Below are 55,303 nucleotides of genomic sequence, written 5' to 3'. Positions count from 1 at the left end.
GAGGGCTCGCAGCTGGTGACCCTCGCCCTCGCCGACGCGCCCCTGGACGGGCGGGACGAGCGCTGGCTCGACCTGTGCGCCGGACCGGGCGGCAAGGCGGCGCTGCTCGCCGCGCTGGCCGCCCGGCGCGGCGCGACGCTGGTCGCCAACGAGGTGGCGCCCCACCGCGCCCGCCTCGTCGCGGGCGCCCTGGCGGCCATCCCGGAGGGCACGGTCGAGGAGGTGCGGACCGGCGACGGACGGGACGTCGGGGCCGACGAGCCCGGCGTCTACGACCGTGTGCTCGTCGACGCGCCGTGCACCGGGCTGGGCGCGCTGCGCCGTCGGCCCGAGAGCCGGTGGCGGCGGACGCCGTCCGACCTTGCCGCGCTCACCGGGTTGCAGCGCGAGCTGCTCGCCTCCGCGCTGGACGCCGTCCGGCCCGGGGGAGTGGTGGCCTACGTGACCTGCTCGCCGCACATCGCCGAGACGCAGCTGGTGGTGTCCGACGTGCTGAAGAAGCGCGACGACGTCGAGCGGCTCGACACGCCCGCGGCCGTGCGGTCCGTGGTCAGCGCCGGAGGCGTCACCGAGGAGATCCCCCTGGCGGACCGGGACGACGTGCAGCTGTGGCCGCACGTGCACGGGACGGACGCGATGCACCTGACGCTGCTGCGCCGCACGGTGTAGCTCGTCCGGACCGGGTAGCTCGTCCGGACGAAACATCCACGCCGTCTGGGTCGGGTGACGGTTGGGTGGCGCGGAGAATCGCGCTCTACGCTGGCATCATGGCAGCCCTCATCGCCCCGAGCATCCTGTCCGCCGACTTCGCGAACCTGGAGCGCGACCTCGGCCGGATCGCCGACGCCGACTACGCGCACGTCGACGTCATGGACAACCATTTCGTGCCCAATCTGACGCTGGGCCTGCCGATCTTCGAGCGGCTCGCGAAGGTGTCGCCGATCCCGCTCGACGCCCACCTCATGATCGAGAACCCGGACCGGTGGGCACCCGCGTTCGCCGAGGCGGGGGCGGCGTCCGTCACCTTCCACGCGGAGGCGGCGCAGGCACCGGTGCGCCTGGCACGGGAGCTGCGGAAGCTCGGGTCGCGGGCGGGCGTGGCGCTCCGCCCGGCGACGCCGGTGGAGCCCTACCTCGACCTGCTCGCGGAGGTCGACATGATCCTCGTGATGACCGTGGAGCCCGGGTTCGGCGGCCAGTCGTTCATCGAGGGCACGCTGCCGAAGATCCGGCGTGCCCGCGAGGCCGTGAGCGAGTCCGGTCTCGACGTGTGGATTCAGGTCGACGGGGGAGTGTCCCGGGAGACCATCGAACGGGCGGCCGACGCCGGGGCGAACGTCTTCGTGGCGGGTTCGGCAGTGTACGGGGCCGAGGACATCCCGGCCGAGATCGCGACGCTCCGCGCGCTGGCGAGCAAGCACACCCACTGAGGGGTCGGCTTCGATCAAGGAGTCCGGTCCGCACCCAGGGCGGCACCATCCGGGATCGCTGGATCGGAGCCGACCGCTGCGATGTTCCGTCGCCTCTTCGCTGCTAAAAAAGTGTGCCAAGCGCGTCACCCTCCATTCCTGGCTCCGGCATCACCCGCACCACAGGCCTGGAAAGGGGAGCCCGGCTCGTACTTTCGCCTGATCCGGCGGAGTCCCTGGCCCTCGTAGCATGAGCCCGTGTCCGTCATCCGATCGGTCTGGGACGAACCGCGGCCCGTCGATCCGCCCGTGCGGGTGTGGCGGGACTGGGTGCTCGTCGCCGTCGTCGTGTCCGGGGCGGTGATCGAGGGGATCACGCGGTCGGACGTGTCGGGCCGCTGGCTGGAGCTCGCCACCGTCGTCGTGCTCGCGCCGACGCTGCTGTGGCGCCGGACGCACCCGCTGCCGGTGGTCGCCGTCGCGTTCGGGGCCTCTGCGGTGCCGGAGCTGGTGCTCGGGCGCGAGCTGGACTTCGTCTCGAACGTCTTCATGCTCGTGCTGGCGTACGCGCTGTTCCGGTGGGGGAGCGGGCGGGCGATGGTGCTCGGCGGGGCGGTCGTCCTCGCGAAGATGGGGTGGAACGCGGCGCTCGGCTTCCTCACGCTCGCTGACGTGGGCCTCGGCTGCCTGATCCTCGGCTCGATGTTCGCGCTCGGCCTGGCGCTCCGGTACCGGTCCGGCGCGCGACGGCGCGAACGCGAGCGCATGGTGCTGCTCGAGCGGGAGCGGTTGGCCAGGGACCTGCACGACGTCGTCGGGCACCACATCTCGGCCGTCGCGGTGCGGGCCCAGGCCGGGCTCGCCGTGTCGCAGACCGATCCAGGTGCCGCGGCTGACGCCCTGCGGGTGATCGAGGAGCAGGCCTCCCGTGCGCTGGCCGAGATGCGCACGCTGGTCCGCGTCCTGCGGTCGGACGAGCTCCGCCCCGAGCAGCGCGACGGGCGTGCCGACCAGCATGCCGCCGACACCGACGACCTCGCGCCCGGCCCTTCCCTGGCCGACGTCGAACGTCTCGCTGACCCCACCACCCCACGTGTCGAGGTCGACGTGGAGGGCGACCCCGCGCGGGTGTCGGCGGCCGTGGGCGGCGCGGTGCAGCGCATCGCGCAGGAGTCGGTCACGAACGCGCGTCGGCACGCCAGGGGCGCCACCCGGATCGCGGTCCGCGTCACGGTCGAGGAGGCTTCGGTCCGGCTCCGGGTGTCCGACGACGGCGGCGCGCCCGTGCCGCCCAGCCGTGACGGGTACGGGCTGGCCGGGATGCGCGAGCGTGCGGCGCTGCTGGGCGGCACGCTCGCGGCCGGGCCCGGCGCCCGCGGCTGGACGGTCGAGGCGGTGCTCCCGCTGTCGGGCGGCATGACGGGCGGCATGACGGGCGGCATGACGGGCAGCGCAGCATGACGACCGGGGACATCAGGATCCTCGTGGCCGACGACCAGGAGATCGTCCGCACGGGCCTCACCATGATCCTGAACGCCCAGGAGGGCATCGAGGTCGTGGGGCAGGCCGCCGACGGCCGCGCCGCCGTCGAGCTCGCACGGCGGCTGCGCCCCGACGTCAGCCTGCTCGACATCCGCATGCCGGACGTCGACGGCATCGAGGCCACCCGGCTGCTCGCGGGCCCCGACGTGGCCGACCCGCTCGCCGTCGTCGTGATCACCACGTTCGACCTGGACGAGTACGTGTACGCCGCCCTGCGGGCCGGTGCTCGCGGCTTCCTGCTCAAGGACGCCGGTCCGGCGCTCCTGGCCCAGGCGATCCGGGCCGCCGCGTCCGGAGACGCCCTGATCGCCCCGAGCGTCACCACGCGGCTCCTGCGCGCGTTCGCCGACGCCGGTCCGCTCGACGTCGCCGCCCAGCCGCTGGACCCGCTCACCGCACGTGAGGAGGAGGTCCTGCTGGCGGTGGCCGGCGGGCGCACCAACACCGAGATCGCGCGCGAGCTGTTCGTCACGCTCAGCACGGTGAAGTCGCACGTCGCGAACCTGATGACCAAGCTGGGTGCGCGCAACCGCGTGGAGGTGGCCCTCTGGGCGTACGACACCGGGCGCGTCCGCCCCGGGCGGTCCGCCCGGCGGCCCTGACGCCTCGTACTTTCGGCCAGGGCGAGACCGGTCCGCAGGCCCATGACCTGCAGGTGGCCGGCAAAGCAGGCTCTCACCATGACGACATCCCAGGTGACGACATCCCAGGTGACGACCAAGCCCACCAGCCGCCGCGAGTGGCTGGTCCCCGCGGGGCTCCTCCTGCTGGCCATCATCCCGGCACTCGGCGGCGCCGTCCGCGTCTCCGAGCTGGCCGCCGACCCGGCGCTCACCCCGGAGAACGCCCGCTTCGTGACCCAGCCGATCCCGGTGCTGGTGCACATCGTCTGCGTGACGGTCTACAGCATGCTCGGTGCGTTCCAGTTCGTCCCGAGCCTGCGGAGGCGCAGCTGGCACCGGCTGGCGGGTCGCGTCCTGTTCCCCGCCGGCCTCGGTACCGCGCTGACCGGGCTCTGGATGACCGCGTTCTACGACCTGCCCGCCAAGGACACCGTGGTGGTCAACGGAGTTCGCTACGTGGTCGGCGTCGTGATGGTGGCGGCACTGGTCCTGGGGGTGCGTGCTGCGCTGCGACGCGACTTCGTGGCGCACCGGGCGTGGATGGTGCGGGCGTACGCGCTGGCCATGGGCGCCGGGACGCAGGCGCTGCTGCTCGGTCCGTACGTCGTGGTCGCGGGCACGCCGGATCTGGTCACGAACACGGTGCTCATGACAGCTGCCTGGGTGATCAACGCGGCATTCGCCGAGTGGGTGATCCGTCGGCGCCGGATGACGGGCCGGATGACGGGCCGGGCGTCGGGCCGGGCGTCGGGCCGGGTGTGACGCAAGCCATGTCGACGGCTTCGTGACTTGTGGCATGCTGGCAAGCAGCAGTACGCACACACGTGCTCCGGGGTCGGTGTAATTCCGAGCCGGCGGTGACAGTCCGCGACCCGCGTCCTCCGCAAGGAGGACCGGTTGATCTGGTGAAACTCCAGGACCGACGGTGAAAGTCCGGATGGGAGGAAGCACGTGCGGCGGCGCCGTCCCCTGGGACGTGCGACGCCGTGACGTCGTGCGCGCGGGCAGGGCCGGTCGGCCTCGTCCGCGTTCCCGTCGTCCACCCCGGAGCGCCGAAGCTCGGGGGAGGAATGCATGACCCAGGCACCACAGGGCCGCGCCGCGGCACACGCGACCACACCCGTGGAAACGCACGTCGAGACCGCCATGCGCCGCGCGCTCGCGCTGGCCGCCCAGGGCCCCCCGTACGGCCCGAACCCGCGCGTCGGCTGCGTCCTCCTGGACCCGGGCGGTCGTACGGTCGCCCAGGGCTTCCACCGGGGCGCGGGCACCCCGCACGCGGAGGCGGCGGCACTCGCCGACGCTCGCTCCCGCGGCATCGACCCGCGCGGCACGACGGCGGTCGTCACGCTCGAACCGTGCGCCCACCACGGCCGCACGGGGCCGTGCGCCGATGCCCTGATCGAGGCCGGTGTCGCCGCGGTGCACGTCGCGGTCGCCGATCCCAACCCCGTCGCGACGGGCGGTGCCGACCGGCTCCGTGCCGCCGGGATCGAGGTGACGACCGGGATCCTCGCCGACCAGGGGGAGGAGCTGCTCCGGACGTGGCTGCACGCGGTCCGGACCGGTCGCCCCTACGTGACCCTCAAGCTCGCCACCAGCCTCGACGGTCGCGTCGCCGCCCAGGACGGGACGAGCCGCTGGATCACCGGCCCGCAGGCGCGTGCCCACGCCCACACGATCCGTGCGCAGGTCGACGCGATAGCGGTCGGTTCGGGGACCGCGCTTGCCGACGACCCGACCCTCACGGCGAGGACCGTTGACGGCAGCCTGTTCGAGCACCAGCCGCTGCGGGTGGTGGTCGGCCGCCGCCCGGTGCCCGACGACGCCCGCCTGCGCGGGCCAGGCGGGGAGCTGCTCCACCTGCCGGAGCACGACGTCGAGATCGTGCTCCGGCAGCTCGCCGAGCGCGAGGTGCGCCACCTCCTCGTGGAGGGTGGTCCCACGCTGGCGACCGCCTTCCTCGCCACCGACGCGGTCGACGAGCTCCACACGTACGTCGCGCCGGTGCTGCTCGGGGCGGGCGTGTCCGCCGTCGGCGACCTCGGCGTGACCACCATCGACGACGCCGCACGCTTCACCACCCAGGACGTGACCCGGCTGGGCGACGACATGCTCATGGTCGCGCGTCGTGCCGAGGGCACCCAGCCCACTCTGCCCGGCCGGCTCAGCCGGCACACCAAGGAGGAGATCTGATGTTCACCGGAATCATCGAGGAGCTTGGCTCCGTCGTCGCGCTCGACCGCCCGGGCGCGGAGACCAGTGCCGACGTTCGAGCCGACGTAGCGGCCGAGACCGCAGGCGACGCCGTCCTGACGATCGCGGGCCCGCTCGCCACGTCGGACGCCCGCCCCGGCGACTCGATCGCCGTCGACGGGGTGTGCCTCACGGTCACCTCCGTGCTGGACGGCGTGTTCGTCGCCGAGGTGATGCCGGAGACCCTGCGCCGCAGCTCGCTCGGCGGTCTCGTCCCGGGCGCCGTGGTCAACCTGGAGCGTGCCCTGCCCGCGAACGGCCGGCTGGGCGGGCACGTGGTCCAGGGGCACGTCGACGGCGTCGCGACGCTGATGCGCCGCACGCCGGGCCCGCGCTGGGACGACCTCGAGTTCGCCGCCCCCGCCACCGTGACCCGGTACGTGGCGGAGAAGGGCTCCGTGGCCCTGTCCGGTGTCTCGCTCACCATCACCTGGGTGTCGGACGAGGGCTTCGGTGTGTCGCTCATCCCGACCACCCTCGCTGCCACCACCCTCGGCCGGCTGGTCCCGGGTGACGTGGTCAACGTCGAGGTGGACGTGCTCGCGAAGTACGTCGAACGTCTCATGACGGCCGGCGTGTCGGTAGCGGGTACACCGGGGGCGGCCGTCGTCGGCGACCTGACCGGGGCGGCACGATGAGCGCGGGCGGCACGGTGCGCGCCATGCACGCGGCGGCCGCGGGCGCGAGCCCGGCAGAGGGCCTGGTGGACACAGGCGCGGTGGACACAGGCCTGGTGGAGCGGGCACTGGCCGAGCTCGCGGCCGGTCGCCCCGTCCTCGTCGCGGACGACGAGGGGCGCGAGAACGAGGTGGACGTGGTGCTCGCCGCGAGCACCGCGACCGCCGAGTGGGTGGGCTGGACGGTGCGGCACTCGTCGGGTTATCTGTGCGCACCGATGCCCGCGCACCGCGCGGACGCGCTGGAGCTGCCGCTGATGGTGGAGCGGAGCGAGGACCCGAGAGGGACGGCCTACACGGTGTCGGTGGACGCCGCCGCGGGTGTGACGACGGGGATCTCCGGGGCCGACCGGGCGCGGACGCTGCGCGTGCTGGGCGACCCGGCCGCGGGCCCGCGGGACCTGATCAGGCCCGGGCACGTACTGCCCCTGCGTGCGCGGGCCGGCGGCGTCCTGGAGCGCCCGGGCCACACGGAAGCGGCAGTGGACCTGGTGCGGCTCGCGGGCGGTGCCGGACAGGACCTGGGCGAGGTGGGCGCGATCGCCGAGCTCGTCCGGGACGACGGCGCCGTCATGCACCTCACCGAGGCGCGTGCGCTGGCGCTGGAGACGGGGCTCGTGGTGCTGACGGTCGCGGACCTCGTGGCGTGGCGTCAGGCGCACGATCCTGCACCGGTGCCCGGCAGCCAGACCGGCACCGGGACGGGGAGCGAGGCCGCGGCCGACACGCTGCCGGCCGACCGGGTACACCGGGTGGCGGAGGCGTCGCTGCCGACGCGGTACGGGGACTTCCGGGTGGTGGCCTACCGCGACCTCCGTTCTGGCGCGGAGCACCTGGCGCTGACGCCCGTGGCGTCGTCCGGCCCTCGGGGCGATGGCCGGGGCGTAGTACGCGGGGCGCGGCGTGCGAACTCCGTGCACGGCTCTCTGGTCCGGGTGCACTCCGAGTGCCTCACCGGTGACGCGCTCGGCTCGCTGCGGTGCGACTGCGGCCCTCAGCTGGAGGCCTCGCTGGCGGCGGTCGCCGCGGAGGGCGGTGTCGTGGTGTACCTGCGGGGACACGAGGGCCGGGGCATCGGCCTGGCGGCGAAGATCCAGGCGTACGCGCTGCAGGACGGCGGCCGGGACACGGTGGAGGCGAACGTCGATCTCGGGCTGCCGGTGGACGCTCGGGAGTACGGCGCCGCGTCGGCGATCCTGGCGGACCTCGGGCTCGACGGCGTGACGCTGCTGACGAACAACCCGGAGAAGGTGTCGGGTCTGCGTGGGGCGGGTACCGACGTCGTCGGGCGCCGGGCGCTCGTGGTGGGGCACGGTGTGCACAACCACCGGTACCTGGAGACGAAGCGGGTGGTGATGGGGCACCGCATCGAGAAGCTGGAGCCCGTCGAGCTGGGCCTGGTGGGAGCCGGCGTGGCAAGCGTGGGTCTGACAGAGGTGGGCCTGGCAGAGGTGGACGCGGACCTGCGGGATATCGACCGAAGCATCAACGAGGACGAAGGAGCATGCGCATGAGCGGCGCTGGAGCACCGAAGGTGACAGTGGACGGCAGGGGCCTGCGCGTCGTGGTGGTCGCGGCGAGCTGGCACGAACAGGTGATGGGCGGGCTGCTCGCCGGCGCGCGTCGGGCACTGGGGGAGTCGGGCGCGGACTGGACGGAGGTCCGGGTGCCTGGTTCGTTCGAGCTGCCGGTCGCGGCGGCACGTGCGGCTGCCGGGGGAGCGGACGCCGTCGTGGCGCTCGGTGTGGTGATCCGGGGCGGGACGCCGCACTTCGAGTACGTGTGCTCCGCCGCGACGAACGGTCTGACGGACGTCAGCGTCCGCACCGGCGTCCCGGTCGGTTTCGGCGTGCTGACCTGCGACGACGAGGCGCAGGCGCTGGACCGGGCGGGTCTGGAGGGGTCGACCGAGGACAAGGGGGCGGAGGCGGTGGAGGCTGCTGTCGCGACGGCGGTGACGCTGCGGGACCTCCTGCCCGCAGTTCCCTGACCAGTTCTCTCGTACAGCATTAATAGTGTGCCAAGCGTAGAAAAACAACCCCACACCCGGGCGCATACGACACCCATAGCCGCAAGAAGCGGGGCCGGCGGCACACAAGCCGGGTATGACGACCTCAAGGGCTCGGCGGGTGGCCGCGATCTCGGTGGTACTGCTGGCGGCCGCGCTGTCCGGTGGCCTCACCGGGTGCGGCGCGGCCGACCCGCTGACCCCGAGCGGTGAGACGGGCAGGGGGGCGAACACCGGGACCAGCACCGAGACCAGCACCGAGACCAGCACCGGGACCAGCACCGGGACGAGCGAGGCGTGCGTCGACTGGGTGCATTTCCGGACGCCGGACGAGGCGGCGGCCGATGCCGGCGTCGTGCTGCGGGGGAGTGTCGTCGAGCGGGACGGGACGGCGCCCATGTTCGGTGCCGAGGCCAACCGCTGGCTGTTCGACGTCGAGAAGGTGCTGGCGCGGCCCGAGCCGAGCGGCGGTGTGGAGCCCCCGCCCGAGGTCGAGGTCTCGCCCGGGGATCGGATCGCCGTGGTCTCGACGCCGGAGACGTGCAGGGCGGCGAAGGAGACCTCCACCTGATCACGCCGTTCCAGGGGGTCCTCGTCCCCGGGGCGGGCGGCACGTTGCCGGGCGAGTGGCCAGCGCCATAACCGGAACATGGCCAGAACGTGGGACGGCGGCGGGTAGTGCCCCTCAGGCCGGACTAGGCTGAGCCCGTGAAGACCTTCGAGACCCTGTTCGCCGAGCTGACCGAGAAGGCCGAGACCCGTCCGGCGGGTTCCGGCACCGTGGCCCAGCTGGACGCCGGTGTCCATGCGATCGGCAAGAAGGTCGTGGAGGAGGCCGCCGAGGTGTGGATGGCAGCCGAGTACCAGTCGGACAGCGAGACCGCGGAGGAGATCTCCCAGCTCCTGTACCACCTGCAGGTTCTGATGGTCGCCAAGGGACTGACCCTCGAGGACGTGTACACGCATCTGTAGCGGGGCCTCCGGGCAGTGATCCGGACCCCGCACTCAGCTCCGTCGTACACCCAGAGAGGAAAGAACCACATGCTGCGCATCGCCGTCCCCAACAAGGGTGCCCTGTCGGGCCCCGCCTCCGAGATGCTGCGCGAGGCGGGCTACCGCCAGCGCCGCGACACCCGTGAGCTCGTGCTCGCCGACCCCGAGAACGACGTCGAGTTCTTCTTCCTGCGTCCGCGTGACGTCGCGGTCTACGTCGGGACGGGCACCGTCGACGTCGGGATCACCGGCCGCGACCTGATGCTCGACTCGGGCGCCGACGCCGTCGAGCACCTCGGTCTCGGGTTCGCCCGGTCCACGTTCCGGTACGCGGCGCCCGCCGGTCCTGGCGAGGCCGACCCGGTGACCGAGGTGAGCCAGATCGCGGGGCGGCGTGTGGCGTCGTCGTACACGACGCTCGTGGCACAGCACCTGGCGAAGCAGGGCATCGAACCCGCCGCGATCGTGCACCTGGACGGTGCCGTGGAGTCGAGCGTGCGGCTCGGCGTCGCGGACGTCATCGCCGATGTCGTGGAGACCGGCACCACCCTGCGGGCCGCGGGCCTCGAGGTGTTCGGCGACCCGATCCTGCGCTCCGAGGCGGTGCTGATCCGGCAGTCGGATGCCGAGCCGCCGGCTGGTCTGGACATCCTGACCCGCCGTCTGGAGGGCGTGATCACCGCCCGGGAGTATGTCCTCATGGACTACGTGGTCCCCGCGTCACGGTTGGAACAGGCGGTCGCGATCACGCCGGGCAAGGAGTCCCCGACCGTCTCGGCACAGCACCACAGCGACGCCTGCGCCGTCCGCGTCATGGTCCCGCGCCGGGAGACCAACCGGATCATGGACGCGCTGTACGACGTCGGGGCGCGCGCCATCATCGTGACCTCGATCCACGCCTCGCGGCTGTAGGCCCCATGGGTGCGGGAACGGGCACAGGCCAGGGGACGGCGGGCGGCGGCGCCCCCGGCCACGACCGTGACCGCTTCCGCACCTTCCGCGGACGGTTCGGCACACCGACGGCCTACGGGCTGGCCCTGCTGTCCGCCGGCGGGTGCACGTTCGTGGCGTTGGCCGCGAACACCGCCGACACGGCCAACCGGGTGGCGATGATCGTCTTCGGGGTGCTGGGTGCCCTGATCGCCTGGCGGTTCGGCGCCGTGCGGGCGATGCCGGACCCCGCCGGGCTCACCGTGGTGAACTACGCCAAGAGCCGCCGGCTGGCCTGGGCCGAGATCGTCACGGTGCGCTTCGGGCCGAACGACCCGTGGGTACACCTCGACCTGGCCGACGGCGACGTGCTCGCCGTGATGGGCATCCAGCGAGCGGACGGCGAGCACGGCATGGCCGAGGCACGCCGTCTGGTGGCGCTCGTCGCCGAGCTGGGCGAGGCCACGGAACCCGGCCGGGGCACGCCCGACCAGGCGTAGGCCCGACCGGAAAGTAGCGGGACAGCCAGACGTAGCGGGACAGCAGAAACGGCGGTCGAGCTCCCCGAGATCAGGTCTCGGGGAGCTCGACCGCCGTCGTCATGCGACTGCTCGTCGAGCGTCAGCCGGGGTCAGCGGCTGGTGCGCGCGTCCCAGTGGGGCGTGGTGCGGGCGCGGGGTCCACGCTCGCCGTCCGGACGGCGGTGGTCGCCACCGCTCCGGGGTGCACGGTCGCGGTCGCCGCCGGTGCGCGCCGCGGGACCACGGTCGAGCGTGATACGCAGCGGCTTGCCGGCCACGCGGGCACGGGCCAGACGGTCGAGCGCCTCGGTGTCCAGCGGCGCGATGATGTCGACCAGCGAGAAGCTGCCGAAGATGTCGATCTTGCCGACGTCGGCACCGGTGATGCCACCCTCGCCGGTCAGCGCGCCGACGATCCCGCCCGGCTGCACGCCGTGCGTGTGCCCGACGGCGATGCGGTAGCGGGTGCCCCGGGCGGGACGGCGGATGCCGCGGTCGCCCTCGGACCGGGTGCGCGGCGAACGGTCACCCGACCGGTCGTGGCGGTCGCCGTCGCGGGAGGTGCGACGTGCCGCTGCCGACTTGGCCTCGGTCCGCTCGCGCTCGTACTCCTCCTGCTCGGCACGGGCACGGGGGCCGTCGTCGCCGACCGCGAGCGCCGCCATGGCGGCTGCGATCTCGACGGGGTCGGTGCCGCTCTCCTCGGCGTAGGTGCGGATCATCTCGGTGTACATGTCGAGGCGTCCGGCTTCGCGGCGGGCCGCGACCTTGCCGAGTGCGCGCTTGACCTGGTGGGCCGAGACGTCGCGGGGGGAGGGGATCTCTACCTCTTCGAGCGAGGCGCGGATGGTGCGCTCGATGCTGCGGAGCTTGCCGCGCTCGTGGGGGGTGACGAAGGTGAGTGCTTCGCCGGTGCGTCCAGCGCGGCCGGTGCGGCCGATGCGGTGGACGTAGGCCTCGGGCTCGCCGGGGACGTCGAAGTTGACGACGAGTCCGATGCGGTCGACGTCGAGGCCGCGGGCGGCGACGTCGGTGGCGACGAGGACGTCGAGGGCGCCGGAGCGGAGTCGCTCGACGATCTTCTCGCGTTCCTTCTGGGCGACGTCGCCGGAGATGGTGGCGGCGGAGATGCCCTTCTCGATGAGGGCGGAGCCGACGTCTTCCGCTGCGCCGCGGGTGCGGGTGAAGACGATGGCTGCGTCGGCGTCGGAGGTGGCGAGGACGCGGGCGAGGGAGCCGACCTTGTGGCGGAAGGGCACGACGGCGTAGGTCTGACGCACCGCGGTGACGGTGGAGGCCTGCCGGGTGACGGCGATCTGCACGGGGTCGGTCATGTGGTGGTCGGCGACCTTGCGGATGGCCGGGGGCATGGTCGCGGAGAAGAGGGCGACCTGGCGCTTGGCGGGTGCCTGGCCGAAGATCTCCTCGACGTCCTCGGCGAAGCCCATGCGGAGCATCTCGTCGGCCTCGTCGAGGACGAGGAAGCGGATGTCGTCGAGCTTGAGGGCGCCGCGGTCGAGGTGGTCCTTGATGCGGCCGGGGGTGCCGACGACGACGTGGACGCCGTCGCGCAGGGCGCGCTGCTGGGGGATGTAGGGGGCGCCGCCGTAGACGGGCAGGACGCGGACGTCGTCGAGCTCGGTCGCGAAGGACTCGATGGCGTCGGCGACCTGCATGGCGAGCTCACGGGTGGGGGCCAGGACGAGGGCCTGGACCTTGCGGAGCTTGGGGTCGATGGCGGCGAGCAGGGGGAGGCCGAAGGCGGCGGTCTTGCCGGTGCCTGTCTGGGCGACGCCGGTGATGTCGCGGCCGGAGAGCAGCTCGGGGATGGCGCGGGCCTGGATGGCGGAGGGCGTGACGAAGCCGAGCTTGTCGACGGCTGCCATCAGCTGCGCGGGGAGGCCGAGGCTTGCGAAGGTCGGGCCGGTGGGCTCGGGCTGAGCGGCGGGCTCCGGGGTGGAGTCCTTGGCGGAGTCCTGGCTGGCGTCCTGGGCAGTCACTGCCGGGGCGGTCGCCTCGGTGGTCGTGTCCTCAGGGGTACTGCTCTCGGAGGTGGTGTCCTCGGAGATGGTGACGGCCTCGGGGGTCGTCTGGTCGCCGGTGTCGGCGATGGCCTGCTCGGTTGCCTGCTCAGCAGGCGCGATCAGGTCATGGGTGTCGATAGACATGCAGTGATGCACCGTTCGTCGTCGGAAGGGGAGTCAGGGCCGAGGTGAGGACCCTCGCGTCGCTTGCTCCCGAAACACCTTCCCCGCAACCGAGGCTGCGGGCCTGTCTCGCACGTTGTGTGCACACACGGGATGACGACGAACTCCAAGGGGATGTGGCACCACCCTATCGGCTGCTGGGGCGTTCGGCACAGGCCTGGGCGGCGTGACGTGCAGCACGCGGGGTGATGTTGTCGGTGGTGAGAGGCGTTGCGTGGCGGTCGGACGGCGCGCCAGTGCGGATACGCAACGCCCGCCCCGTAGTATTGCGACGAGACGAAACCGGCGTGAGCAAGGGCGGTGTGCGTGTCCACTGGGGCGGAGATGAGCTCCCGGGTCCTGACCGTGCCCAACATCATCAGCCTGGTGCGGCTGGCGCTCGTGCCGGTCTTCGCCGTGCTGATCGTCGTGGGCGAGGACGGCTGGGCCCTGCTGGTCCTTGCGGTCTCGGGCGCCACGGACTGGCTCGACGGTGTGCTGGCACGTCGTCTGAACCAGGTCACCCGGCTGGGGCAGATCCTGGATCCCTTCGCCGACCGGCTCTTCATCTTCGTGACCCTGATCGGCCTGGCGTGGCGCGAGGTGGTGCCGCCGTGGCTGGTCATCGCGATCATCGCGCGTGACGTGCTGCTCGCGCTGACGGTGCCGGTTCTGGCCCGCCTGGGGTACGGCACGCTGAACGTGACGCTGGTCGGCAAGATTGCGACGTTCGCCCTGCTGTACGCCTTCCCGCTCCTGCTGCTCGCGGAGGTACCCGGCTGGATAGGGGCCGCCGCGCACGTGGTGGGCTGGGCCTTCACCTGGTGGGGTGTCGGCCTGTACTGGCTGGCGGGACTCCAGTACGTGGCCCAGGTGCGACGCCTGGCGGCCGGGGCATGACCGGTCCGGGTACCACGGTGGATCGGACGCCGGGCACTGCGGAGGATGGCGCGCGTCGGCGCCCGGACGAGTCGATGACGCTGCTGCGCGAGGTCACCGAGCGCCCTCTGGACCCGGGGTACGCGCAGATGGCGCAGCGGCGCGCGGCGGGCGAGACGACGTCGCGCCGCGGCGGGGTGGGCCTGGTCGGTCTGCTGCTCGTCGCGGTCCTGCTCGGCGCAGCGACGACCGTCGCGGTCATCGACCTGCGAGCGCCGCAGCCGTTGGTCGCGAAGGGGCGGACGGTGCTCATGGAGCAGATCCAGGAGCGTAGCGCCGAGGTGGAGGCGCTGTCGGAGCGTTCTGCGGCGCTGAGCGCGGAGGTCGACAGCCTGCAGAGCGGTGGGTTGCTGCCGTCCGCGTTGGTGGAGATCAACGACCTGGACCGGTGGGTGAACGGTGCGGTGCCGGTGCGGGGTCCTGGCATGGTGGTGCGGCTGACGGACGGTGCGGGTGGTGGGCTGGTGGATCCGGGGGACGCGCCCGCGGAGTCGCGGGTGCGGGACGCGGACGTGCAGTTCGTCGTCAACGAGCTGTGGGCGGCGGGTGCGGAGGCGGTGGCGGTGAACGACGAGCGTTTGACGTCGTTGTCGGCGATCCGGAACGCGGGTGACGCGATCCTGGTGGATCTGCAGCCGTTGAACGGGCCGACGTACACGATCGAGGCGGTGGGGGATCCGGAGGACATGCAGGTCGAGTTCGCGCGGTCGGCGGGGATGGGGTTCCTGCAGCTGCTGAGTGCGGAGTACGGCATCGAGAACGAGGTGACCACGAGCGAGGGGATGTACCTGCCGGGTGCGGGTTCTCCGACGCTGCGGTACACGCACGTTCCGCGCTCCGGGGACGCGGGCACAACAGAGGACCGATCCGAGGAGGACAACGGATGATCGCGATCGTCGGGCTCGTGGTCGGGGTGGTCGCCGGCCTGGTGCTGCAGCCGACCGTCCCGCTGATACTGCAGCCGTATCTGCCGATCGCGGTGGTGGCGGCGCTGGATGCCCTGTTCGGAGGGCTGCGGGCGATGCTCGATGGTTTGTTCGACGACAAGGTCTTCCTGGTGTCGTTCCTGTCGAACGTGGTGGTGGCTGCGTTCATCGTGTTCCTGGGTGACCAGCTCGGCGTGGGCGGGCAGCTCTCGACGGCAGTGGTGGTGGTGCTCGGCATCCGGATCTTCTCGAACGCCGCCTCGATCCGCCGGCACATCTTCAAGGCGTGAGCATGGGCGACGAGCGCGACAGGGCTGCGGACGGGACCGAGGACCAGGTCGAGGACCGCACCGACGACCAGACCGACAACCAGACCGACAACCAGACCGACAACCAGACCGACAACCAGACCGACAACCAGACCGACAACCAGGCGGAGCCCGAGCCCGTGGAGCGGGAACCGGCGTCGGGCTGGAAGCGCGTGGCGCAGCTGCTGCGGCCGCGTGGCACCCGCTCGGAGCTGCTCACCGGCCTGCTGTGCCTGGCGCTGGGCTTCGCCCTGGCGGTCCAGGTGGGGCAGTCGACGGGGGACCAGCTCAGCAGCCTGCGCCAGGACGAGCTGGTGCGGCTCCTGGACGAGGTGACGCAGCGTGCGGAACAGCTCGACGCGGAGGTCGGCGACCTGGAGGAGATCCGGGACGACCTGCGGTCGGAGGACGGGCGCGACCAGGCGGCGCGCGACCTCGCCCGGCAGCGCGCCGAGCAGGAGGGCATCCTCTCCGGCCGGCTCCCCGCCCACGGTCCGGGCGTGCGGATCCACGTGGCCGACGGCGACCGGCCGCTGGAGGCGCAGGTCCTGTTCAACCTTCTCGAGGAGCTGCGCAACGCGGGGGCCGAGGCGATCCAGGTCAACGGGATGCGGCTGGTCACCACCAGCTACTTCATCGACTCCGGCGGCGGCGTCGTGCTCGACGGCGTGGCCATCGCGTCCCCGTACGAGTGGACGGCGATCGGCAACCCCGAGACGATCGACCGCGCGCTCGAGATCCCCGGCGGCGCGCTGCCCCGGATCCGCGAGGAGGGCGGCGAAGCGACCACGACCGTCTCCGACCAGGTCAGCGTCGACGCCGTGCGCATCCCGGGCGAACCGGAGCATGCCGAACCGGCCGACGAGGAGTGACCCCCACCACGTTCGCCCGCCTTCTCGGCCTGATCCCGGGGCCGGGGACCGGACTCAGGACCGGACTCAGGACCGGGCTGTGAAAACTGGCATGCGGAACCGTCGTGACGTGGGTAGTTTTATCCGGGTTGGTTCCCGTCTTTGGTTCCCGCGTCCATCCCGATCGGGGTAGGTTGAGTGGAACCCGGACGCGGTCCCAGCCGTTGTCCCCGGTAGGAACCCACCTCATCATCACCGCAGTTCATCACCGCAGTCACCACGAAGATCACCATCGCACCCGAGGAGACCTGATGACGGACCCCAGCGCCCATCCGGTCGGGCCCGATACCACGGCCAACCTGGGTCGCATCGCGTTCCCGACCTCCGACGAGCAGGCGCCCCGCACGGCGCTCAGCCCGGAGGAAGCCGCCGCCGTCGCCGCACTGCCGCGACACTCCGCGCTGCTGATCGTGCAGCGAGGGCCAGGGTTCGGCGCACGCTTCCTCCTGGACACCGGCCGCAGCGTCGCCGGCCGCAGCGAGCAGGCCGACATCTTCCTCGACGATGTCACCGTGTCCCGCAAGCACGCCGAGTTCGTGCGCGAGGGCGACTCGTTCGTCGTACGCGACATCGGCTCCCTGAACGGCACCTACGTCAACCGTGGCCGCATCGACGCGGCCACGCTGGTCACCGGCGACGAGGTCCAGATCGGCAAGTTCCGCCTCACCTTCCACGCCAGCCCGCAGTCGCCGGCGCAGTGGGGCGCGGGGACGCCCGCCCCGTGACCGCAGGCGCCGCACGCGACCATCGTGGGGTCCACGGCGGCACCGACCCACGCCACGACCGGGCCCACGAGCGCGTCCAGGACGACGAGCACGGCCACGCCGACGACGGCGTCGACGCGCCCTGGCCCCGCGGGATCTCCCGCCAGGCCACCATGCGCATCAGCGACGTCCTGCGCGCCCTGGGCCAGGAGTTCCCGTCCGTCTCGCACTCCAAGCTCCGCTTCCTCGAGGAGCAGGGCCTGATCGAGCCGGTGCGCACACCCTCGGGCTACCGCCAGTACAGCCAGGCCGACGTCGAGCGCCTGCGCTTCGTCCTCACCGAGCAGCGCGACAGCTACATGCCGCTGAAGGTGATCAAGGAACGCCTCGCCGCGATGGACGCCGACCCCGACTCGGCCGAGCACCCGGCACCCCGCCTGGCCGGCACCGGCTCACCCGCCCGCCGCCGCTGGACCGCACAGTCCGTCGCCGACGCCGCCGGCGTCACCGAGGAGTTCGTGCAGGACCTCGCTCAGGCAGGGCTCCTGCCGTCGTCGGCCGGCACGTTCGGCTCGGGCGCCGTCGATGTCGCCCGGATCGCGGGCGCCCTGGCCGAGTTCGGCATCGAACCGCGCCACCTGCGCTCGTTCCGCACCGCCGCCGACCGGCAGGTCGCGCTCGTGGACCAGGTCGTCGCACCCCTGCGCAGCCAGCACGCCAGCGCGGCCCGCGGCCGCGCCGCCAGCATGGCGAGCGACATGGGCGAGCTGTTCACCCGCCTGCACGCCGCCTGGGTCCGGCAGGGCATCGACGACCTCGGCTGAGGCCGAACCCCACGTCACACGCACCCGACGGCGCTCCGGCACGCCCCGTCCACCACTCTGCGCACCAAGAATTCACCCATCTTTGCCGCCCGGCGACCGGTCCGTGACCAGGAATTTGTCCCGAGCGCGCGACGAGCGACCGCCGGAAGCCGTACGGTGAAAGCGTGAGGCCGGACGACGTGCCGATGGTCCCCGTGGAGATCCTCGGCGTGCGACAGCAGCAGCGCGATCAGGAGATCGTGGTGCTGCTGCTCGACAGCGCCGCCGACCTGGCCATCCCGATCGTCATCGGAGCACGTGAGGCGAGCGCCATCGCCATGGCGCAGGCGGGCCTGGCCACGCCCCGGCCCATGACGCACGACCTGCTGCGCGACGTGCTCAGCGCCGTCGGCGTCACGCTCGAACGGGTGGACATCGTCGCCCTCGAAGGCGGCATCTACTTCGCCGAGCTCGTCCTGAGCAACGGCGTGCACCTCGACTCGCGGGCCTCCGACGCGATAGCGCTGGCCGTGCGCACCGGCAGCCCGGTCCTGTGCTCCGCCGAGATCGTCGCCCTGGCCGGCGTCGAGATCGTCGACGTCGACCAGCAGGCCGAGGTCGAGCGGTTCCGCGACTTCCTGGATCACGTCACACCCGAAGACTTCCTCGGGCCTCCCGGCAGCGGCAACCAGGGTGGGGGCAGAACCGGCTGAAAGTGGACCAACTCGCGACACGCCGAGGCTTTCACGGCGCACATCTTTGAAATCACCTTCGACGCGCCATAGCGTGGCCACGACACCCCAGGAGGCACAGTGAACACCAGCGGTGAGAGAGCCACACGCGCTACGGTCCCGCACGGCGCGCAGGGTCTCCTCTTCGGTGAGGACCTGACGGAGCAGGACGCCACGACGGGCTATCGCGGCACCACGGCCTGCCACATTGCCGGCATCACGTACCGTCAGCTCGACTACTGGGCCCGTACCGGCCTCGTGGAGCCGAGCATCAAGCCGGCCACAGGATCCGGGACACACCGGTTGTACAGCTTCCGCGACATCCTCGTGCTCAAGGTGGTCAAGCGACTCCTCGACACAGGCGTCTCCCTGCAACAGATCCGCACCGCCGTCACCGCGCTGCGCGAGCGCGGCGTCGACGACCTGGCACAGATCACCCTCATGTCCGACGGCGCGAGCGTGTACGAGTGCACCTCGCCCGACGAGGTGGTCGATCTCGTCGCCGGCGGGCAGGGTGTGTTCGGCATCGCCGTCGGCCGGGTCTGGCGCGAGATCGAGGGCACCCTGGCCCAGATGCCCACCGAGACCCTCGACCAGGGGGAGACCGCCGACGTGCCCGCCGTCGAGGGCGACGAGCTCGCCCAACGCAGGGCGGCCCGGTCAGCCGTCTGACCGGACCACCACCACGCTTCACTCAGCCGTCTGGAACGGGGCTGCACCGCACCCCGGCCAGGCGGTCTGCTGTCTCCGGCCGGCAGGCGTAACCTGCCGGCATGCAGCTCACCTTCCACGGTCACGCATGCGTCTCCCTCCAGCTGCCCCACGGCGGCGGCACCCTCGTGATCGACCCTGGCACCTTCAGCGACGCCGCCTCCGCCCTCACCGGCGCCGCGGCGGTGCTGCTCACCCACGACCACGTCGACCACGTCGACGTACCCACCCTTGTCTCCCACCTCGGTGCGGCCCTCGACCTCCACGTGTGGGCCACCGGCCCCGCGGCGGACGCCCTGCGCGAGGGCGGCGCGCCCGCCGGGCGGGTGCACGAGGTGGAGCCGGGCCAGGTGCTGGACGTGGCCGGTGCCCGGGTCACGGTCGGTGGTGGCGACCACGCGCTGATCCACCCGGAGGTACCGCGTGCGGTGAACGCGACGTACCTGGTCGAGACCGGTGGCACGAGCGTCTACCACCCGGGCGACTCGTACGTGGTGCCGGTCGCGGTGCCCGAGGGCGGCCTGGACGTCCTCCTGGTCCCGGTGTCGGGGCCGTGGATGAAGCTGGCCGAGGCGATCGACTTCGCGCGGGCGGTTCCCGCGAGGGCTGTCGTGCCGGTCCACGACGCGCTGCTGTCCGAGGTGGGACACACCCTGACCGGGCGGTGGCTGGACACGGCGCGGCTCGGCGGGCAGTACACGTACTCGCGGCTGGCGCCGGGGGAGTCGCTGACCGTCTGACGCCCGCCCGTCCGACCCGGGGGTGCGGATGAAATCGGCCCCCGAAATGCCGTGTCCGGGTTGTGGAGTTTGCGGCGTGTGGTCGGCGTGGGCGACCCTGTGCCCGTGGCTGAGGAAGAGATCGAACAGGCAACCAACCTCGCCGTCACCCTGGGGTGGGTGGTGCTCGCCGTCACGGCGGCGTTCTTCACGGTGATGCTGGTCTCGAGGCTGGTGCGGTTCGCGGCCCGCGGCAACGGCACCGTCCGGGAGATCGCCCTGCGGCTGCGCAAGCCCGCGCACGCCACCTTCATGGTGCTCGGGATGTGGATCGCCGTGTGGTCGACCGCGAACCGGGGCGACCACTGGCTGCCCGTGCTCCAGCACGTGGTGCTCGTGTCGGTGATCGTCAGCTCGGCCTGGATGGTCGCCACCATCGCCCTCGTCATCGAGGACCGGGCCCTGCACCGGGTGGGCAACCGCATGTCGGGGCGGCATGCGCGTCGGCTGCGTACCCAGATCATGGTCGTGCGCCGCCTGACCATCGGTCTGGTGTCCGTGGTGGCCTGTGCTGCCGTCCTGTTCACGTTCCCCGAGGCGCGGGCGGCGAGCGCCAGCCTGCTGGCCTCGGCGGGCGTGCTCTCCGTGGTGGCGGCGCTGGCGGCGCAGTCGGCGCTGGGGAACGTGTTCGCGGGGCTGCAGATCGCGTTCAGCGACGCGGTGCGGGTGGGTGACGTGGTGGTCGTCGAGGGCGAGTGGGGCACCATCGAGGACATCACGCTGGCCTATGTGGTGGTGGGTATCTGGGACGAGCGCAAGCTGATCCTGCCGTGTACCTACTTCACGTCGACGCCGTACGAGAACTGGACGCGGAAGTCCTCTGAGGTGCTGGGCACCGTGGAGATCGACGTCGATTTCCGGGTGCCGCTGGACGCCATGCGGGCGGAGCTGCGACGGCTGGTGACCCAGTCCCCGTTGTGGGACGGGCGGGTGGTGAACCTGCAGGTCACCTCGGCGGTGTCGGGTGTGGTGCGGACCCGGGCGCTGGTCAGCGGCGCTGACAGCTCGGCGCTGTGGGACCTGCGGTGCCTGGTGCGCGAGGGTCTGGTGACCTGGCTGCAGCGGGAGGCGCCGGACGCGCTGCCGCGGACGCGATGGGAGGACGGCGCGAGGGGCACGGTGGTGCGTGGTTCTGCCGACGCGGCGGCGGCCGCTACAGCAGGGGCCGGAGCGGGATGAGGAGGGACTCGGCGATCTTGGCGAGCGTGCCGCGCTCCTCCCACTGCGCGAGTGTGAGCTCCTGCGCGTTGGACAGGTCCATGGCGAAGATGTCCTCCATCCGGCCGGCCAGCCCGGGGTCGACGATCTCGAGGTTGATCTCGTAGTTGCCGGTGAGGCTGAGCCGGTCGATGTTGGCGGTGCCGATGGTGGTCCAGCGGCGGTCGATGGTGGCGGTCTTGGCGTGCACCATGGCGCCCTGGTACAGGAAGATCCGCACGCCGCCGCGCAGCAGGGACGCGTACTGGCCGCGGGCGAGCCAGTCGGCCACCACATGGTTGGAGCGGTGCGGTACCAGCACGCGGACGTCGACGCCGCGTGCGGCGGCGGCCAGCAGCCCGGCGTGGATGTCGTGGTCGGGGATGAAGTAGGCCTGTGTGATGTAGACGTGGCTGATGGCCCGGTCGATGGCGTCGAGGTAGATCCCGCGGATGGGGAACACGAGCTCGGACGGCGCGTTGCGCGCGGCCTTGAGGTGGGGAAGCCAGGTGCCGGAACCGGCGTCGGCCAGGATGGGGTGGCGCTGCTTGCGGTGCCGGTTCCAGAAGTCGACGAACGCGTTGCGCAGCTCCCACGCGGAAGGGCCTTGGAGGCGCACGTGGGTGTCGCGCCAGTGTGTGGCGTACAGGGAGCCGATGTTGTACCCGCCGACGAATCCGGTCTCGTCGTCGACCACGAGGATCTTGCGGTGGTCACGGCCGGAGGTGCGGATGTTGAGGTACGCCATGCCGGGCCGTAGCACGGGGAAGCGCAGCACGTGCACGGAGGGCGGGAAGCGGAAGAACGAGTACGGGACGACCAGGTTGGCGAAGCCGTCGACGATGACGTAGACGTCCACGCCGCGCGCGGCGGCGTCGATCAGCGCCTGCTTGAACCGTTGCCCCATCTGGTCGTTCTTCCAGATGTACGACTCCAGCATCACGGTCTTGCGTGCGCCGGCGATGGCCTCGAGCATGGCCTCGAACAGGTCGGCGCCATAGGTGTAGACGGTGGTGGCGGTCTGGTCGATGTGCTCGGTGAGCGGCTTCTCCGTGGGGAAGTTCGACGTGAGCGGGTGCAGGCGCCGTCGGATCTTGTCCGTGACGGTGAGTGCGATCGCTGCCCCGACGGGTACGGCCGCCGCGATGATCGCGGCCCGGGTCGTGAGCGTGCGGGCACGTTGCATGAAGCCGGAGGGGAGGTCCAGCGTGAGCTTGGGAAGGTTGCGAGGGACCTTGCGAGACGCCACGCGCTCACGGTACCCGGTCGCACGTCCAGGTTCGCGGAACCCGGCCGACCGGCCGGGTCAGCGGGCCGACCGGCCGGGTCAGCGGGCCGACCGGCCGGGTCAGTGGAACGTCGTCGCGTAGTACGTCTGCTGGTCCACGCGCTCGACCGTCACGTCCTGCGTGCGCTCGAGATGGCGGCGCAGGTTGTCGGCGAAGCGCAAGGAGTCGTCGTTGAACCGGGAGACGTCGTAGGCGCACACCACGCGGTGCTCGGCGAGGTGTGCGACCAGGGCGTCGATCATGTCCATGAAGGTTCGCGTGGAGCGCCGGCCCGGATGTGCGAGCGTGAACCCGATGTACCAGACCGCTCCGCGGGCTGCCTGCTCGGGGTATCGCTCGGCGAAGAACTCGGGGCTCACCCACGGCACCGCGGCGAGGTCCGTCGCGAGCGTGGTCAGCCCGACCGCCGCACCCTGCTCGTCGTGAGCGAGGATCTTGGTCACGCGCTGGTCGGCCATCTCCGCGTCGAACTCCTCGCGGAGCAGCACGTGCCGGGCCGCCGCACGGGTGCGCAACGGTGCGAAGGCCTCGAGGTACAGCTCCCAGAAGCGTTGGGCCACCTCGCCGTCGACGGCCGGCTCGAAGGTGATGTCAGCGGCCACCGCCGACCTCCTCCTCGCCCGTGTACCAGCCCGTGCGGCGGAAGGTCGCCACGACCACCGCGCAGACGGGCAGCGTGGTACAGGTGAGGCCCGTGACCAGCCGACCCGCCGGCTGGTACGCCCCTCCGCGCGTGGCCGACAGGTCCTCCAGGCTGTGCGTGAGATCCGTGGACACCTGCTCGCGCGAGGGGCCCTCGTGCTCGACGAAGAGGCCGGCGCCGCTGTTGTCGTCCCGCAGCGACCAGGCGATGCCGGCCCAGGCCTCGTGCCCCGGGAGCGCCGCGTGCTCCCGTGCGTAGACGCAGTGCAGGACGTCTCCGTGCTCGCCGCGCAGCTGGTCGCGGCCGTCGACCTCGAGCACCCGGCTGCCGGGCGGGACGATCGAGCTCAGGCGGACGAGGTTGAAGTCGCTGACGCCCGCGTCGGCGAGCGCGGCGTCAAAAGCGGCGAGCGTGGTCCGACCGGTTCCGGTTCCGGCACTCACGCGGATCGTCAGGGCATCGGTCATGAGGTCCTCACTGGTCGGAGCTGTCCGGTGGGTCGCCGGCGCGGCCGGCGACGGCGTCCAGGAGGTCGAGCACGGAGCCCAGGACGCCGTCCGGCACGGTGCGACCCTTGGTCAGGTAGACGGTGCGGCCCAGGCGAAGGTCCGTGCGCTCCCGGGCGCTGATCTCGGCACCCGTGAAGACGACGAGCGGGACCTGGCGCAGGCGGCCGTCGCGACGCAGGTCGGCCACCAGCTCCTGTCCGCTGCCGCCGGGGAGCGTGAGGTCCAGCACGACGAGGTCGGGCGCCGCGCCCCCGGCCAGCGCTTCGCGCGCCTCGGCCACCGAGCGCGCCTGCGTGACCGCCAGCCCTGCGCGCTCCAGGACGGCCGACGCCACCGTGCGCAGGTCGTCGTCGTCCTCGACGACCAGGACCCGGTCGTGGTGCGGTCGCCGTCGGACGACGTCCTGCACGGTCTCGACCAGACGTGCGGGGTCCACCGGCTTGACGAGCCAGGCGTCGGCCAGCGCCGCGGTCCCCACGGCATCGCCCGGTGGCGTCACGGACACCACCACCACCGGGATCTCGGAGGTCGCGGCGGACTGCCGCAGCCGGCTCAGTACCTCCGCCCCGCTCGTGCCAGGCATCGCGAGGTCGAGCATGATCGCGTCGGGCGGCTCCTCCTGGATGACCGCGAGCGCCGCCTGGCCGTCGGTGACGCCGATGGCGTCGTAGCCTCGTTCCTCCAGCACGGTGCGGAACACGTCGACGACGTCGGGGTCGTCGTCCACGATGACCACCCGTGTCGCGGTGATGGTGTCCTCGTGTGCGTGGTTCGTGGTGCCGGCGGGGCGTGGGGGGACGCGGCGGAGCGTGAAGCGGAAGCTTGATCCCTGGTTCTCGCCCTCGCTGATCGCCCAGAGGCGGCCGCCGTGTCGCTCGACGATGCTGCGTGCGATGGCCAGGCCGAGCCCGCTGCCGCCCTTTTCGCGTGTGTCGGAGGCGTCGACCTGCTCGAAGCGGCGGAAGACGGCTTCGAGCTTGTCGGCTGGGATACCACGGCCCTCGTCATCGACGCGCAGCTCGACGGACTCGCCGGCAGGCCGTGCCGTCACGTGGACGGAGCTGCCGCGTGGGGAGAACCGTACGGCGTTGCCCAGGAGGTTCGTCAGGGTCTGCACGATGCGTTCGCCGTCCGCCCGGACGACCTCGGGGGTGGCGACCGGTCGGAGGTCGACCCCGGCCTTGTTCGCCTGGACGGAGACCTGTTCGACGGCTGCGGCCACCAGGTCGTCGACGCGGTGCTCCTCGAGGTCGAACCGGGTGGTGCTGGCGCTGAGTCGCTCGGTGTCGAGGATGTCGTCGACGAGCCGACCGAGCCTTTCGCTGCTGGTGAGCGCGATGCGGACCATGCGGGCCGCCTGCTCGGGGCGACTGTCGAGGACTCTGCTCTCGAGGAGGCCGAGCGCGCCGCGGATCGCCGTCAGGGGTGTGCGCAGCTCGTGGCTGACCACGGACACGAACTCGTCCTTGATGCGTTCCATCTCGCGCCGTTCGGTGACGTCGCGGAACGCGACGACAGCGCCGCGGATCCTGCCGTCGTCGCGCAGAGGGCTGGCGGTGACCTCGACGGGGACGTCGGTGCCGTCGAGGCACCGGTAGACGTCCTGTTCGGCGGTGGCCGTGATGCCGTCGCGGATCGCCTCGGTGACGTAGCAGTTCTCGACCGGGTGCGGGGTGCCGTCCCCGGCGGGGGCGTGGAACGTGGCGTGGGCCTCGCGTCCCACCAGGTCGGCCGCGGAAGCGCGGAGCGTGTGTGCCGCGGCCGCGTTGACGAAGGTCACCCGGCCCCGGGCGTCCACCCCGTAGATGCCGTCGGCCACGGACTCCAGGGTCCGTTCGCGTTCGCTCGCCAGGGAGCGCAGCTGGCCGGTGCGTTCGAGGACGCGTTGTTCGAGACCGTGGCGCAGGGACTCGTTGTCCACGACGACGAGGATCTGACGGGAGACGACGGCGACGAGCACGGCGACCCAGAGTGCGTTCGCCACCCAGGGCAGCCCCTGGCCCGTCTGGACGACGCGGACCAGGGCCGCTGCCAGGAAGAGGCAGAAGGTCACGACCGTGCGGAGCACCGGTGTCCCGCCTCTGGACGGGGCGACGCCTCTGGACGGTGTGTGGGTGGGTCCGCCGGATGCGGCGGGGTGGCGAGCCGCGAGCGCGATGGCGACGTAGCCGCCGACCCAGCCCGCGTCGAGGGGGCTGCCGAACGTGAAGCCGTCGGACGCGGACAGGAGCGCGAAGGCCACGTCGGACACGGCGTACAGGACGAATCCGCCGCCGACGAGCACGAGCGGTACGCGCTCGGCGGCGTTCGAGCGGGTCATGACGAGGACCGCGAGGGTGGCGAGCAGGGCGTCGACGAGCGGCAGAGCGTAGGCGGTGGGTGCCACCTGCGATTCCGCGGTGTCCGCGTCCAGGAAGACGGCGAACACCGCGATGTACAGGACGGAGCCGCCGACCACGACGCTGTCCAGCAGCATGCGCACGAGCTCCTGGCCGCGCGGGCGGACCGCCGGGAAGAGCGAGAGGCCGACGACGCCGAGCAGGAGGGCGGCGATGTAGGCGGCGTCTCCCGTCTCCGGGTCGCCGACGAGTCCTGCGTATACGTTGCCGGTCAGCCCGACGACCCCACCGAGGCTGAGGATTCCCCATGCCCGGCGGCGGCGGCCTGTCGATCGGGACGCGCGCCATCCGCAGCTCACTGCCGCGACGACACCCGCTATGGCGATCGCGGTCATCGAGATCGTCTCGCGAGTGGCCTGGTCGAAGGGGCCGGCGAGGATCAGGGCGAGTGCGAGGACGGCGACGGCGGCGGTCCAGGACCAGCGTACGAAGCCGTCCCCCGACCGCTCGGCAGCGCTCTGCGACCCCATGTCCCTCAAGGTATGGCACTGTCGTCGGCCTCGCTGATCGGGGCGGACGGGGTCGATCAGCGAGGCAGGGCTGGTTGGACGAGCTGGTTGGACGAGCTGGTTGGACGAGCTGGTTGGACGAGCCGGTTGGACGAGCCGGTTGGACGAGCCGGCCGGGGCGGATCGGGCGCGGGCTACCGGTGCCAGCCGAGGAGGTCGGCGATCTCGTCGGGAAGGGCGAGGGGGTCGAACGGCTTGGCGAGCACGCCGGCGACCGTGAGATCCTCGTACCGGCGGCGTTCCGCGGGCTGCACCTTGGCGGTCAGCAGGATCACGGGGATGCCGCGGGTGCGCGGGTCGTCCTGGAGCCTGGCGAACGTGGTCGGTCCGTCCATCGCGGGCATCATGACGTCCAGGAGGACAGCGTCCGGGGGGTCCGCGCGGCACAGGGTGATCGCCTGGTCGCCGCTGGGGGCGACGTCCACCGTCCACGAGGTGACCGCCTCCAGGCCGATGCGGATGACGTCCCGGATCGCCTCCTCGTCGTCCACCACGAGCAGGCGGCGGCTCATCGGGCCGTTCCCGGTCGTGCCGTGTCCAGTAGCTTCAGCATGCGCTGACCTACCTCCTCGCCGTCGGTGCGGGCCCCTGCCCGGCGTCAGGTCGTCCGCCGCGCGGCACGAGGGCTGCCGCCCGTTCATGGTGCCACGGCCGGGAGTGTCGCTGCCCGACGACGGGCGGCGGGCGGCATTCGTGCATACCGTCGAGGTAGCGGGACGACCGGGGGCGAGGCCGTCCCGTGAGCACGAAGGGGACCGATGACAGACGACGTCGCCACTTCTCGGTCCGCGCACACGCAGGACGACCTGGCCGGTGTCGTCGGGCACGAGCTGCGGTCGCCCCTGACCTCGGTGCTCGGGTACGCCCAGCTCCTGGGCGCGGAGGAGACACTGACCGACGAGCAACGCCGCTACGTGGCTGTCGTCGAGCGCAACGGGCGCCGCCTGCTGCGCCTGATCGACGAGGTCCTGGTCAGCGCGCAGCTCTCGGCCGGAGGGTTCAGCGTCGCCCAGCGCGACGTGGACCTGGCCGGCGTCGCGCGCACCTGCGGCGACGAGCTCGGCCCGGCGGCCCGGGGCGCCGGGGTGTCCCTCACGGTGACGGCTCCCGGCCCCGCCCACGTGTCAGGAGACCGGGAGCTGCTGGCACAGCTGGTCACGAGCCTGCTGGACGGCGCGCTCAAGCGTACGCAGCGCGGCGGCGAGGTGACGGTGCGGGTGACGCCGGCTGTGACGCCGGATGCGACACCGGCTGTGTCGCAGGAGGTGGTGTCGCAGGAGGTGGTGATCGAGGTCGCAGACACGGGGGCGGGCCTGGCGCCGGAGGAGCTCGACAGGCTCGGCGTGCGGCTCTACCGGTCGCGCGGCGCGGAGGGGGCCGCCGGTGGGGCGCTCGGGATCGGGGTTGGGCTGCCCGTCGTGCGGGCCATCACGGACGCACACGGGGGCACGCTGCGTGTCGACAGCACGAACGGTGCCGGAACCACGGTCACGGTGACGCTGGCGGCGTGCCCGGCGCGGGACTCGTCGTCGGGTCCGGCGACGAGGGACGGGCCCACACCTCGTTGAGCGCGCCCCAGGGGTGGTCGTTGTCATTCGATCGCGGCCGCCAGGGGGTGGGACCGGATGGCCGCGGCGAGCTCGCCCTCGATCCGGTCGAGGTAGACACCGGTGGTGGCGATCGAGGCGTGCCCGAGGAGCTCGGCGACGACCTTGACGTCCCAGCCGTCCGCCACGAGCAGGGTCGCCGTGGTGTGCCGCAGCGCGTGCGGGGTGGCCTCACGCTGGTAGGGAGCCGGCATACGGCGCACGGCCCGGGACAGCAGCGCCCGGATCGCCTGGGTGTCGATACGGCGCCCCCGCCAGGACAGCAGGAGAGCACGCTGGGCATCGGCGTCCTGGGGGCGCTTGGCGGCCAGGGTGGGGCGCAGGTGGGTGAGGTAGTCGTCCAGGGCCCGGGCCAGGGGCGGGGAGAGCGTCACCGTGCGCGTGTTGCCACCCTTGCCCCGGATACGCCAGGTGGTCCGCTCGGGCTCCCGGGCGACGTCGTCCACGTCCGTGCGGGCGAGCTCCGAGACACGCGGGCCGAGGACCAGCAGGAGCGCGACCACCAGGCGGTCACGCAGGGCGAGGTCCTGGTCGGTACGCGCCGGCGTGTCCGACGGCGGGGTCGTCAGCAGGCTGCGCGCCGCACCCGCCGACAGCGCCGTGCGGGCCGTGCGCAGGGTGCCGCGCACCTTGGCCGGCGGGGCGGCCCACTGCATCGGGTCGGCCTGCACCCAGCACTCCCGAGCGGCGTACGCGAAGAACCGGGTCACGGACTGCCGGAACCGGTTGACCGTCGCGGTGCTGCGCCCGGGACCGGGTTTACGGTCCGGGTCCGTGTACCGCGCGTCCGGCGCGGACTGGTACCGCACCAGGACCGTGTCGACGTCGGACCCCGTGACGTCGTCCAGGATGCGCTCGCGGCCTGTCAGACGACCGAACTCGGTGACGTCGCGCGTGTAGCTGCGTGCCGTGGCGGGCGACAGGACACCACGGATCGTCTCGACCTCGACCGCCGCGAGGTAGCGACGGGTGGCTTCGGCGACGGTGATGCGCTCGAGGCGCGGGGGAGCGACCATGACCGTCACCCTAGGCGGGACCACTGACACTCCCGATATGCCGGAATATGGGCCTGACCTGCGGCGCGACCCGCACCTCTCGACAGGTCGTCGTCATCACCGGCGCTCTCAGCCGGCCTGGTCACCTGGTCTTCGGGATGAGGGCGCGCAGGAGCGTCGTGAGGCCGGCCGCGGCGGCGTCCGACCCCGGCGGGGTGCCAGGGAAGGCAAGCCGGTGCACCACGAGACCGTCCAGGTGTGCCATGACCAGTGCCGTATGTGCGTCCGGGTCGCTGGAGCCGGCCGCCGTCAGCCATTCGCGCCCGATGGCGGCTACGCGCTGCGCGCCGCGTCCCATCTCGGCCTGCAGCGACTCGTCACGCGCCGCCTCCATGAACAGCGAATACCGCGCGACCGTCAGCGTGCGCAACGAACCCGTGAGGGTCTCCACCATGGTCCCGAGCGTCGCGGCCAGCGCGTCCGGCGTGGTCGGGGCCGCCGCACCAGCCAGACGGTTCCAGCCCTCGACCTCGGTGTCGATCATGCGTACCACCATGGCCCGCAGCAGTGCCTCCCGGGTACGGAACAGGTTGGATGCCGAACCGGTGGGCAACCCGGCCGCGGCATCGACCGCACGGTGGGTGAGGGCACGCATGCCCTCGGTCCCGACCACACGGATCGCGGCGTCGAGCAAGGTCTGCGAACGGGTGGGCGCAGGGCTCGTCGGCGGACGGCCGGTAGGCAGAGGACTGGCGGGCACCTTCACACACTACGGCTGTAGTCAACTGCACTACATCTGTAGTACCGTCGCCGGCATGCCCCACGCCACCATCATCGGAGCCGGGATCGCAGGCACCGCCACCGCGATCGGCCTCACCCGCGCCGGCTGGCACGTCACCGTCCACGAACGCGCCGCCCACCCCGAGACCAGCGGAGCAGCCCTCGGCATCTGGCCGACGGCGCTCGCGGCCCTGGACGAGCTCGGCGTGGGGGACGCGCTGCGTGCGGTCGCCACACCCCAGACGGCCGGCAGCATCCGGCGGCCCGACGGCGTGGTGCTCGCCGCCCTCAGCACCGAACGGGTCACGCGCCGCCCCGGCGACCGGGTGCACCTGATCGCCCGCCGCGACCTCGCCGGGGTGCTCGCGGCAGCCCTGCCCGCCGGCGCCGTCCGGTACGGCTCCCAGGTCCATCCGACGGGAGAGGGGCTCGACAGCCTGAGCGCTCTGGAGGGCCTGGCGGGCTCAGCGCGGGCCGACGTCGTCGTCGTGGCGGACGGCGTCTTCAGTGCGTACCGCACGGCGCTGCTCGGGGAGCGGTACCGCGCCCGTCATACAGGCCAGAGCGGCCTGCGCGGGCGGGTGGCGGTCACCACGCACGAGGCGACAGAGACCTGGGGGCCGGGCCGCCGCTTCGGCGTCACGCCCTACCTCGACGGCACCACCAACTGGTACGCGTCGCTCGACGCACCACCCGGGCAGCGTTCCGCCGGGGGAGAGGTGGCGATGCTGCGTGAGCTGTTCGCCGGCTGGCACGACCCGATCGGGCGGGTACTGGAGGCGATCACCGAGGACGACGTCATGCGCCACGACATGTACGACGTCCACCCGCACCTGCCCCGCTACGTCGTGACCGGGGGAGACCGTAACGCCGTCCTGGTCGGTGACGCCGCACACGGCATGACACCGGACCTCGGCCGCGGCGCATGCGAGGCGCTGGTCGACGCCGTCACGCTGGCCCGCTGCCTGGCACCCGGTCGGGTCGCCGAAGGGCTTGTCCGCTACGACCACCTGCGCCGCCGCCCCACCCAGCGCCTCCAGACGCTCGCCCGGAACGTGGGGCGGATCGCGCACGCGCGGCGTCTGACAGGGGCGCGCGACCTCCTGCTGCGTGCGGCGCGCTGACAGGCCGCCGTGATTCAATCCGCTCGTGCGTGCCATCGTCTTCGACCAGTTCCAGGGGCCTCTCGACGTCCGGGAGGTGGCTGACCCGAGCGCTCCTGACGGCGGTGTGGTCGTGCGGGTGCACGCGACCGGTCTGTGCCTGAGCGACTGGCACGCCTGGGCCGGGCACGACGACGACATCACCACCCTGCCGCACGTCCCCGGCCACGAGCTCGCGGGCACCATCGCCGAGGTCGGCGCCGGCGTCACGAAGTGGCAGGTGGGTGACCGGGTGACCGTTCCGTTCGTCAGCGGCTGCGGCACCTGCGAGTGGTGCCTCGCCGGGCAGGCGCAGGTCTGCCCCGACCAGACCCAGCCCGGCTTCACGCACCGGGGCTCGTACGCCGAGCTGGTCACGCTGTACTCGGCCGACGCCAACCTGGTCGCCGTCCCGGACGGCGTCTCCTTCGAGACCGCGGCGAGCCTCGGCTGCCGGTTCGCCACCGCCTACCGCGCGGTGGCCGGCCGGGCGCAGGTTCGGGCAGGGGAGTGGGTGGTGGTGGTCGGCGCGGGCGGCGTCGGTCTCAGCGCGGTCATGATCGCCGTGGCTCGCGGGGCACGCGTCGTCGCGATCGACCGGTCGGCCGCCGCCCTGGACGCGGCCCGCCGCGCCGGCGCCGAGCGCACCGTGCTCGCCGACGGCCTCGACGTGCCCGCCATGGTCCAGCAGCTGACCGACGGCGGTGCGCACGTCGCGGTGGACGCCGTCGGGAGCGAGCAGACGTGCGCCGACGCGATCGGCAGCCTGCGCCGCCAGGGACGCCACGTCCAGGTAGGCCTGTTCGCGCCCGTCGACGGCGGTCCCCGCGTGCCGATGGGCCGGGTGATCGCCTGGGAGATCGACGTGCTCGGCAGCCACGGCATGGCGGCCGCCGACTACCCCGAGATGCTGGAGCTCGTCGCCTCCGGCGTGCTGCGCCCCCAGGACCTGCTCGACCGCGTGGTCGGCATGGCGGAAGCGGCAGCGCTCGTGCCGACCATGGACACGGCGCCGCGTGCGGGGATGGTGGTGCTGGACCCGCGCCGGGCCTGATCTGCCGGCGCGGGGTCCGTGTCGCTCGGGGGCGCTGCTCAGGTGGCCCAGCGCAGCACGGCGTCCAGCGGGGCCGGTACCCGGTCCAGGGGCAAGGCCTCCGCCAGGCGACGCCCGTAGCGCTCCTTGCGCCCGCCCTTGGACCCGATGAAGCGGTGCAGCTGCTGCGTCGTGGTGCGTTCGCGCTGAGCCGGCTGTCCCTGCAGCCGCTCGAAGCTGCGCAGCTCGCCCTCGGCATCGATCAGGGCGAGGAACCCGTCGACGCCGACCGCCCGGATGAGCTCGTCCTCGAGGTCCCGGTCGCAGCGGAAGAAACCGAGGTCGGTCAGGGGAGTGGTCGCCGCGAACGGGCGCAGGCCCACCCGGTCGAGGCCCTTGATGACGAAGCGTTCCTCCGCGGCGTCGTAGAGACAGCCCAGGCGAACGCTCTGCTCACCGAGCGCGACGAGATGGTGCCCGATGTTGGTGATCCCGCCCATAGCGAGGACCTGCACCCCGAGGTCGGCGAGGGGGAGACCCAGCCGTGCGGCGAGCGTCTCGACCGCCGCACGGTCGCTCTCGCCTTCCACGAGCAGCACGGTGCTCGTGGAGGCGGCGAGGACTCCTGCGAGGTTCATGGTCTCCGGATGATAAGCCTTCGGCCCGGGGAGGAGCCGCAGCATTTCCGGCGGTGCTACGGTGTTGATCTTCTTTGCTGTTGTTAGACCGCTGTGTTGCGCTATACACAATGCTTTAGACGTCTTGCTGTTCGGTGTTGTGGGGGGACCGGGAGGTTGCATGGGGAGCGGGTTAGAGCGCGCCGACGAGCGGGCAATCGCTGGGCCGCTTGAGTGGCAACTTGCCGGCCTGCTTGAGCGTCGCCGGGAGCGTGTCGCTGGTCCGTGAGATCGGTCCTTGAGATCGGTCCGTTGCACAGGGTGGCAGATGACTTCGGTCGGTTGCTCTGAGATCGGTCATTCAACCGACCGATCTCAGAGCAACCGACCGAAGTCAGGAATGGCAGCCGGCAAGCGACCGAAGTCAGCGGCCTTCGCGTCAGGGGGCGTCGCGTCAGCGGGCTTCGTCGAGGGTGATTGCGCCTCGGGCGTGAAGAGGGTGAGTGCCCTCGGGCTTGAGGTGAGTGCAGTACGACGAGCACGGGACGCAGTTCCACGGACCACGGACGCACGGACGGACCCACGACGGGGCGGTAGTTCCGGAGCTTCTTCCGCGCCGTAATGACATAATGTGCATTATCAGTTGTAGCCAGATCTGGCTGTACGGGCCGGTCATGAAGCGAATGTGGCGCCGTAGCGTGCCAGACTGCGGCCGTGGCTCAGCACACGTCGCACACGTCCTCGCCCTACGAACCGGCGTCCCGGCCGGCGCCCGAACTGGTGCCTGAACCCACGCCTGGAGCGCCGGCCTCCACCCTGTCACCCGAGCCGTCACCCGAGCCGGCGTCCCCTGACTCGTCGTCCGGGCGAGAGTCGTCAGGACCGGCCGAGCTCGTCGAGCGCCTGACGCGTTGGGCCTGCGAGACGCCGTGGGTCGAGTGGCTCGAGCTCGCCGGCTCGCTGGGACGAGGCGCCGGTGACGAGCTCTCCGACGTCGACGCAGGCGTCGGGCTGCTGGACGGCGGTGACCTCGACGCCGTCGCGGACGCCGTGACCGGATTCGCGCCCACCGCCGCGGTGCTGCGCCAGCCCTTCGGACCGGACACGACCCACCTCGTGAGCATCTACCAGGACGGCCGACAGCTCTCGCTCGTCGTCATGCCGTGCGCCACTCGCACCGGCCTGGCACCCGAAGCCATCGCCCTGGTGGACAAATCGGGCAGGCTTGCGTCCCCACTGGACCGGACGACGTGGGACCCGGACGCCGCACGACGCCGTGAATGGGCGTTCCTCGCGTGCATCGCCGCAGGTGACGCGCTCAAGCACGCCCGCAGGGGCACGTACTGGAGAGCACTGCGCAGCCTGACCGAGGCTCGTGACCTGTATCTGCAGCTGATCGCCGCGCAGGAGGGCGTGGTCTTTCCGCAGTTCGGGGCCGTCAGCCTGGAGAACGCGGGCCGGCCCGTACCCGACGAGCTCGCCGCCACCCTCGTCGGCTCCCCCGGCCTGCAGTCGATCGTCGACGCCGTCAACGTGCTCGTGTCACTCCTGGCCCCGTTCGTCAGGGAGCACGACCTCGAGGGCCTCTGCGACGCGCTTCGCCTGGACGTCCCGCGATGAGCGCCGAGCCCGAGACCGCGGGCCTGGCCGAAGCGCTCCGCACCAGTCCGACAGTCCGCCTCGGGGACGACGTCGAACCCGGCTGGCGGGATGCGATCACCACCTGGGCGCTCTCACGGGACCTGGAGATCACGGGGCCCGAGGTCGTCGGTCGAGCCGCGACGCTCGCGATCACGACCAAACCCGGCAACGCGGTAGGCGCGGCCTGGGTGCACTCCCCCTACGCGGGCGTCGAGGATCTTGCGCCGGCGCTGCCCGGTCACGTGCTCCTGACCCGCACGACCGGGACGATGCCGCAGCGCATCGCCGAGTACGTGCTCGCCTGGGTTCTGGCCGAACGCTGGCATACGGCGCGTTACATCGCCGACTCGGCGTCAGCCACCTGGGACCCGTCGGACCCGCCGGCACCACCGGCGCGCGACGGGGCGGTCGTCGTCGGCACGGGTGCCATGGGCACGGCGATCGCCCGGACGCTGGCCACCATCGGGCACCACGTCACGGGCCTCAGCAGGAGCGGCCGCCCCGACGAAGCCTTCGACGCCGTGCTCCCCCTCGCCGGGGCGCTGAGCACTACCGCTCTAGACGGGCCAGGAGTCGACGTCCTGGTACTCGCACTCCCCCACACCCCGCAGACCGCCGGCCTGATCACACCTGGCCTGCTACGGGCGTTCGACGGCGTGCACCTGATCAACATCGGCCGTGGATCCGCGGTCCGCACCGACACGCTCCTGGGCGCGATCACCACGGGCCACGTGCGGCACGCCACGCTCGACGTCACCGAGGAGGAGCCACTTGCCCCCTCCTCTCCCCTGTGGCGGCGCCCCGAGATCACCGTCACGCCCCACGTCTCGGGTCTCACGCTGCCGTCCGACGTCGTGGCCGGGCTCGACGCGGCGCTCTCGGAGATCCGTGCCGGCCGCCGCCCGACGTCGGCGGTCGCACTGGACCGCGGCTACTGACGCACGCTGAGCCGGCCCTTGTGAGCCGGCCCTCGTCGGCCAGCCGTGTGTCAGCCGTCCGTGCCGTTGGTTCGACAGAGACGTTCGTCGCTGCGGATCCAGGGCTGGACCGTCGTGCGGTCGGTCATGTCTCGAGGTTGGCCAGGTGCTCCGGTGCGGGCTGGGGTCCGGGCCGGTCGACCTGCGCGGCGAGGTTCTGGGGTGCCTGGATGCAGTAGGAGTCGGTGAGGAGCTCGGTGAGCTCGTCCCAGTCGGTGTGCTGATCGAGGATCATGCCGACGACGTTGGTGCCCCAGCTGGCTTTGAAGTACTGAGGACCGAGGTGCTGAAAGGCCTCTACCTCGTCCGGTTCGGCACGGAAGGTGATGCGGACCAGGCCGTCCTCTCCCCCGAAGACGTGGCCTACCGTCGCGTCCCGGACCTTCCAGGCGACGCCGGTCCAGGCGTCGTGCTCGTTGCACTCCGGCAGACGTTCCAGGAGGGCGGCGAGGCGCTGGACGGTCTGGGCCGGGACGGGGGCTCTTTCGCTCACGGCAGGAGTCTTGCACCAGCCACTGACATGACCTCAGACGAGGCCGAGCTCTCGTGCGCGTACGCCGGCCTGGAAGCGTGACTCGGCGCCCAGGGCGTCCATCAGCTCGGCCACGCGGCGCCGGTAGGTGCGGACGCCGAGGCCGAGGGACCGGGCGGCGGCCTCGTCCTTGACGCCCTGGCTGAGGAGGTCGAGCACCTGGGGCGCGAGCTGCCGGATCTCGGCTGTCTGGGCGTCGTAGACGTCGAGGTCGGTGGCTGAGCGCCAGGCGGCGTCGAACAGGGAGGTGACGCCCTGTACGGCCTCGCGCTGGGTGATGACGCTGTAGCTGCGTACACCGGCGGAGACGTCGCCGGCCAGGATCACCAGGCGGCGGTCGAGGATGATCGTCTCGTTGATCTCGTCGCTGGTGATGCGGACCTGTGCGCCGTGCTGGTCGCGGATTTCGGCGACGGCGCGGGTACTGACGGGGTCGAGCATGATGCCGGACCGGTAGACCTTGCGGATGCGGGCCTGGCCGCGTAACCGGGCGCGGTACGTCTCGTTGATCTCGTCGGTCTGTGCCCGGGACCAGGTGAAGAGGTCGTTCGCGGCGCATGCGACGTCGGTCGCGGACGCGAACAGGTGCGCAGTGCGTTCCGTGAGCTCCTGCTCGCCGCGCACGATGGTGACGGTCTCGCCGGTCTGCATGGTCTCGATCCTGCCCGACGCCGTTCGCGGGCGCCAGGCTCGGCAACAAGCTGCCATCGCCGTGGGGCGAGGCGCGGGCCGCGTGATGCTGGCTGCATGACGACAGACCTGAACACGACAGCAGCCGACCACGACACCACGAGCCCCCACCTCACGAGCCCTGACACGACAGGTCCCGGGTCGGGCGGCCCGGAAGCGGCGGCCTCCGGGACCTGGCAGCTCGGTGACCGCACGGTCAACCGGGTGGGACTCGGCGCGATGCGGCTGGTGGGCATGCCCTGGGACGAGAGGCCGCGCGGCCGGGACGGGTCGCTCGCGGTCCTGCGGCGCGCCGTCGAGCTCGGCGTGAACCACATCGACACCGCCGCCTTCTACTTCATGCCGCTCCGTTCGGCCAACGAGCTGATCAGCACCGCTCTCCAGCCCTACGGCGACGATCTGACGATCACCACGAAGGTCGGGCCGGCCCGTTCTCGCGACGGTGGGTTCGAGGAGATGGCACGCCCCGACCAGCTCCGCGCCCAGGTCGAGGAGAACATCCGCCAGCTCGGCCGCGACCATCTCGACGTGGTCAACCTGCGCTGGGGCACACGCATGGCCGGCGAGGGGCGTGAGCCCGAGTCGGTGGCCGAGCACTTCGGTGCGCTGGCGGAGCTGCGTGAGGCGGGGCTGGTCCGGAACCTCGGCATCTCGAACATCCTGCCGGAGCAGCTGGTCGAGGCGATGAAGGTCGCACCGGTGGTCTGCGTGCAGAACCAGTACGGCCTGACCAGCAGGGAGGACGACGCCCTGGTCACCCTCTGCGGTGAGCACGGCATCGCGTTCGTGCCGTTCTTCTCCGTCGGCGCCGCTGTGCCGGGTGCCTCGCCGCAGGGTGGCGCCGACGAGACCGGTCAGGCGCAGGTCGCCGCCGTCGCTGCCGCGCACGGCGCCACACCGGCGCAGGTCCGGCTGGCCTGGACCCTGCACCGGGGCCCGCACGTCCTGGCCATCCCTGGTACCGGCAGCGTGGCGCACCTGGAGGAGAACGTCGCCGCGGGCGGCCTGCGCCTGACCGACGACGAGCTCGCGCTGCTGGACGGGATCGCCGGACGGGATCGCTGACAGCGACGGCTGCCCGGGAAACGGACGCCACGGCTGCCCGGTAGCCTGGCCGCCGTGAGGATCGCGGTCACCGGTTCGACCGGCACGCTCGGGAGCCAGGTCGTCGACCTGCTCGCCAGGGACGCAGCCACCCCAGAGGGCGGCACAGAAGGCGGCCCGCTGGAGGTGCTGGCACTTGCGCGCCGTCCTGCCGCGGTACTCGGCGCTCTCAGCCCTGCCGCGAGCGCCTCGGGTGTCGTGGTGCCGGTGTTCGCGGACTATGACGACGTGGGTTCGTTGCGGTCGGCGCTGCGTGGGGTGGACGTGCTGGTGTTCGTGTCCGGTGACGGCGAGGCCGCGCGGATGTTGGTCCAGCACGAGAACGTGGTGCGGGCGGCGGCCGCGGGTGGTGTGGGGCACGTGGTGTACCTGAGTGGTGTGGACGCGGACCTGGCGTCGCCGTTCTGCTACGCGTTCACCAACGGGTACACGGAGCGGCTTCTGGTGGGCAGCGGGTGCGGGTTCTCGTTCGCGCGGGCTTCGCTGTTCACACAGTTCGTCGCGGCGTTCCTGAGGCCGGCGCTGGTGTCGGGCGAGCTGCGGGTGCCGGCTGGTGGCGGGCGGGTCGCGCTGGTGTCCCGGTCCGACGTCGGACGGTGCCTGGCGGCGCTCGCGTTGTTGCCGCCGAGCGGGCGGCATCATGATCTGACCGGTCCTGCGGCGTTCACCTTCGAGGGCCTGGCGGGTGTGCTTACCGGGATCGGGGGTGCTGCGGTGCGCTACACCGAGGTCGCGCCGGGGGTCCATGTCGAGGAGCTCGCCAGGGCCGGTGAGGATCCGTGGTGGACGTACGCGTACTCCACGATGTTCGCATCTGTCCGGGAGGACCGTTGGAGCACGGTGTCGGGCGAGGTGCTCCGGCTGACGGGGCGGGCGCCGTTGTCGGTCGCCGACGTCATGGGCTCGGGTAGCGGCGACAGCGGCATCCGCCGTGACGTGACTGACGCCTGACCATGACCGGCGGATGCCGGCGGTGGTCAGGCGTCAGTGGCTCCGGGTGTGTCCGGAGCGGTGGCTAGCGGTACTGCGCGACGATCGGGCAATCCATGGGGTTGGCCTCGCCGAGCCCGACGCGGTTGAGGTAGGCGGTGATGATGCCGTACGACTCGAACAGTCCGGTCTCGGTGTACGGGATGTCGCGCTCGGCGCAGAACGCCCGCACGAGGGGGCGTGCCTGCTTGAGGTGGACGCTGGCCATGCGCGGGAAGATGTGGTGCTCGATCTGGTAGTTCAGGCCGCCCATGGCGAGGTCGATGAACCAGCCACCGCGGATGTTGCGGGAGGTGAGGACCTGGCGGCGCAGGAAGTCGATCTTGAGGTCCTTGGGCAGCAGTGGCATGCCCTTGTGGTTCGGCGCGAACGTGGCGCCCATGTAGAGGCCGAACGTCGCGAGCTGCACGGCCATGAACGCGGCGCCGAGCGCCGGGCCGAGCGTGAGGAAGACGAGGGTCGGGAACCCGATGAGTCGCAGGCTCAGGAGCCAGATCTCCGCGCCGCGGTGCTTGATCGCGGGCGTGGTGGCGAGGGTCTGGACCGCGTTGGCGTGCAGGACCGGGCCGAACAGCATCAGCATGGGGAAGAACAGGTAGCCCTGGTGGCGGGTCACCCAGCCCATGAATCCGGTACGGCCCACTTCTTCGCCCGGTACGAACACGAGCGCGCCGGTGGCGATGTCGCCGTCCTTGCCGATGACGTTGGGGTTGCCGTGGTGCTTGTTGTGCTTGCGCGCCCACCAGCCGTGGCTGAGGCCGACGACGAGGTTGGCGATGATCCGCGCGAACCACTCGTTGCGGCGCCCGGAGCGGAAGATCTGCAGGTGTCCGGCGTCGTGGCCGAGGAACGCGCCCTGCGTGAACACGATGCCGAACAGGACGGCCACCGCGAGCTGCCACCAGGTGTCGCCCAGCGTCAGCAGCAGCGTGAACGCGAGCGCCAGGCCTGCCGCGAGTGCGGCGGTGCGGGCGGCGTACCAGCCGACGCGACGCTCCATCAGGCCGGCGGCGTTGGCGCGCTCGGCGAGATCGAAGTAGTCGTTGGTCTGCTTGTTGCGGGCGGTGCGTGCTGCGCGGGGTTGGCGGGCCGAGCGAGGCGGCGCGTCGGTCGTGATCGTCATAGCGTCAACCTAAGAACCGGGTAGTGGTCCGCGCGTCCCCCACGGGAGCCAACCTCACCCCCTACGTGAGTAGTGGGTGCTCGTCCTCGCCGACGGGGAGGGTGGCGGTCAGGGTGAAGCCGCCGTCGGGCGTGGGGCCGGCGGTGACGGTCCCGCCGATGGCGGCGACGCGTTCGCGGATGCCCGCCAGGCCTAGCTGGGCGCCCGGTGTGGGTTCGTCGCTACGGGCGGGGGCGGTGTTGCTGACGCTGACCCGCAGGTCGTGCCCGTCGTCGGTGACGGTGACGGTGATCGCGGAGCCAGGGGCGTGCCGCAGGGCGTTGCTGAGGGCCTCCTGGACGACGCGGAAGCCGGTGAGGCCGACGGCGTCGGGGACCTCCGCGTCGGTGCCGTCGTACGCGATCTCGGCGCCCGACGCACGGGTGGACCTGAGGAGCTCGTCGATGTCGGCGAGGGTGGGCATCGGCGCGGTGGGTGCGGTGTCGTGGCCGCGCAGGATGCCGAGCAGGCCGCGCATCTCGCTCAGCGCACGGCGGGAGGAGGCGGCGATCTCCTCGAACTCCTGCTGGATCACGTCGTCGAGGCCGGGCTGCCGGTAGCGGGCGGTCGAGGCCTGCACGGTGATGACGGACATGCTGTGCGCGACGACGTCGTGCAGCTCTCTGGCGATCCTGTTGCGCTCCTCGAGCTCGCGGCGGCGGCCGGCCTCGGCGGCGCTGACCCGTTCGGCCTGTTCCATGCGGACGACGCTGAGGATCCACAGCCGCACGAGCACGCCGACCAGGGCGATCCCGCCACTGAGGGAGACCAGCACCACGCCGTTCGGGCCGGCGGACGCGTGCGGGTCGCCGACGATCAGCGCGGGTGCGAGGACTGTCAGCATGGCGCCCGCAAGCCAGAGGGACGCGGCCCAGTACCAGGAGTGGCGCAGGGCGAGCACGAACACCGTCAGGCAGTGCGTGAGCAGCACGGTGACCGGCCACGGCCACGGCCACTCGGGCGCCGCGTTGGCGGTCACGATCATCAGTCCCAGGGCAGCCGGGATGGAGGCGCCGAGCCCGGCCCAGGCCCAGCGCACCGCCATGATCGCGGCGGCGCAGTGCACGATCGTCAGGGTCATGGCGGCCACGGGGTGGGCGCCGTACCCGGACGCGGTCACCGGCCAGCCGACGGCGACGAGCGCCACCGCGGCGACGGAGACCACGGTCCACATCCAGACGACCTCGCGCCGGGCGATCGAGAACGTGCTGAGGTCCAGCCGGGTCAGCGAACGCAGCCGCCAGTACCGGGTGCCACGACCGGGAGCGGCGGCAGCGCCCGATACCTGCGAAGCAGCATGTGGGTGGTCCATTCTCTGCAGGTTATGCGGCGCACGGGTGTCGCGCGTCACCCGCGAGAGGGAACCGGCGTCATACTTTCGGGTTTCCTTCCGGACGTCGGTTACGTTGGTCCCATGCCCCCAGCTCCCGATGGTGCCGATAGCGCGATCCGGGTGCTGATCGTCGACGACCAGTCGATGATCCGGGCCGGGTTCGCCGCCCTCCTGAACGCGCACGATGGGATCACGGTGGTGGGCACGGCCGAGGACGGCGCGGGAATCAGCGACGTCGTGCGCCACACGCAGCCCGACGTCGTGCTGATGGACATCCGCATGCCGAAGGTCAACGGGCTGGACGCCACCCGCGCGATCATGGCGATGCCCGGCACCCCGCCGAAGGTGATCATGCTGACCACCTTCGACGCCGACGAGTACGTGTTCTCGGCGCTGCGCGCGGGGGCCAGCGGGTTCCTGCTGAAGGACTCACCTCCCGAGGAGCTCACCCAGGCGGTACGTGTGGTGGCGGACGGCGAGGCGCTCCTGTCCCCCAAGATCACGCGGGCGCTGATCGCCGACTACGCGGCGCGTCCGGAGCGGCCAGCCTCGGCGGACGCCCGGCTGTCCTCGCTGACCGACCGCGAGCTCGACGTCATGAAGCTGGTCGCCGCGGGCCAGTCGAACGCCGAGATCGCCACCGAGCTGTACCTGGCGGAGCAGACCGTCAAGACGCACGTCTCGCGCGTCCTGAACAAGCTGGAGCTGCGCGACAGGACGCAGATGGTGGTCTGCGCGTACGAGTCGGGACTGGTGCGGGCGGGGCACTGAGCCGACCGCCCGCGGTCACTCCCCACGTACTACTCCCCCATCCGCTACTCCCCCATCTGCTGGTCCCCCATCACCTGCTAGTCCCCCACGTACTGCGCCAGGTGCTCGCCGGTCAGTGTCGCCCGGCCCGTCCGCGCCCTGGCCACGAGATCGGCCGGCGTGCCCTCGAAGACGATGCGGCCGCCGTCGTGCCCCGCGCCAGGACCGAGGTCGATGATCCAGTCCGCGTGCGCCATCACCGCCTGGTGATGCTCGATCACGATGACCGACTTGCCTGACTCGACGAGGCGGTCGAGGAGCCCGAGCAGGTTCTCCACGTCGGCCAGGTGCAGGCCAGTCGTGGGCTCGTCGAGCACGTAGACGCCGCCCTCGCGGGCCATCTCGACGGCGAGCTTGAGCCGCTGCCGCTCTCCCCCGGACAGCGTGGTCAGCGGCTGGCCGATCCCGAGGTAGCCCAGCCCGACGTCGGACAGGCGCTCCAGGATCTTGTGCGCCGCGGGGACGGGAGCGGGGCCGTCCTTGGCGAAGAACGCGGCAGCCTCGGCCACCGGCATCGCGAGCACCTCGCTGATGTCCTTCGCGTTCTCGCCCCCGCCGTTCGCACCGCCGCCGAGCGTGTACACCAGCGCCGACGCGTCGAACCTCTTGCCGCCGCAGTCCTCGCACGTCGTGGCCACGGTGTCCATGAACCCGAGCTCCGTGTAGATCACGCCGGCGCCCTTGCAGGTGGGGCAGGCGCCCTCGGAGTTGGCGCTGAACAGTGCGGGCTTGACGCCGTTGGCCTTCGCGAACGCCTTGCGGATCGGCTCGAGCAGGCCCGTGTACGTCGCGGGGTTGGACCGGCGCGAACCCTTGATCGCGCCCTGGTCGACCGTCACGACGCCCGCATCACCCGGGAGCGACCCGTGGATCAGCGAGCTCTTCCCCGACCCGGCGACACCGGTGACGACGGTCAGCACACCGAGGGGCACGTCGACGTCGACGTCGCGCAGGTTGTGCGTGCCGGCCCCGCGGATCTCCAGCTTCCCCGACGCCTGACGCACGGTGTCCTTGAGCCGCGAGCGGTACCCGAGGTGCCGGCCGGTGAGGGTGTCGCTGTCCCGCAGCTCGTCGACGGTGCCCTCGAACTGGATGGTCCCACCCGCCGAACCCGCGCCCGGCCCGAGGTCGACCACGTGGTCGGCGATCGCGATGGCCTCCGGCTTGTGCTCGACGACGAGCACCGTGTTGCCCTTGTCCCGCAGCTCGGCCAGCAGGCGGTTCATCCGCTGGATGTCGTGCGGGTGCAGCCCGATGGTGGGCTCGTCGAACACGTACGTGACATCGGTCAGCGCCGAGCCGAGGTGGCGGATCAGCTTGGTGCGCTGCGCCTCTCCCCCGGACAGGGTGCCCGAGGGGCGGTCGAGCGAGAGGTAGCCCAGACCGATCTCGGTGAACTTGTCGAGCTGGAGCTGCAGACCCGTCAGGAGCGGAGCGACGGCCGCGCCGTCCTCGGTGGTGGCGAGCTTGCGCACCCAGGCGGCCAGGTCGCTGATCTGCATGGCGCACGCGTCGGCGATGCTGACGCCGTCGATCTTCGACGACCGCGCCGCCTCGGCCAGCCGGGTCCCGTCGCACTCCGGACAGCTCACGAACGTGACCGCCTGCTCCACCCACGCGCGGATGTGCGGCTGGAGGGACTCGGTGTCCTTGCTGAGCATCGACTTGCGAACCTTCGGGATCAGGCCCTCGTACGTGAGGTTCATGCCCTTGGCCTTGATCTTCGTCGGCTCCCTGTGCAGGAAGTCCGCCAGCTCCTGCTCGCTGTAGTCACGGATCGCCTTGTCCGGGTCCAGGAACCCCGACTCGCTGTACGTGGCGACCATCCAACCGTCAGCGGTGTAACCGGGGATCTTGATCGCCCCCTCGTTCAACGACCTCGAGTCGTCGAACAACTGCGTCAGGTCCAGGTCGGAGACCCGACCCCGACCCTCGCACCGCGGGCACATGCCCCCGTGGTAGACCTGCTCCCGCACTATCGTCTTCTCGCCCGTCGACGACGTCATCACCCCGCTCGCCTTGCGCGCCGGGACGTTGAACGAGAACGCGATGGGCGGCCCGATCTGCGGCTGCCCCAGCCGGCTGAACAGGATGCGCAGCAGTGCGTTGGTGTCCGTGACGGTGCCGAGGGTGGAACGCGGGTTGGACCCGAGACGCTCCTGGTCGACGACGATCGCGGTGGTCAGCCCTTCGAGCTGGTCCACCTCCGGCCGGTCCAGCGACGGCATGAACCCCTGCACGAACGCGCTGTACGTCTCGTTGATCATCCGCTGCGACTCCGCGGCGATCGTCGCGAACACCAGCGAGCTCTTGCCCGACCCGGAGACGCCCGTGAACACCGTCAGCCGCCGCTTGGGGATGTCGAGGCTGATGTCCTTGAGGTTGTTCTCGCGGGCGCCCTGGACACGGATGACGTCGTGGCTGTCCGCCGGGTGCGGGGTGGCTGCGTGCGTCAAGTTGATGCTCGCGTTGATGCTCGCGTTGATGCTCGGGTTCATGCTCGGCCCTCCATGACGGTCATGCGGGACGCGGACCGGGCTTCTCTGACGTCGGCCGCCGGCTCCTGCGGGGCGACGGCATCCACCGGACGGTCGGCGGGTGCCGCGGGGCGAGGTGCGGGCCGGGCAGCCGCCCGTACGGACGTGGAGGCAGCCGGCGTCAGCCCTGGGATACACATGGTGTCGCTCAGAGCTGCTTGATGCGAACGGTGTTGCCGGCGGGGTCGCGGAACGCGCAGTCGCGGAAGCCGTACGGCTGGTCGACCGGCTCCTGCATCACCTCGGCGCCGCTGGCCTGGACCCGCTCGAACGTCGCGTCCAGGTCCTTGGCACCGAGGATGACGGCGGCGTAGGTGCCCTTGGCCATCATCTCGGCGACGGTCTGCCGCTCGGCGTCGGTCACCCCCGGGTCGGCGGCCGGGGGCGTCAGGACGATGGACGTCCCAGCCTGCCCGGCCGGCCCGACGGTGATCCAGCGCATGGTGCCCTCGCCGACGTCGAGCTGCACCTCGAACCCGAGGGCGTCACGGTAGAACGCGAGAGACGCCTCGGGGTCGGTGTGCGGGAGAAAGGTCTGGTGGATGGTGAGGTCGGTGCTCTCGTGTGTGCTCATGGCTGCCACGCTAGGTCCCGGCCGCCGGTGTGCGCTTCTCGATTCCTGACCTGCCGGGGGTGATCCGCACCGGCCGGGTCACCTGTTTCGCGATGCAGGCAGGCAGCCCGGCCAGGTCGATCGACCGGGCGGCCAGCTGCGGGTCGCTGCGGTACACGCTCGGCGGCACCCCCACGAGCTCGGTGAACCGGGTGCTGAACGTACCCAGCGATGAGCAGCCGACCGCGAAGCAGACCTCGGTCACGCTCAGGTCGCCGCGCCGCAGCAGCATCATGGCGCGCTCGATCCGGCGCGTCATCAGATAGCTGTACGGAGACTCGCCGTACGCGGCCTTGAACTGGCGCGACAGGTGCCCCGCCGACATGTGCACACCCGCCGCGAGCGCAGCGACGTCGAGGGGCTGGGTGTACTCGCGGTCCATGCGGTCGCGTACGCGGCGCAGGAGCGTGAGGTCGCGCAGCCGCTGGGTGTCGGCGTCGCTGCCGACGGCGGTCGCGGCGGCGACGTTGCCTGCGTCGAGGGTGTTGCTGCTCACCTGTCAGATCGTGTCATGGAGCGTGGGCCGTGTCCCGGAGGGTGGCGGCTTGCTGTGGGTGAGATCAGTCCTGCGCGAGGAACTCCCCGGTGAGGATCAGCTCCGAGCCCTGGTGGCCGTGCACGACGATGTGGTCCTCCTCGAACGTCACGTCGATCTCCTCGGCGGTGTGGTGCTCGAGGTCGGTGAACGGGCTGGCGACGTAGCTGATGCGGGGGCCGAGGTCCGGGTCCTTGCGCGCGACCCACAGCACGCCGCCCGGTGTCCCGTCGTCGCGCAGCTGGACGCACAGCGGTGCCGGGCCGGTGCCGGCGCCCGGTTCGCAGACCTCCTGGACGAGGCTGGGCCTGAGGTGGTCGGTGACCGCGGACCAGGCACCGACGCCGAGCAGGGCGACCACGGCTCCCGACAAGGCACCGAGCAGGAAGCGTCTCATGCGGCTGAACCCTAGTGGGGAGGACGGCGACCGGTGCTCTGACCAGCCATGATTCTGTCCGCATCCGGGAACAAACGTGACCGTTTCATCCGTTCTACGGGCGGAATGAGTATCTGAACGAGCATCTGACCGACGTCGTGAGCAGGGTCTCCGGACCTCGCGGACGGCGTCACGGCCCGCTCCGGACCGGTCACCCGTACAGCACCCTCTCAGGGGGCTCCCGGCGTCTCCGGATCGGCTCGCGCGATGCTGCTCACCCGGCCCCCTACGTATGGAGGACCACGTGACGACACCCGCTGCACTGCCCCGACCGCGCCCGTTGCGCGACGTTCGGCGCGAGAGCCCCGGCCCGCTGATGATCGTCGTGGGAGGCGTCCCCGGAGCCGGCAAGAGCACCCTCCTGGCCAGGGTCGCCGACGACGTGCCCCGCACCGTCGTGCTCGACCCCGACCGCCACCGGCGCCGGATCGCCGCGCGGCTGCCGTCCTGGGTGCCGTACGGGACCTACCGGTGGGCCGTCCACACGCTGCACGCCGTCGAGACCCTGGCCCGGCTGGCCCGCGGTCCGCGCTCGACCGCCCCGCTCCTGGTGCACGACACCGCGACCCGGGTACGGAGACGAGAGGCTCTCGGCCTGATCGCCCGGCTGCGCGGCTGGGACCCCGTGCTGGTGGCCGTGGACGTCTCCCTCGCCGAGGCGCTCGACGGGCAGCTGGACCGCGGCCGGATGGTGCAGCCGGAGGAGTTCGTGCGGCACTGGGGGCGGTGGACGGCGCAGCGCTCGGCGCTCGCGGCGGTCGACGGCGGTCCGCGTGGCCCGTGGTCGAGCGTGTACCTGACGGCGCGTTGTGACGCGTACCGGCGGGTGCGTGAGCTGGCGAGGCAGCGTTCGCTGGTGCTGGCGGCCGGCCAGGCCACGGCGGACGAGGCCACGGCGGGCCGGACCGCGTCCAGGACGGGGACCGTCGGCCGCCCGTGCGCCGCCTAGCGCCGTAGATCTCGCGGGCGGCCCGGTTGCCCGCGTGGTCTACGGTGCGGTCAGGTCACCGCCAGCCGAGGGCCGGCGCCACGTGCCGCAGGATGTTCTCGATGATGTGCGCATTGTAGTCCACGCCCAGCTGGTTGGGCACCGTCAGCAGGAGGGTGTCCGCGGCCTGGACTGCCTCGTCGCCCCGCAGGTCCTCGACCAGCTCGTCGGGTTCGCCCGCGTACGTCTTGCCGAACCGGGCGGGACCGGTGTCGAGGCGGCCGACCTGGTCCTCGCTGAAGACCTCCATACCGAAGTACCGCCGGTCACGCTCGTCGGTGATGGGGAAGATGCTGCGGCTGACCGACACCCGCGGCTCGAAGTCGTGCCCGGCCTCGGCCCAGGCGTCCCGGAAGCGCTGGATCTGCTCGGCCTGCAGGCGGTGGAACGGCACACCCGTGTCCTCGGTCAGCAGCGTGGACGACATCAGGTTCATGCCCTGGGCCGCCGTCCACTCCGCGGTGGCCCGCGAGCCCGCGCCCCACCAGATCCGGCGGCGCAGGCCCTCGGAGTGCGGCTCGATCCGCAGCAGGCCGGGCGGGTTGGGGAACATGGGCCGCGGGCTGGGCTCGGCGAACCCCTCGCCGTCGAGCACCTCGAGGAACCGGGCCGTGTGCTCGCGGGCCAGGTCGGCGGCCCCGGCATCCTTCGGCGCGGGCTCGTACCCGAAGTGCCGGTACCCCTCGACGACCTGCTCGGGTGACCCCCGGCTGATGCCGAGCTGCAGCCGCCCGCCGGAGATGAGGTCCGCCGCCCCGGCGTCCTCCGCCATGTACAGCGGGTTCTCGTACCTCATGTCGATCACGCCCGTGCCGATCTCGATGCGGCTCGTCCGTGCGCCGACCGCAGCGAGCAGCGGGAACGGCGAGGCGAGCTGGCGCGCGAAGTGGTGCACCCGGAAGTAGGCGCCGTCGGCACCCAGCTCCTCGGCGGCCACGGCGAGGTCGATCGACTGCAGCAGCGCGTCCGACGCCGAGCGGGTGCCCGACTGCGGATGCGGCGTCCAGTGACCGAAGGACAGGAACCCGATGTTCTTCACGCTGACCTCAACTCCTCGGGGGCACGGGCCCCGTCCCGGGTCCGCAGGAACGTTCCCGAACCGTTACCCGAACCCGGGCATCGTTTCCGCCTCGCCAGGCGTCTCTACCAGTGTGAGCAACAGTGTGAACAACAACGACGCATTCCTCGACCGCACCATCAACCGTCCCGCCGGCGGGTTCGCTCAGCGAACCGCGCAGCCGGAGCCCGTTCGCTGGTGGATCCCCCTCGTGGCCTCCACCGGCGCGCTGCTCGTCCTGGTCCTCGGCACCGCCGCGGTGGTCAGCAGCCTGGTCAACTCCACCATCAGCAACATCGGCTGATCCCCGGGCGTCCCGCTGGTGCCCCTGCTCGCCGGCACCGCTGGGACGCCCGGCGTTCAGGGCCGGCTCAGGCCTGCCTGCGGACTGCTTCCGCCACGGCTTCGGCCACCCGGTGGTCGAACACGCCCGGGATGATGTAGGCGCTGTTCAGCTCGTCCGGTGCGACGACCTCCGCGATCGCCACCGCCGCCACCCGCAGGAGCTCCGTGGTGATGTCCTTGGCCCCCGTGTCCAGCAGGCCGCGGAACAGGCCCGGGAAGGCGAGCACGTTGTTGATCTGGTTCGGGTAGTCGCTGCGCCCGGTGGCCACCACCGCGGCCGTCTCGGAGGCCTCCAGCGGGTCCACCTCGGGGGTCGGGTTCGCCAGCGCGAACACCACCGCGCCCTCGGCCATCTGGGCCACGTCGGCGCCCGAGAGGATGCCGGCGGCCGAGACGCCGATGAACACGTCGGCGCCCTTGAGCCCTTCCTGCAGCGTGCCGGCGAAACCGTCCACGTTCGTGTTGTCCACGATCCAGCGCCGGTGCGGATCGTCGGTCACCACACCCGGGTGCAGGGCGCCGTCACGCCCGAACGCCACGATGTGCCGGGCCCCCTGCGCCTTGAGCAGCCGGATGATGGCGTTGCCCGCGGCGCCGACGCCCGACACCACGATCCGCACGTCCTCGAGCTTCTTGTCGACCACCTTGAGCGCGTTGATCATGGCCGCGAGCACCACGATCGCCGTGCCGTGCTGGTCGTCGTGGAACACGGGGATGTCGAGCTCCTCGCGCAGCCGCGCCTCGATCTCGAAGCAGCGCGGCGCCGCGATGTCCTCCAGGTTCACGCCCCCGTAGACCGGCGCCATCGCCTTGACGATCCGCACGATCTCGTCGGTGTCGGTCGTGTCGAGGCACACGGGCCACGCGTCCACCCCGCCGAACTCCTTGAACAGCGCCGCCTTGCCCTCCATCACCGGCAGCGCGGCGGCCGGGCCGATGTCACCCAGGCCCAGCACCGCCGTGCCGTCCGTGACCACCGCGACCGTGTTCCGCTTGATCGTCAGCCGGCGCGCGTCCTCCGGGTTCTCCGCGATCGCCAGGCACACCCGCGCCACACCCGGTGTGTACGCGCGCGACAGGTCACGGCGCGTCTTGAGCGGCACCTTGTTCGTGACCTCGATCTTGCCGCCCAGGTGCATCAGGAACGTCGAGTCGCTCGACTTGAGCACCTCCGCGCCCTCGATGGCGTTCACCGCCGCGACGACCCGCTCACCGTGCTCCGCGTCGATCGTGTCGCACGTGACGTCCACGACCAGGCCGTGCGACGTCGAGTGCGCGATGTCGACGCCCATCACCGCACCCCCGGCGTCCGCTACCGCCGCTACCACCGTGCTCGTGGCACGCTGCGACGCTGCCACCTCCACGCGCAGGGTGATCGTGTAGCTCGGGCTGGGCAACGACATCGTTGTTCTCCTCGGTGATCCGGGTCCTCCCGGGCGCGGCAGTCCGCACGAGGAGATTCCTACCGCCACAGGGTGACGTGCGCCACACGGGCCCGCCATACGGACGGCCACGCCCGGCCGCTCGCCGAAGATGGTGCCGTGCACATCGCCACCGACTCCCCCGCTCGCGACGACATCCGTCGGCTCCTGGACGAGCACCTCACCGACATGTTCGCCACCTCCCCCGCCGAGAGCGTGCACGCGCTGGACCACTCAGCGCTCCTCGCCCCGGCGATCACCTTCTGGACCGCACGCGACGACGACGCCACCCTGCTCGGGTGCGGCGCGCTGAAGGAGCTGGAACCGGGCGCGGAGCCGGGTCAGGGCGCGCGCCGGAGTGAAGCCCACCGTGAGATCCACGGCGAGATCAAGTCGATGCGCACCGCCGCGCACGCGCGGGGCAGGGGCGTCGCCTCCGCACTGCTGACCGCCGTGCTCGCCGAGGCACGGCGCCGCCGCTGGGCCCGCGTGAGCCTGGAGACCGGGTCACAGGACTACTTCGCTCCCGCTCGCCGCCTGTACGCCCGCCACGGTTTCACCGAGTGCGGCCCGTTCGGGGACTACACGCCCGACCCGCACAGCGTCTTCATGACGCTGGAGCTCACCGCACCTCGGACGGCGCAGGGCGACCCTCTCCACGACCTGCCTGCCCAGGACCTGCCTGCTCACGACCTGACCCGGTAGCCGGACGCCGCAACCGGTCCCGCAGGTTCGCGACCCGGGGCTCGTCCAGCCCGGCGTACCGGAGGTAGGCGGCCGGGTCCAGGTCGGCGAGCCACTCCAGCAGGGCGGCGCGGCGCTCGCCGACCCGCTGGTCGATCTGCTGGGCGGTCCAGCTCTCGCCCGGGTGCTGCACCCAGGCCCCCTGCTCGACGTCGTAGGCGATGCCGGCCCGGCGCGTGGTGCCGCGGAACGCCTGCTCGTAGTCCTCGGCGATCGCCTCGTGCTCCACGCCGGCCAGCGCCAGCAGGATCGCGGTGATCATCCCCGTGCGGTCGCGCCCCGCGGAACAGTGCACCAGCACCGTCCCCGGAGCATCCGCGATCGCCCGGAAGACCGCCCCGAACAGGTGCGGGTACATCGCCGTGTTGGGCGCGTACGAGCGCGGGTGGTCCAGCCACGGCCCGCAGGCCTCCAGGAAGTGGGGGTCGCCCGGGTCCTCGGTGGGCGTCCTGCGCGTGACGATCCCGGCCGGGCGGACGGCGTCGGGCAGCAGGTCGTGCGCCTGGACGATCTCCGCCGGGTTGCGCAGGTCGACGACGGTGGTCAGCCCCGCCGCGAGCGCCTGCGCCCAGCCGGTGGTGGTGATCGTCTCGGGTGCGCCGGAGCGCCAGATCCGTCCGGGGGCGGTGCTTCCGCCGTCGTCGAGCGGGAGGCCGCCGAGGTCGCGGAGGTTGAGGGCGCCGTCCCAGGCCCGGGGGTTTGCCGGTTTGCTCATGGGTCGCATGGTGGTTCCCGGTTCGGGACGTGGTCAACGGGGAGAACTGCCCCTGGACGTGTCGTCGTCCGGTTGGGGTCGAGGAGGCCGTCGGTGCGCCCCTCATCGGCGGCGGGGCACCGGGATCCGGTCCAGGTCGGCGGCGACGGTGAGCTCGCCGTCGAACACGGTGCGGGCCTCCTTCTCGAACTCGGCGGGGTCGGTGTACCGCTGCGAGAAGTGAGTGAGGACGAGGCTGCGTACGCCGCTGCGGGCGGCCACGGTCGCGGCCTGGAGGGCGGTCAGGTGCCCGTGGTCGCGCGCGAGGTCGCGGTCGCGGTCCAGGAAGGTCGACTCGATGACGAGCAGGTCGACGCCGTCGGCGAGGTCCCACACCGCGTCGCACATGCGGGTGTCCATCACGAACGCGAACGACTGGCCAGGGCGTGGGTCGCTGACGTCCTCGACCCGCACGGTGCCGTGCGGGGTGTGCAGCGTGCCCTCCCGGGCCAGCCGGCCGACGTCGGGTCCGGCGATGCCGGCGGCGGCGAGCCGCTCGGGGTCCATGCGGCGACCGTCCGGCTCGTCGAGCCGGTACCCGTACGCCTCCAGGGAATGGTCCAGCCGGGCTGCCCGGAGCACCGCGGGGCCGTGCAGCTCGCCGGGCACGCGGGGTACGGCGCCGTCGTGCGACAGGCCCTGCAGTGCGATGTGCTCCTGGTGGTAGTAGGCCGTCGAGTCGCAGAGCGCCTCGACCCAGCGCCTGCCGGACGCAGGGAACGTGATCGGCACGGTCTGCGGTACACCGTCCAGGCTGATGCGCTGCACGACGCCGGCCAGCCCGAGGCTGTGGTCGCCGTGCAGGTGCGTGATCGCGATCCGCGTCAGTGCGGTCGCGGAGATGCCGGCGTACAGCAACTGGCGCTGGGTTCCCTCACCGGGATCGAACAGGATGACCTCGTCGTCCCAGAACAGCGCGTAGCCGTTGTGGTTTCGGGTCCTGGTGGGCACCTGGCTCGCGGTGCCGAGGGCGACGAGCTCACGGCTGGAGAGCCGGTGGTTGGCGGGGCGCTGGAACACGTTCGCATTGTGTCCCGAACGCCCGGGAACCGTCACGGGAAAACGGCATCAAGGAGGGCGCCGAGGAGCGGTGACACCTCGTTTTCAAAAGATCACCCGCAGCCGGGAAGCACGTTCAGCGGGTCACAGCCATACTGCGCCTGTGCCAGGACGAGCACGGCCCAGCCGAAGCCGAGGAGCATGGCTCCGCCGACAAGGATGTTGAGGACCGGGTAGTTTCCGTCCTGCAGGACGGGGGCCAGCGCCAGGGCGGCTCCGGCGAGGAGGCAACCTAGTGTCACAATGGTGATTGGGCTGGTCAGGGCGCCAGAGGCGGACAGCTCGAGCCAGCCGAACCGATCCCCGAGTAGCACCAGAGCGGCGTACGGTAGAGCGAATCCCAGCGCAGCGATCGCGCGCCAGTCCATCACCGAGAGCTTCGACAGCACCATGACCTCCCCTTTTGACCTGCCCCAGACAGTGGCCAAACACCCTCTGTAAGTGTTAATAATCGGGGGGCGCTCCGCTATCTTTGGTAGTGATTTTCACAGAATCCGACATATTCGTACGATCTCCACTTTCAGGACTCTCGCGCTGGTGACACCCTGTGGCTCGTCGTAGCGCCACCGGCGGCACGGCTGTCGAGGAAGGACGCGCATGGCGAGGGACGAACGCGTAGGAAAGCCCGCGTACGCGGCGGTGTCGACACGGATCACCGGCATCCGGGTGGCTCGTGCGCGCTTGCGGGAGATCGCCGTCGTGCGGGTCGACGAGCGTGGCGCCGTCGTCGACGAGTGGTCGGCGGTGCTGCACCCGGACGGCGCATGGATCGCGCTCGCCGACGTCGCCTCGACCCTGCGCGAACGCCTGTCGCAGATGGCGATCGTGACGCACAACGGCAGGCTCGGCATCGAGGTGCTGCGCGCGGAGCTGGCCCACCTGGGGTGGCAGCTGCCCGCGTTCGCCCAGCTGACGACCATCGATGCGAGCTATCACTACCTGCCAGCCCTGGTGCACCGCCGCCTGTCGGACTGCTGCACCGCCGCAGGGGTCCCGTTCGAGGGCGGCGGCGTCCCGCCGAACACCAGCCCGGTCAACGAGGCCCGGGCGACCGCCGGCCTGCTGAGCAGGTTCCTGCAGAGCGGGAACGGGGTGCGTGACCTGCCGGAGCTGCTGCAGGTCACGCTGCGGGCCTGGGTCTACCCCTGGCCCGACGGGCCCAGCCGGATGGCCGAGCCGCCGCGCCCGTGGCCGGGGCGACGGGGACCGGGCATCCTCACCACGCTGGCCGGACAACCGCTCGCCGACGCGATCGCCGCCGTCGCGGACGTCCACACGCACGGCTACCTGGCGCTCATCGCCGAGACGCTCCACGACGGCCGGCTCACCCCGGAGACGTCCGGCGGGCTCGCGGACGCCGAACCGCTCTACCGGCTGACACCCGAGGCCGCTGCCGACATCCGCAGGAAGTTCTTCGACGCCCTGGTGCGCCAGGCGATCGCGGCCGACCGGTACCACCTGGAGGTCCGGCAGGAGCTGTGGCGGGTCGCGGACACGCTCGGCTGCCCCCGGGACGCGGTGATCGAGCCGATCGTCGAGGCGACGCCCGTCGAGTTCCCCAAGCTGGACGACGACACCGGCGCCAAGAAGCCCACCGACGGCCGCAGCGTGGCGACGCCGGCCCAGATGCGGGCCTGGGCCATCGCCAACGGGTTCGACGTCGAGGGCTACATCCGGCTTCCCTGGTCGATCGTGCGGGCCTTCGAGGAGGCGCACGCCGAGCCCGTCGACCGCACCCCCCGCCCGACGGCGGCATACGACCAGCGCCACGCCAGTCCCTCGGCGCACGAGGAGCCACGGGCAGGCCTGGACCCCGGCCCTCGACCCGCTCCGCGCCCGGCACCCGGTGCCGTCCCCCGGCCGATTCTGCGTCCCAACCCCCGCCCGGACCCGCGCCCCGCACGCCGCAGGGACCTCGAGCTGGACCCCGACGACGGGGTGCCTCAGCTCGAGTTCGACCGGCTGGAGACCCCGCCCATCGGCAATCCGGTGGTCTGAACCGGTCCCGGGCTCATGCGGCCACGAACCGGTACCCCAGCCCTCGGACCGTGTGGATGAAGCGCGGGCTCGTGGGGCTGTCGCCGAGCTTGCGGCGGACGTTGGCCACGTGCACCTCGACCGTACGGTGGTCCGCCCCCGTGACCCGACCTCCATAGCGGTACTGGTCAGGCCACAGCAGGGCCGCCAGGTCGCCTTTGGCCACGGTCCGGCCGCGTGCACCGTGGAGGGCGGCGAGGAGATCGAACTCCGTGCGGGTGAGCTGGACGAGCTCACCCGCCAGGCGGACCGTGCGGCGTGCGGTGTCGAGCTCGAGGTCCCCGGTAGCCACACCGGGCGCGGACACGGCGGGCTGTTCCGGGGCCGATGTCGCGATCCGGCCGGAACGGCGCAGGAGCGCGTCGACACGCGCCCGGAGCTCACGGGGCCGGAACGGCTTGGTGACGTACTCGTCGGCGCCCGCCTCAAGACCCATGAGGGTGTCGGGTTCGTCGGCCCGGCCGGTGAGCATGACGACGACCGTGTCGGAGAAGGTCCGCAGCCGCCGCACGACCTCGAACCCATCGATGTCGGGCAGGGAGACGTCGACGGTCGTCACGACGGGCTCGTGGATCCTGACCAGCGCCACACCCTGCGCTCCGGTGGACGCGGTATGAACGGTGAACCCGGCCTGCTGCAGCGTGACCTCGATGAGTGCGCGGACATCCTCGTCGTCCTCGACGACCACCACGATGCCTCGGCCCCAGGTCTCCTCCATCTGTCGAACGTAACAACGACACCGCCGCGCCGCCGTCCCAAGGCGGCGGACGCGGCGGCGTCGGTGAGTCATGCTTCCCTGCGAGGTACGACCCGTCGAACGGCCACTCCGGCTGCGATCAGCGCGAAGGACGCCAGTGCGAG

Annotated in this window: 58 protein-coding genes and 1 riboswitch (1 of these 59 only partly in view); of the genes, 35 read left to right on the top strand and 23 right to left on the bottom strand. The window is 71.8% G+C overall.

What is annotated here, in order from left to right; genetic code table 11:
- The 13 genes from LUU90_RS11990 to LUU90_RS11930 all read left to right on the top strand — a co-directional run.
- On the top strand, positions 1-669 hold the end of the coding sequence (locus LUU90_RS11990) for an RsmB/NOP family class I SAM-dependent RNA methyltransferase (RefSeq protein ID WP_275003652.1). It extends 906 nt beyond the left edge of the window; 669 of the gene's 1,575 nt are visible here — the last part of the coding sequence; its start codon lies off the left edge, out of view; its stop codon occupies positions 667-669.
- A 98-nt stretch (positions 670-767) separates the two neighbouring features.
- Complete coding sequence (rpe, locus tag LUU90_RS11985; RefSeq protein ID WP_275003651.1) at positions 768-1,430, top strand: ribulose-phosphate 3-epimerase; 663 nt, start codon at positions 768-770, stop codon at positions 1,428-1,430.
- A 237-nt stretch (positions 1,431-1,667) separates the two neighbouring features.
- A complete protein-coding gene (locus LUU90_RS11980) occupies positions 1,668-2,870 on the top strand; it encodes a sensor histidine kinase (protein ID WP_275003650.1) in 1,203 nt (400 codons plus the stop codon).
- Positions 2,867-3,553 carry a response regulator gene (locus LUU90_RS11975; RefSeq protein WP_275003649.1) on the top strand — a complete coding sequence of 229 codons (687 nt, stop codon included), beginning with the start codon at positions 2,867-2,869 and terminating at the stop codon, positions 3,551-3,553. The genes LUU90_RS11980 and LUU90_RS11975 overlap by 4 nt, the downstream gene beginning before the upstream one ends.
- Before the next feature lie 78 nt (positions 3,554-3,631).
- Positions 3,632-4,336: a DUF2306 domain-containing protein gene (locus LUU90_RS11970; protein ID WP_275003648.1), complete on the top strand. Its 705-nt coding sequence runs from the start codon at positions 3,632-3,634 to the stop codon at positions 4,334-4,336.
- Between the two features lie 58 nt (positions 4,337-4,394).
- Positions 4,395-4,529, top strand: a riboswitch (FMN riboswitch).
- Between the two features lie 119 nt (positions 4,530-4,648).
- Positions 4,649-5,770, top strand: coding sequence for a bifunctional diaminohydroxyphosphoribosylaminopyrimidine deaminase/5-amino-6-(5-phosphoribosylamino)uracil reductase RibD (ribD, locus tag LUU90_RS11965; RefSeq protein ID WP_275003647.1), 1,122 nt, complete (start codon positions 4,649-4,651; stop codon positions 5,768-5,770).
- Entirely contained in the window at positions 5,770-6,468 is a 699-nt protein-coding gene (locus LUU90_RS11960) for a riboflavin synthase (RefSeq protein WP_275003646.1), read from the top strand. Before ribD ends, LUU90_RS11960 begins: the two co-directional genes overlap by 1 nt.
- Positions 6,469-6,491: 23 nt before the next feature.
- Positions 6,492-8,021, top strand: a complete 1,530-nt coding sequence (ribB, locus tag LUU90_RS11955; protein ID WP_425596223.1) for a 3,4-dihydroxy-2-butanone-4-phosphate synthase — start codon at positions 6,492-6,494, stop codon at positions 8,019-8,021.
- On the top strand, positions 8,018-8,497 hold the full coding sequence (ribH, locus tag LUU90_RS11950) for a 6,7-dimethyl-8-ribityllumazine synthase (RefSeq protein WP_275003644.1): 480 nt from the start codon (positions 8,018-8,020) through the stop codon (positions 8,495-8,497). Before ribB ends, ribH begins: the two co-directional genes overlap by 4 nt.
- Before the next feature lie 115 nt (positions 8,498-8,612).
- On the top strand, positions 8,613-9,086 hold the full coding sequence (locus LUU90_RS11945; RefSeq protein WP_275003643.1) for a hypothetical protein: 474 nt from the start codon (positions 8,613-8,615) through the stop codon (positions 9,084-9,086).
- A gap of 137 nt (positions 9,087-9,223) precedes the next feature.
- A complete protein-coding gene (locus LUU90_RS11940; RefSeq protein WP_108494143.1) occupies positions 9,224-9,487 on the top strand; it encodes a phosphoribosyl-ATP diphosphatase in 264 nt (87 codons plus the stop codon).
- Positions 9,488-9,556: 69 nt separating this feature from the next.
- Positions 9,557-10,420, top strand: a complete 864-nt coding sequence (gene hisG, locus LUU90_RS11935) for an ATP phosphoribosyltransferase (RefSeq protein WP_275003642.1) — start codon at positions 9,557-9,559, stop codon at positions 10,418-10,420.
- 5 nt (positions 10,421-10,425) lie between these two features.
- Complete coding sequence (locus LUU90_RS11930) at positions 10,426-10,938, top strand: PH domain-containing protein (RefSeq protein WP_275003641.1); 513 nt, start codon at positions 10,426-10,428, stop codon at positions 10,936-10,938.
- Positions 10,939-11,069: 131 nt separating this feature from the next.
- On the opposite strand, the gene LUU90_RS11925 is transcribed toward LUU90_RS11930, so the two are convergent.
- On the bottom strand, positions 11,070-13,127 hold the full coding sequence (locus LUU90_RS11925) for a DEAD/DEAH box helicase (RefSeq protein ID WP_275003640.1): 2,058 nt from the start codon (positions 13,125-13,127) through the stop codon (positions 11,070-11,072).
- 363 nt (positions 13,128-13,490) lie between these two features.
- On the opposite strand from LUU90_RS11925, the gene LUU90_RS11920 reads away from it, so the two are divergent.
- The 10 genes from LUU90_RS11920 to LUU90_RS11875 all read left to right on the top strand — a co-directional run bounded on the left by LUU90_RS11920 (position 13,491) and on the right by LUU90_RS11875 (position 21,136).
- On the top strand, positions 13,491-14,045 hold the full coding sequence (locus LUU90_RS11920; RefSeq protein WP_425596222.1) for a CDP-alcohol phosphatidyltransferase family protein: 555 nt from the start codon (positions 13,491-13,493) through the stop codon (positions 14,043-14,045).
- Positions 14,046-14,119: 74 nt separating this feature from the next.
- Complete coding sequence (locus LUU90_RS11915) at positions 14,120-14,971, top strand: DUF881 domain-containing protein (RefSeq protein ID WP_275003638.1); 852 nt, start codon at positions 14,120-14,122, stop codon at positions 14,969-14,971.
- The gene (locus LUU90_RS11910; protein WP_275003637.1) at positions 14,968-15,300 is read left to right on the top strand and encodes a small basic family protein; all 333 of its coding nucleotides are present in this window, start codon (positions 14,968-14,970) and stop codon (positions 15,298-15,300) included. Before LUU90_RS11915 ends, LUU90_RS11910 begins: the two co-directional genes overlap by 4 nt.
- Before the next feature lie 2 nt (positions 15,301-15,302).
- Positions 15,303-16,190: a DUF881 domain-containing protein gene (locus tag LUU90_RS11905; protein ID WP_275003688.1), complete on the top strand. Its 888-nt coding sequence runs from the start codon at positions 15,303-15,305 to the stop codon at positions 16,188-16,190.
- 290 nt (positions 16,191-16,480) lie between these two features.
- Positions 16,481-16,954: an FHA domain-containing protein gene (locus LUU90_RS11900; RefSeq protein WP_116675148.1), complete on the top strand. Its 474-nt coding sequence runs from the start codon at positions 16,481-16,483 to the stop codon at positions 16,952-16,954.
- Positions 16,951-17,757, top strand: a complete 807-nt coding sequence (locus LUU90_RS11895; protein ID WP_275003636.1) for a MerR family transcriptional regulator — start codon at positions 16,951-16,953, stop codon at positions 17,755-17,757. Before LUU90_RS11900 ends, LUU90_RS11895 begins: the two co-directional genes overlap by 4 nt.
- 185 nt (positions 17,758-17,942) lie before the next feature.
- Positions 17,943-18,449: a bifunctional nuclease family protein gene (locus tag LUU90_RS11890; protein ID WP_275003687.1), complete on the top strand. Its 507-nt coding sequence runs from the start codon at positions 17,943-17,945 to the stop codon at positions 18,447-18,449.
- A gap of 99 nt (positions 18,450-18,548) precedes the next feature.
- Positions 18,549-19,139, top strand: coding sequence for a MerR family transcriptional regulator (locus LUU90_RS11885; protein WP_275003635.1), 591 nt, complete (start codon positions 18,549-18,551; stop codon positions 19,137-19,139).
- 101 nt (positions 19,140-19,240) lie between these two features.
- Entirely contained in the window at positions 19,241-19,918 is a 678-nt protein-coding gene (locus tag LUU90_RS11880; RefSeq protein ID WP_275003634.1) for an MBL fold metallo-hydrolase, read from the top strand.
- Positions 19,919-20,023: 105 nt separating this feature from the next.
- On the top strand, positions 20,024-21,136 hold the full coding sequence (locus tag LUU90_RS11875; RefSeq protein WP_275003633.1) for a mechanosensitive ion channel family protein: 1,113 nt from the start codon (positions 20,024-20,026) through the stop codon (positions 21,134-21,136).
- Here the strand turns inward: LUU90_RS11875 and LUU90_RS11870 are convergent.
- The 5 genes from LUU90_RS11870 to LUU90_RS11850 all read right to left on the bottom strand — a co-directional run bounded on the left by LUU90_RS11870 (position 21,111) and on the right by LUU90_RS11850 (position 27,015).
- Positions 21,111-22,340 (bottom strand): phospholipase D-like domain-containing protein, encoded by a 1,230-nt coding sequence (locus LUU90_RS11870; protein ID WP_425596221.1) that lies wholly within the window; start codon positions 22,338-22,340, stop codon positions 21,111-21,113. The genes LUU90_RS11875 and LUU90_RS11870 overlap by 26 nt on opposite strands.
- A gap of 162 nt (positions 22,341-22,502) precedes the next feature.
- Complete coding sequence (locus LUU90_RS11865; protein WP_275003632.1) at positions 22,503-23,045, bottom strand: hypothetical protein; 543 nt, start codon at positions 23,043-23,045, stop codon at positions 22,503-22,505.
- Positions 23,035-23,553: a pyruvoyl-dependent arginine decarboxylase gene (locus LUU90_RS11860; RefSeq protein WP_275003631.1), complete on the bottom strand. Its 519-nt coding sequence runs from the start codon at positions 23,551-23,553 to the stop codon at positions 23,035-23,037. Before LUU90_RS11860 ends, LUU90_RS11865 begins: the two co-directional genes overlap by 11 nt.
- A 7-nt stretch (positions 23,554-23,560) precedes the next feature.
- Complete coding sequence (locus LUU90_RS11855) at positions 23,561-26,464, bottom strand: response regulator (protein WP_275003630.1); 2,904 nt, start codon at positions 26,462-26,464, stop codon at positions 23,561-23,563.
- Between the two features lie 173 nt (positions 26,465-26,637).
- Complete coding sequence (locus tag LUU90_RS11850; protein WP_275003629.1) at positions 26,638-27,015, bottom strand: response regulator; 378 nt, start codon at positions 27,013-27,015, stop codon at positions 26,638-26,640.
- A 246-nt stretch (positions 27,016-27,261) separates the two neighbouring features.
- Between LUU90_RS11850 and LUU90_RS11845 the strand changes: the two genes are divergently transcribed.
- Positions 27,262-28,071, top strand: coding sequence for a sensor histidine kinase (locus LUU90_RS11845; protein WP_275003628.1), 810 nt, complete (start codon positions 27,262-27,264; stop codon positions 28,069-28,071).
- A 23-nt stretch (positions 28,072-28,094) separates the two neighbouring features.
- Here the strand turns inward: LUU90_RS11845 and LUU90_RS11840 are convergent, their stop codons facing one another.
- Together LUU90_RS11840 and LUU90_RS11835 are read right to left on the bottom strand one after the other, a co-directional pair.
- Positions 28,095-29,126 (bottom strand): tyrosine-type recombinase/integrase, encoded by a 1,032-nt coding sequence (locus LUU90_RS11840; protein WP_275003627.1) that lies wholly within the window; start codon positions 29,124-29,126, stop codon positions 28,095-28,097.
- 121 nt (positions 29,127-29,247) lie between these two features.
- Entirely contained in the window at positions 29,248-29,865 is a 618-nt protein-coding gene (locus LUU90_RS11835) for a TetR/AcrR family transcriptional regulator (protein WP_275003626.1), read from the bottom strand.
- A gap of 55 nt (positions 29,866-29,920) precedes the next feature.
- On the opposite strand from LUU90_RS11835, the gene LUU90_RS11830 reads away from it, so the two are divergent.
- The gene (locus LUU90_RS11830) at positions 29,921-31,009 is read left to right on the top strand and encodes an FAD-dependent oxidoreductase (protein WP_275003625.1); all 1,089 of its coding nucleotides are present in this window, start codon (positions 29,921-29,923) and stop codon (positions 31,007-31,009) included.
- Between the two features lie 25 nt (positions 31,010-31,034).
- The gene (locus LUU90_RS11825; protein ID WP_275003624.1) at positions 31,035-32,081 is read left to right on the top strand and encodes a zinc-binding dehydrogenase; all 1,047 of its coding nucleotides are present in this window, start codon (positions 31,035-31,037) and stop codon (positions 32,079-32,081) included.
- A 38-nt stretch (positions 32,082-32,119) separates the two neighbouring features.
- Here LUU90_RS11825 and LUU90_RS11820 read toward each other — a convergent pair whose 3' ends face one another.
- Positions 32,120-32,698 carry a TOPRIM nucleotidyl transferase/hydrolase domain-containing protein gene (locus LUU90_RS11820; protein ID WP_275003623.1) on the bottom strand — a complete coding sequence of 193 codons (579 nt, stop codon included), beginning with the start codon at positions 32,696-32,698 and terminating at the stop codon, positions 32,120-32,122.
- Between the two features lie 693 nt (positions 32,699-33,391).
- On the opposite strand from LUU90_RS11820, the gene LUU90_RS11815 reads away from it, so the two are divergent.
- Together LUU90_RS11815 and LUU90_RS11810 are read left to right on the top strand one after the other, a co-directional pair.
- A complete protein-coding gene (locus LUU90_RS11815) occupies positions 33,392-34,297 on the top strand; it encodes a hypothetical protein (RefSeq protein WP_275003622.1) in 906 nt (301 codons plus the stop codon).
- On the top strand, positions 34,294-35,256 hold the full coding sequence (locus LUU90_RS11810; RefSeq protein WP_275003621.1) for an NAD(P)-dependent oxidoreductase: 963 nt from the start codon (positions 34,294-34,296) through the stop codon (positions 35,254-35,256). Before LUU90_RS11815 ends, LUU90_RS11810 begins: the two co-directional genes overlap by 4 nt.
- A gap of 124 nt (positions 35,257-35,380) precedes the next feature.
- On the opposite strand, the gene LUU90_RS11805 is transcribed toward LUU90_RS11810, so the two are convergent.
- Entirely contained in the window at positions 35,381-35,788 is a 408-nt protein-coding gene (locus tag LUU90_RS11805) for an MmcQ/YjbR family DNA-binding protein (RefSeq protein ID WP_275003620.1), read from the bottom strand.
- 33 nt (positions 35,789-35,821) lie between these two features.
- Complete coding sequence (locus LUU90_RS11800; RefSeq protein ID WP_275003619.1) at positions 35,822-36,478, bottom strand: DNA-binding response regulator; 657 nt, start codon at positions 36,476-36,478, stop codon at positions 35,822-35,824.
- Positions 36,479-36,574: 96 nt separating this feature from the next.
- On the opposite strand from LUU90_RS11800, the gene LUU90_RS11795 reads away from it, so the two are divergent.
- Both LUU90_RS11795 and LUU90_RS11790 read left to right on the top strand, forming a co-directional pair.
- Positions 36,575-37,582 carry an oxidoreductase gene (locus LUU90_RS11795; RefSeq protein ID WP_275003618.1) on the top strand — a complete coding sequence of 336 codons (1,008 nt, stop codon included), beginning with the start codon at positions 36,575-36,577 and terminating at the stop codon, positions 37,580-37,582.
- Positions 37,583-37,636: 54 nt separating this feature from the next.
- Positions 37,637-38,572, top strand: coding sequence for an NmrA family NAD(P)-binding protein (locus LUU90_RS11790; protein ID WP_275003617.1), 936 nt, complete (start codon positions 37,637-37,639; stop codon positions 38,570-38,572).
- A 64-nt stretch (positions 38,573-38,636) separates the two neighbouring features.
- Here LUU90_RS11790 and LUU90_RS11785 read toward each other — a convergent pair whose 3' ends face one another.
- On the bottom strand, positions 38,637-39,734 hold the full coding sequence (locus LUU90_RS11785) for a fatty acid desaturase family protein (protein WP_275003616.1): 1,098 nt from the start codon (positions 39,732-39,734) through the stop codon (positions 38,637-38,639).
- Positions 39,735-39,795: 61 nt separating this feature from the next.
- Positions 39,796-41,085, bottom strand: a complete 1,290-nt coding sequence (locus LUU90_RS11780; RefSeq protein ID WP_275003615.1) for a sensor histidine kinase — start codon at positions 41,083-41,085, stop codon at positions 39,796-39,798.
- A gap of 102 nt (positions 41,086-41,187) precedes the next feature.
- Between LUU90_RS11780 and LUU90_RS11775 the strand changes: the two genes are divergently transcribed.
- Positions 41,188-41,877: a response regulator gene (locus LUU90_RS11775; RefSeq protein WP_275003614.1), complete on the top strand. Its 690-nt coding sequence runs from the start codon at positions 41,188-41,190 to the stop codon at positions 41,875-41,877.
- 77 nt (positions 41,878-41,954) lie between these two features.
- On the opposite strand, the gene LUU90_RS11770 is transcribed toward LUU90_RS11775, so the two are convergent.
- The 4 genes from LUU90_RS11770 to LUU90_RS11755 all read right to left on the bottom strand — a co-directional run bounded on the left by LUU90_RS11770 (position 41,955) and on the right by LUU90_RS11755 (position 45,998).
- A complete protein-coding gene (locus tag LUU90_RS11770) occupies positions 41,955-44,414 on the bottom strand; it encodes an excinuclease ABC subunit UvrA (RefSeq protein ID WP_275003613.1) in 2,460 nt (819 codons plus the stop codon).
- A 187-nt stretch (positions 44,415-44,601) separates the two neighbouring features.
- A complete protein-coding gene (locus tag LUU90_RS11765; protein ID WP_275003612.1) occupies positions 44,602-45,027 on the bottom strand; it encodes a VOC family protein in 426 nt (141 codons plus the stop codon).
- Between the two features lie 10 nt (positions 45,028-45,037).
- Positions 45,038-45,448, bottom strand: coding sequence for a helix-turn-helix transcriptional regulator (locus tag LUU90_RS11760; protein WP_275003685.1), 411 nt, complete (start codon positions 45,446-45,448; stop codon positions 45,038-45,040).
- A gap of 178 nt (positions 45,449-45,626) precedes the next feature.
- Positions 45,627-45,998 carry a hypothetical protein gene (locus LUU90_RS11755; RefSeq protein ID WP_275003611.1) on the bottom strand — a complete coding sequence of 124 codons (372 nt, stop codon included), beginning with the start codon at positions 45,996-45,998 and terminating at the stop codon, positions 45,627-45,629.
- Positions 45,999-46,281: 283 nt separating this feature from the next.
- Here LUU90_RS11755 and LUU90_RS11750 point away from each other — a divergent pair, with 283 nt between their 5' ends.
- Positions 46,282-46,986, top strand: coding sequence for an AAA family ATPase (locus LUU90_RS11750; RefSeq protein WP_275003610.1), 705 nt, complete (start codon positions 46,282-46,284; stop codon positions 46,984-46,986).
- A gap of 55 nt (positions 46,987-47,041) precedes the next feature.
- Here LUU90_RS11750 and LUU90_RS11745 read toward each other — a convergent pair whose 3' ends face one another.
- Positions 47,042-48,064, bottom strand: coding sequence for an LLM class flavin-dependent oxidoreductase (locus LUU90_RS11745; RefSeq protein ID WP_275003609.1), 1,023 nt, complete (start codon positions 48,062-48,064; stop codon positions 47,042-47,044).
- Between the two features lie 112 nt (positions 48,065-48,176).
- Between LUU90_RS11745 and LUU90_RS11740 the strand changes: the two genes are divergently transcribed.
- Positions 48,177-48,386, top strand: coding sequence for a hypothetical protein (locus LUU90_RS11740; protein WP_275003608.1), 210 nt, complete (start codon positions 48,177-48,179; stop codon positions 48,384-48,386).
- A gap of 67 nt (positions 48,387-48,453) precedes the next feature.
- On the opposite strand, the gene LUU90_RS11735 is transcribed toward LUU90_RS11740, so the two are convergent.
- On the bottom strand, positions 48,454-49,830 hold the full coding sequence (locus LUU90_RS11735; protein WP_275003607.1) for an NAD-dependent malic enzyme: 1,377 nt from the start codon (positions 49,828-49,830) through the stop codon (positions 48,454-48,456).
- A 138-nt stretch (positions 49,831-49,968) separates the two neighbouring features.
- Here LUU90_RS11735 and LUU90_RS11730 point away from each other — a divergent pair, with 138 nt between their 5' ends.
- Positions 49,969-50,553, top strand: coding sequence for a GNAT family N-acetyltransferase (locus LUU90_RS11730; RefSeq protein WP_275003606.1), 585 nt, complete (start codon positions 49,969-49,971; stop codon positions 50,551-50,553).
- Here LUU90_RS11730 and LUU90_RS11725 read toward each other — a convergent pair.
- From LUU90_RS11725 to LUU90_RS11715, 3 genes are all read right to left on the bottom strand, one after another.
- The gene (locus LUU90_RS11725) at positions 50,471-51,307 is read right to left on the bottom strand and encodes a tyrosine-protein phosphatase (protein ID WP_275003605.1); all 837 of its coding nucleotides are present in this window, start codon (positions 51,305-51,307) and stop codon (positions 50,471-50,473) included. The two genes, LUU90_RS11730 and LUU90_RS11725, sit on opposite strands and share 83 nt — an antisense overlap.
- A 102-nt stretch (positions 51,308-51,409) precedes the next feature.
- Positions 51,410-52,366: a ribonuclease Z gene (locus tag LUU90_RS11720; RefSeq protein WP_275003604.1), complete on the bottom strand. Its 957-nt coding sequence runs from the start codon at positions 52,364-52,366 to the stop codon at positions 51,410-51,412.
- Between the two features lie 92 nt (positions 52,367-52,458).
- Positions 52,459-52,797: a hypothetical protein gene (locus tag LUU90_RS11715; RefSeq protein ID WP_275003603.1), complete on the bottom strand. Its 339-nt coding sequence runs from the start codon at positions 52,795-52,797 to the stop codon at positions 52,459-52,461.
- A gap of 205 nt (positions 52,798-53,002) precedes the next feature.
- Here LUU90_RS11715 and LUU90_RS11710 point away from each other — a divergent pair, with 205 nt between their 5' ends.
- A complete protein-coding gene (locus LUU90_RS11710) occupies positions 53,003-54,403 on the top strand; it encodes a hypothetical protein (RefSeq protein WP_275003602.1) in 1,401 nt (466 codons plus the stop codon).
- 13 nt (positions 54,404-54,416) lie between these two features.
- Here the strand turns inward: LUU90_RS11710 and LUU90_RS11705 are convergent, their stop codons facing one another.
- On the bottom strand, positions 54,417-55,160 hold the full coding sequence (locus LUU90_RS11705) for a response regulator transcription factor (RefSeq protein ID WP_275003601.1): 744 nt from the start codon (positions 55,158-55,160) through the stop codon (positions 54,417-54,419).
- Between the last annotated feature and the right edge of the window lie 143 nt (positions 55,161-55,303).

The organism is Promicromonospora iranensis (assembly GCF_028994775.1).
Taxonomy (GTDB): Bacteria; Actinomycetota; Actinomycetes; order Actinomycetales; family Cellulomonadaceae; genus Promicromonospora; species Promicromonospora iranensis_A.
The sequence above is the reverse complement of the archived record's forward strand: the minus strand, read 5'-3'. Positions and strand labels throughout refer to the sequence as shown.

Excerpts from the sequence above, each read along its gene's own strand:
- LUU90_RS11915 (WP_275003638.1), top strand. The coding sequence starts at position 14,120 with ATGACGCTGCTGCGCGAGGTCACCGAGCGCCCTCTGGACCCGGGGTAC.
- LUU90_RS11780 (WP_275003615.1), bottom strand. The coding sequence starts at position 41,085 with ATGGACCACCCACATGCTGCTTCGCAGGTATCGGGCGCTGCCGCCGCT.
- LUU90_RS11925 (WP_275003640.1), bottom strand. The coding sequence starts at position 13,127 with ATGTCTATCGACACCCATGACCTGATCGCGCCTGCTGAGCAGGCAACC.
- LUU90_RS11760 (WP_275003685.1), bottom strand. The coding sequence starts at position 45,448 with ATGGACCGCGAGTACACCCAGCCCCTCGACGTCGCTGCGCTCGCGGCG.
- LUU90_RS11735 (WP_275003607.1), bottom strand. The coding sequence starts at position 49,830 with ATGTCGTTGCCCAGCCCGAGCTACACGATCACCCTGCGCGTGGAGGTG.
- LUU90_RS11785 (WP_275003616.1), bottom strand. The coding sequence starts at position 39,734 with ATGACGATCACGACCGACGCGCCGCCTCGCTCGGCCCGCCAACCCCGC.
- LUU90_RS11960 (WP_275003646.1), top strand. The coding sequence starts at position 5,770 with ATGTTCACCGGAATCATCGAGGAGCTTGGCTCCGTCGTCGCGCTCGAC.
- LUU90_RS11795 (WP_275003618.1), top strand. The coding sequence starts at position 36,575 with ATGACGACAGACCTGAACACGACAGCAGCCGACCACGACACCACGAGC.
- LUU90_RS11945 (WP_275003643.1), top strand. The coding sequence starts at position 8,613 with ATGACGACCTCAAGGGCTCGGCGGGTGGCCGCGATCTCGGTGGTACTG.
- LUU90_RS11905 (WP_275003688.1), top strand. The coding sequence starts at position 15,303 with ATGGGCGACGAGCGCGACAGGGCTGCGGACGGGACCGAGGACCAGGTC.
- LUU90_RS11830 (WP_275003625.1), top strand. The coding sequence starts at position 29,921 with ATGCCCCACGCCACCATCATCGGAGCCGGGATCGCAGGCACCGCCACC.
- LUU90_RS11870 (WP_425596221.1), bottom strand. The coding sequence starts at position 22,340 with ATGCAACGTGCCCGCACGCTCACGACCCGGGCCGCGATCATCGCGGCG.
- LUU90_RS11770 (WP_275003613.1), bottom strand. The coding sequence starts at position 44,414 with ATGAACCCGAGCATCAACGCGAGCATCAACGCGAGCATCAACTTGACG.
- rpe (WP_275003651.1), top strand. The coding sequence starts at position 768 with ATGGCAGCCCTCATCGCCCCGAGCATCCTGTCCGCCGACTTCGCGAAC.
- LUU90_RS11920 (WP_425596222.1), top strand. The coding sequence starts at position 13,491 with ATGAGCTCCCGGGTCCTGACCGTGCCCAACATCATCAGCCTGGTGCGG.
- LUU90_RS11845 (WP_275003628.1), top strand. The coding sequence starts at position 27,262 with ATGACAGACGACGTCGCCACTTCTCGGTCCGCGCACACGCAGGACGAC.
- LUU90_RS11855 (WP_275003630.1), bottom strand. The coding sequence starts at position 26,464 with ATGGGGTCGCAGAGCGCTGCCGAGCGGTCGGGGGACGGCTTCGTACGC.
- LUU90_RS11840 (WP_275003627.1), bottom strand. The coding sequence starts at position 29,126 with ATGGTCGCTCCCCCGCGCCTCGAGCGCATCACCGTCGCCGAAGCCACC.
- LUU90_RS11800 (WP_275003619.1), bottom strand. The coding sequence starts at position 36,478 with ATGCAGACCGGCGAGACCGTCACCATCGTGCGCGGCGAGCAGGAGCTC.
- LUU90_RS11775 (WP_275003614.1), top strand. The coding sequence starts at position 41,188 with ATGCCCCCAGCTCCCGATGGTGCCGATAGCGCGATCCGGGTGCTGATC.
- LUU90_RS11705 (WP_275003601.1), bottom strand. The coding sequence starts at position 55,160 with ATGGAGGAGACCTGGGGCCGAGGCATCGTGGTGGTCGTCGAGGACGAC.
- LUU90_RS11850 (WP_275003629.1), bottom strand. The coding sequence starts at position 27,015 with ATGAGCCGCCGCCTGCTCGTGGTGGACGACGAGGAGGCGATCCGGGAC.
- LUU90_RS11715 (WP_275003603.1), bottom strand. The coding sequence starts at position 52,797 with ATGGTGCTGTCGAAGCTCTCGGTGATGGACTGGCGCGCGATCGCTGCG.
- LUU90_RS11970 (WP_275003648.1), top strand. The coding sequence starts at position 3,632 with ATGACGACATCCCAGGTGACGACATCCCAGGTGACGACCAAGCCCACC.
- LUU90_RS11930 (WP_275003641.1), top strand. The coding sequence starts at position 10,426 with ATGGGTGCGGGAACGGGCACAGGCCAGGGGACGGCGGGCGGCGGCGCC.
- LUU90_RS11900 (WP_116675148.1), top strand. The coding sequence starts at position 16,481 with ATGACGGACCCCAGCGCCCATCCGGTCGGGCCCGATACCACGGCCAAC.
- LUU90_RS11860 (WP_275003631.1), bottom strand. The coding sequence starts at position 23,553 with ATGACCGATGCCCTGACGATCCGCGTGAGTGCCGGAACCGGAACCGGT.
- LUU90_RS11710 (WP_275003602.1), top strand. The coding sequence starts at position 53,003 with ATGGCGAGGGACGAACGCGTAGGAAAGCCCGCGTACGCGGCGGTGTCG.
- LUU90_RS11755 (WP_275003611.1), bottom strand. The coding sequence starts at position 45,998 with ATGAGACGCTTCCTGCTCGGTGCCTTGTCGGGAGCCGTGGTCGCCCTG.
- ribB (WP_425596223.1), top strand. The coding sequence starts at position 6,492 with ATGCACGCGGCGGCCGCGGGCGCGAGCCCGGCAGAGGGCCTGGTGGAC.
- LUU90_RS11725 (WP_275003605.1), bottom strand. The coding sequence starts at position 51,307 with ATGAGCAAACCGGCAAACCCCCGGGCCTGGGACGGCGCCCTCAACCTC.
- ribH (WP_275003644.1), top strand. The coding sequence starts at position 8,018 with ATGAGCGGCGCTGGAGCACCGAAGGTGACAGTGGACGGCAGGGGCCTG.
- ribD (WP_275003647.1), top strand. The coding sequence starts at position 4,649 with ATGACCCAGGCACCACAGGGCCGCGCCGCGGCACACGCGACCACACCC.
- LUU90_RS11810 (WP_275003621.1), top strand. The coding sequence starts at position 34,294 with ATGAGCGCCGAGCCCGAGACCGCGGGCCTGGCCGAAGCGCTCCGCACC.
- LUU90_RS11820 (WP_275003623.1), bottom strand. The coding sequence starts at position 32,698 with ATGAACCTCGCAGGAGTCCTCGCCGCCTCCACGAGCACCGTGCTGCTC.
- hisG (WP_275003642.1), top strand. The coding sequence starts at position 9,557 with ATGCTGCGCATCGCCGTCCCCAACAAGGGTGCCCTGTCGGGCCCCGCC.
- LUU90_RS11880 (WP_275003634.1), top strand. The coding sequence starts at position 19,241 with ATGCAGCTCACCTTCCACGGTCACGCATGCGTCTCCCTCCAGCTGCCC.
- LUU90_RS11890 (WP_275003687.1), top strand. The coding sequence starts at position 17,943 with ATGGTCCCCGTGGAGATCCTCGGCGTGCGACAGCAGCAGCGCGATCAG.
- LUU90_RS11910 (WP_275003637.1), top strand. The coding sequence starts at position 14,968 with ATGATCGCGATCGTCGGGCTCGTGGTCGGGGTGGTCGCCGGCCTGGTG.
- LUU90_RS11975 (WP_275003649.1), top strand. The coding sequence starts at position 2,867 with ATGACGACCGGGGACATCAGGATCCTCGTGGCCGACGACCAGGAGATC.
- LUU90_RS11765 (WP_275003612.1), bottom strand. The coding sequence starts at position 45,027 with ATGAGCACACACGAGAGCACCGACCTCACCATCCACCAGACCTTTCTC.